The sequence below is a fragment of the Cupriavidus sp. L7L genome, assembly GCF_004353535.1.
GTDB lineage: Bacteria > Pseudomonadota > Gammaproteobacteria > Burkholderiales > Burkholderiaceae > Cupriavidus > Cupriavidus oxalaticus_A.
Genome location: NZ_SMNY01000016.1, coordinates 1 through 57,671 on the forward strand (window position 1 = coordinate 1; position 57,671 = coordinate 57,671).

Sequence of the window (57,671 nt, forward strand, 5' to 3'; positions counted from 1 at the left end):
AACCGCTTGAGCAACTCCTTGGCGCGCCGATCCCGCCGCGGATCACCTAGATCCAGGCTCTCAAATTCCTCGTCCACCCATGCCCCCGACTCGTTGCCCATCGCTGCTAAAAACTCGACAGTAAACGCGAGTCAGGCGAAGTTAACAACCCCTTACCTCGAAATTTCCACGGCCTCAGGCTCCATGCCCCACGGTGGAGACGGTACTACTTCTGTATAAGGAGATGCACTAAAGGGGGTGGCACCTTAAATTCGGACGGTGCAAGTCGATAAAAAACACAGCGAAGCACAACTGATTCGAGCTGGACTTTCAAAAGCTGGCTGTTTTCCCCGAGATTTTGAGTCCTTATGACGCTCGACATCGGCATATGCTTCGTACCGAAGATCGCTGCACCAGTTCGTTTCCGTGACATCTGCACCTACCGTGTAAGTTGAAGTGGCTGCCGCGATCACCGGGGCCGCAACACCACTTCGTAGGGCAACAATGAAAAAGAAAGAAGAAGAAAGTCGCGAATTCAATCTTGTCGATCCCAAATCGCCAAACGCTTTGCGAGAACTGGTGACCCAGCAACTGGGGCACTTTATCGACGCCGGCGCCATCGGACGCATCGTGCAGGCAGCGCAGGAGATCGAACTCTCCCGCAAACGCATCCTGGCCGAACACACCGCCATCGGGTCTCGGCTTTTCCAGATCTACCACGCCATCCTGACGTGCGTGCAAAAGCGATTGGGCGACACGCCGCGCGCTCGCCAGGAAGCCGATGACAGTCTGTACGCGCTCGCCGTCAAGGGCATGCGCATCTCACGCGCCTCCGCCATCAAGTATCTCCAAGCTTTTCACCATTTCTCGGAGAACCACGACGCTCTGACGTTCCTGAATCTCGGCGAGTTGACGATTCTCAAACGTTCGGACATCACCAACGAGGAAGTGCAGCGATTCATCGATGCCCGCAAGAACGACGAATCCTATTCCCGCAAGGAGATCAAGCCCTATATCGAGTGGTCTCGACGCACGCACCAGGAGCTCAATCACGTCATGGCCACGCTGGAAGCCGCAGAAGAGCAACTGAATGAGAGCTTGGAGCGCCAGCGTGATCTCGAATCCCAGATGCGCCACATGCGTGAGCAAATGAACTCTGCAGACGCACTGAATGCGACGCAGAAAGAGCAGTTGGATCGCACGGCCGGGGCACTATCGTCTCAGACGCACGCCGTGGAAAGCCTGCAGCACTCCATTACACGACTGACGGAAGAACGACAGACCCTGCAGAAGGCCTTGGCCGACTCAAAGATTCGAGAAGTGGTGAAGGAGGTGAAAGTCGAGGTCGTTCCGCCTGAATACAAGACCCTCGCCGACGCCGTCATCAGCGAAAGCAGCAAGCTGGATGCCACCCAATCGAAAGTCAAGGAAGCTGAGCGGCGACTCGCGGAGGTCACCGCCCAACTTGAGCAACACCAGGCAAAGGAGTCTGACTCAAGAAGTCTGGCACTCCGCATCGACGGCCTGAAAGCCGATCTTGATGATGCGCTCGCCAAGCTTCGAAGCTCTGTCAAAGCAATCAAGGTGAAGGAACATGGCGCCGCGCTGCTTTCCTTGCGCCGCAGTGCGGAGGCATTCCACAACGAACTGATCGCCATCACCGGAGCCTGACATGCAATCCACACCTATCCGCTCCATCTTTGAGCAGTTCGTTCTGCCAGCCTGGGTGCGAGATCGTGTGCTTACCGCGAATCTCCGGATCAGCAACTACGTCCTGAACACAGTCTCGGTGCATCCGACGCTGGAGGATGTTTTCAGGGTCTCCAGCGGCAATCTTCGCTCCCTTCGTGAAGATATCGGCCAGTCTTCGAAGGTATTGGGGACGCCATTTTTTGCCTATGCACCCACGCTCACGACCGTGGAAGACTGGCGCTCCTTCATTGAGGGCAGGATGCCGACGGTCACGATGGATCGTCTCAAAACAATGGTGCCTCACAATCTATCCGTGGTGGACAGATTGGCACTCGAGCATACGAACCGTTCGTACATCAACGCCGTATACGACCTCCTGAACATGTCGGTGTTGGCCGCACCGCTGATCGGCATCTCCAACGAACTGGCGGCGTACCTGCGTTCTGTTCCACAGCACGAACTCGACGTGGCCATGACGGAACGCCTGATACCGCTTTTCCATTGGCGCTTTGCCGATGAGATGTTCTGGCTGGAGATCCACACAGGCCGCCTCTCGCGTGAAATGATAGCCCACTACCTGATGGAGACCTCGCCGCTTCGCTCGGACCGGTTGCCCCACTCTGGCGTATGGGGCAAGTTCCGCCTGGAGACGTTCGAGCGCGACGCTCTGTTCGAAGCGTTTCTGTCCTTTAGCTGTCGCGCCATGAGCGTTTGTTCACTGTTCAATACCAGCATTGAGCATGCGAGGAAGACCTACCAACGGATACACGGAAAGTCCTCTCCATCGGGCCAACCTCCTGCGTCGCTAATGTGGTATCTCGACTCCCCGCAGCGTCGCGTCCAGGCGACCTTCCAGATTTGGCTGTTTCGTTCCGCGATGGCCGGGGACATTTCAACACCGGAGAGCTTCGTCGCAACGCTTGACATCCATCGCGCCTTCTTTGCTGATGATTGCAAAATACCGGCCGAGCGATCGCTGCATCTGGCCCGATCGATGTCGATGACTGAAGAACTTGCGGTTTGGTCCTGCCGGAAGTGCGGGACTCCATATCTCGCATCGAATTCCTCCGCCAAGATCGAGCTCTCTCAGTCGTTCCTCTGCCCTTGCTGCAACGGGACGTTGACACCCTCGCGTGGCGGGCGCCGGAACTGAGCCGATGTGGAACTTCGTCTTCATTGCAGCGTGCTGCGCGGGCCCGGTTTGGGCAACCGGCAGCGCGCCACCGCCCGCCCAGTCGGCCGAGGCGCCCGCAGCCGTTTTGCCCCGGATGAAGGTGTCCGACCCAACTTACACCCAGGGGACTGGACATCTCGCGCTCTTCGACGGCGTAAACACCTTGCGTCAGAAGTTTGGCGTCGGGCTGCTGGCTCAGGACATTGCGCTCGACGCTGCTGCACAGGCACACGCCGTCTATCTCAGCGCGCACAGTGTGGCCCAGCACGATCAAACGGCAGGCTCTGAGCATTTCTACGAGGCCACGCCTCTGCTGCGCGCACAGAAGGCCGGAGTCGGCGAGACCCAGTGGATCGCAGAAGTCGTGGGCGCGGCCAGAGGGCAGAACGACAGCGAGATTGGCATCGGCTGCGTCGACCAGTGGTATCACACTGTCTACCACCTGCAATCCCTCGTGACCAACCAGGAGTCGATCGGAATTGGGTTCAGTGAAACAGGTCCATTGGGCTTGAACCATTGCGTCGTGGATTTCGGTACGAGCACTGCCACGCAGCCAAGCCCTACTCCCAACGGCGTGCCCTATGGGGGCGGACAGCAGTTTGATGCTGAAACTTTCGTGACTGTCCCGGCGGACGGCGACATCGGTGTGCAGCGCGGATTCAACTTCGCCGGCGAGTCGCCAAATCCCGCGCCAGACCTGCCTACGCCAGGCCGGCCTTTGATGGTCTATGCGAACGGCGCGCTCGCCGAGGTACTGTCCGTAACAGCCTTCAAGCTTGTAGCCAGCAATGGCGCCGAGGTTCCTGCTCGCGTCTTGGTGTCCCCAGCCGCGAAGGCGGATGGTTCTGATGGTGTTGCCGACGAGTACCTACGCAACAACGCGGCCTTCCTTCTTCCCCTCTCGCCCTTGGCTGACCGCGAGACATACACGGCTTCATTTTCCGGCACTCGGGCAGGCAAGCCTGTGAGCATTTCATGGACCTTCAGGACCGCAGCGCCCACCACCACGGTCTTGCGATAACCCGCTCTTCCTAGCAGAAGGGGCTGTGTAGCGTCATAACAGGAGATTGAGATGGAATGGATCACGATTGCGATAGCTTTTGCTTTGCCCACATACCTCTCGTTCAAGTGGGCGAGGCAGGAGGGTCGCTGGGCCTGGCCATGGGCGATCGCTTGCATGGTCTTCTCGTACATTGGCTTGCTCGCATTCGTGCTGACTCGGAAAGACCTGCCAACGGTGAGCGAGTATGCGCGGAAGTATCCGGCTTGTGTTACTGATCGCGGCAGGTCGTGCTATCGCTGCGGATCTCGAAGCATTCGCCTCTGGCGCGAGCAGCCCTTCATCGCCGTACACCAATGGCACATCTGCAATAGTTGCGGAACATCGCTCTACCGCTCGCGGTAAAGGGCCTGGACAAAGGTCATTCTGAAAATCAAGTCGATAGTTATGACACCCCACTTTCCGGGGGTCAAACTCGGCTCCTATTCGTCGTCTAGGTGTTGGTCGCCTTCGTGTAGTCTCACGTCCGGCCGGGGATCGCGGGCACTTGACTTTGCACACCGATGGGTAAGTTAAAAGTATCGGTCGATCCCCGGCCGGTCAAAGTCAGAGGAAGAAAAAAAATGCAAAACTCCAAACTCGCTCTCTCGGTGCTGGCCACTGCCGTGACGCTCGCTCTTGCCGCATGTGGTGGTGGCGGCGATGACGGTGGTTCCAAGAACCCAACCACGCCAACGGCCCCGCAAGAGCCGAAGTCGGTACCGCCCGCCACCAGCGCACCCACTCCGACCTATCCCAGCGCGGATCTGCGTCTTGCGGCCTTCAATGCCCTCAACGATTTCCGGGTCAAGATGGGCGTCGGCGCACTCAAGCAGGATGACAAGCTCGATACTGCGGCAGGTAACCACTTGGCATATATGAAGGCCAATAGCACCACCGGCCACCTGGAAGTCGTAGGAAACACCGGATTCACCGGCGCCAACCCCTATGATCAGGTAGTGGCGGCTGGCGGCAACAAGAATCAGTGGATCGGCCAGGTTGCGAGTGGCTCGATGGATTGCCTCGGTGACTTCCAGAATTCGGTGTATCACCTGCAGGCCATCACTGGTAATCAAGAAACCGCTGGCTACGCCGTGCGCGATGGCTACTGCGTGATCAACTTTGGTGTCGTGACTGGCGCCAATGGAAGCGGCTACGGTCTGCCGCAATGGGGCGGGCAGCAGATGAGCAGCAATGCCTTTGCCTACAGCCCGGTGGACAATGAGAACGTCTATGGTGGATTCACACCGGCAAGCGAATCGCCCAATCCGGCGCCGGACCTGACCTTGGCAGGACACCCGATAATGTTCCGCGTGCCGGCTCCGGATGCCAATGACGTGCTGACCGTTTCGAGCTTCACGCTAACCGGCCCTGGCGGTGCTTCGATCCCGGTGCGTGTGCTGGTCCCTTCAAAGGCGAAGCCGGGTTCTATGGGCAGCGCTATCGAAGACGTGAATGTCTATGCTGGCGTAGCGTTCATGCTGCCGACGCAGAAGCTGGTAGCCGGCACCTATACCGCCACCTTCAGCGGTGCGCGTAACGGCTCGGTGATCAGCAAGTCGTGGAGCTTCACGGCGTACTGAGCCCCACTCTCAGCGCAACAAAAAAATCCCGCCGCCGAGGCGGGGTTTTTCTTTTGCTACGGCTACAAAGCAGCAGACAAGGCAGGCTATATTGCCTTTGCACTATCTGAGACAGACCTCAGTTATTTCCAACCCAAAGTTATTTCCGTTGCTAAGGTAGCTTTGCTTGCTGGCACCATAGCGATACGCAGTCGCGTTGATGGCGGCATTCACCATGCTATAAAAGTCCGTCCGGTCAATATAGCCTGTCCACATTTTGGAAGCGACAGTGCTGCCATTCCAAACAATTGAATAGCCCTTGCCTTCACAGCCCCCATCCGCTGTACATTGACCCATATCGCCGACTGCGATGTAGTACCTAAACGGGTCCCACATGCACGCCGGAGGCGGCGGCGGTGGCGGCGGATCAGCAAAGCCACAGGTTGGCAGGCCGTTCTTCATTCTCCAAATCCGTCCCCCCTGGCAATCTGCGACCGTCATCGGCGGCGCCGGAAACGAGTACAACTGCGCATTGGCTGCTGTGACGCAGGTCGCAAGTGCGCACGCGACAATCGAGTATTTCATCTCTCTTGATACTCCCCTAGAACGTACAGCCTGTCGTGACCGTGCCAACAAGTTGTCCGCCAAGCGCCCCCGTATCATTGCCGCCATACCAAGCCGCGGGAGAAATGGCGCTCGCTTGCGCGTACCAAACAGTGCCCCAGTCGTTTATTGAGAAGAACGTGCCCTGGATCGGCGGCATCACATTGCCCGTGATGTTGACCATTTCCTGCTTTGGCGTGTAGAGGGCCCATGCGGTGCCGCCAGGGCAGTTGTCCTTTCCAAATGTCATGCCATCGGTCACGTTCTCGTACTTCCGAGTGATGGTCATGTTTCCAAGTGCATTGGTGAGTGCGATATACCGGTTGCCCTTGCAGATATAGCCCTGGTTTATCGCACTCGTTGCGATCTGGTTATTGATGCCGCACCACAAGCCTTCGTAGATATTCGCCACCGCCGTTCCAACCGACTGCCAGATGCCACCTGAGCAGATCACATGCCCTGTTCCTGTAGTGCTTCTTCGGGTCGAGGTATCCACACCGCACGCAGTGCCGGGCGCACCAGTGCTCGTCAGGTAGGTATCGCCACCGCTGGTAAAAGCGGTTGTGGCCGTGACGCGACCGGCGTTGTTGACGTCGTTCCCTGCCATATCAATCGAGGTCTGCATCCGATTCAGTTCTGGATGGCCAGGAACCTGTACCCGATATAGATAGCCGTTGTTGGCCTGCGCCCCGGTAAAGGCCAGCAACGAAGCGAGCCGGCCGCTGCCGGGGTTCGAATAGTTGGCAAGCGGCACCTGCCATGCCCCATAAGCGCCATAGGCCCAGGTAGCCACCATCGTCGGATCGCCGTTTTGCCCAGCGTAGGGGACGAAGCCACCCTGCGCGCCAGCTTGCGCAGCGATCTGCACGAGCTGGCGTGTGTCCGTGATGGCTCGCCCGCCCTGCGAGGTGACGAGCGCCTGCAAATTGTTCGGCGTCGGCTGCAAGACCTGAAGCAGCCAGGTCTGACCGAACACGTTGGTCGACGAGAACCGCGCCGGCAGGTAGCCGCCGTTAATCAACATGGCCGGGGTAACGTTGACCGGCACGCTCGGAGTTGCCTGCGCGACCAGTGTCGCAGCTTCATCCTGCACGAACTGCAGGGCCGCCTTGTCAAAAACAAGCATCTGGCTCGCCGCAGCAGCGGTCTGCACATTAGTGACACCCGCCTTTGCCCACGTCACAAAGCCGGCAAAGCTCAGAGTCGAGAGCATCAGTGCGATGAGATATCCGAGTATGGCTTCCATGCGATCTTCAGGTGTTCAGCTGGACCCAATGCACCAGCGCCCCAGCGGGAATGGTCGAAGGCACGCTGTAAGCGTTGCCGGTGGAGAGGTTGATGGCCGTACCCTGGCTACGGACCCGAAACCACGCGAGACTACCTTGCGTGCTCCCAAGCAGCGCTGCGCCAGCGCCGGAGGAACCCCGGACGTAGCCATACACGTCGCGCCCGCCACCCGGGTTGGCTACGGCCATGCAGCCCGCGCCAGTCGGCGCCACCATCCCGGACGGCAGCAATGGGACCAGGCTCGCGCTAACCAGGCCGGGCGTTGCGTCGGCGGTCGAGATGCACGCCGCCCCATAGGCCTGCGCCTGCTGCGCAGTCACCGTTGCGACGACTTCCATGCGGCCGGCAACGCCCGCCCCCGGCGCTGCTTGTGACAACTGCCAGCTTTGCGCCACGATGCCAAGGCTGAACAGGACCGTCGCGATCGGCAAGAAGAGATAGCCCATAGCCTTCTCCTCAGAATGTGGCGACAGCGCCGGAGATCACTGGAACGTGAGCGTGAAGGTGGCAGTCGCACTGCACGCGGCGCCGGCAGTCGCCTGATCCGGGAGGTTCGCTTGCGTGAACGTGGTGGTGCCGACGGCCAGCGAGACGTAGTCCTTGAGGCCCATGGCTGCACTCACACACTGCTTCGCAGTTTGCGCATTGCCTCCGCCGAATCGGACAACGCCTTGCGACCCAGCGCTTGCCGCAGACAACGTGACCGCGTTGCCCCACGGGTCCAGGAGCGTGGTGCCCCGCACCATGTCGGAGGGGAACATCCCTCCGGTGATCATTGCCGGAATGTTTGCGGTGGTGAAGTTCGTGTAACCGTTGCTTCCCTGAGAGAAGCCCGCACGCGCGTTCGTGATTAGCTGCGAGAGGTTGGTGGCGACAACGCTCGCTTTATGGTTCTGGAAACCGTTGTAGCCGGCATAGGCAATACCAGCGAGCGCCAGCAGGCCCAGCACGATGGCGACAATCCGCCCAAGAATCCCATCCATGTCAATCCCCCAGATAATGCACGCCCTGATTTGCGACGCCTCACCATCGTGGACGCGGTACCGATGGTGAAGCGTGGTTTCCGATGCTTGCTTACTGGAAGGTGAGGGTGAAGGTCGCCGTGGCGCTGCAGGCCGCACCCGCGGTGGCCTGGTCGGGCAGGTTGGCCTGGTTGAACGTCGTCGAGCCGACAGCCAGCGTCACATAGTCCTTGAGACCAAGAGCCGTGCTGACGCACTGCTTCGCCGTCTGGGCGTTACCGCCGCCGAAGGTGATCACACCCTGCGATCCGCTATTGGCCGACGCGAGTGTGACCGCGTTGCCCCAGGAGTCAATCAGCGTGGTGCCGCGCACCATGTCGGAGGGAAACATACCGCTCGTGATCATCGATGCGACGTTTGCCGTCGTGAAGTTTGTATAGCCGTTGTTGCCCTGGGAGAAGCCAGCGCGTGCGTTCGTGATCAGCTGCGAAATATTGGTGGCCACTACGCTGGCCTTATGGCTCTGAAAGCCGTTGTAGCCCGCATAGGCAATCCCAGCCAGTGCGAGAAGGCCCAAGACGATAGCGACGATGCGCCCGAGAATGCCATCCATGTGAAGCTCCTAATGTGTATGAATACGGTGGTTGTTAGAACTGGCCCATCGAGGACGTGAGGATCGATGAGAGTGAGTTCGAGCCTAGCTGAAGCACAACAAAAGCAAGGAACATCAGGCCGGTGAAGACCGCCGACATCGCCATCCCCTTGGCGAGCAACTGGCGTTCGATCAGCTGGGCGTTCTGCCGCACGGCAACCGTGATCTTTTCGGTGAAGTCGTCAAAGCCCGCATACGCGCCGATCTCGTCGATGAGGTCCAGCGACGGGAAGCCGTTCCCCGACTGCCGCATGGCTTCCGCCAGGTCCAGGCCGTCGGCCAATCCGAGGCGAATCGGCCTCAGACGCGAGGCCAGCCATGGCGACGCGGATCCGATCTGTGCCTCCAGCGCGGCGATGTCCGGGACCTTGGCCCGCAAAAGCGCCACGAACGACATCGCCCAGGTGAAACCGGTGATTTCGCGATACGCCGTGAACGGGAACACGTGCTGGTCGCAGAATCGCCGCCCAGCCCCGCTCCACCGCGGCAGCGCCCACCAACTCCAGATGGCATAAACGCCGAGACTCCCGAAGATCACCGGTGCCGGCCATCCCACGGCCAACTGGCCCATCCAGTACATGGCGTAGGCCCAATCGGTCCATTTCTCGATCGGCAGGATGTCGAGGAACTGCGGCACGATGTAGCCGCCGATCACCAGCAGGACTGCATACAGGCAGACCAGATACACCGTGGGCGCAAAGAAGCTGGCTTGCAGCTTCTGGCGCAGGCGCGTGGTCAGCTCGCGCACGTCCAGCACCAGCCGCATGGCGTCCGGCAACTGCCCGGCCTTCTCCCCGGCGTCCAGCACGCTGCGTTCCAGATCGCTGAGGCTCGCCCCCATCGCCGCCATGAGCGTCTTACCATCGCGCACCTGGCGCCCGACCTCATGCGCAGCCTCGGCGGCGCGCTTGCGCCCTCGCCTGTCCTGCCGCTCCCGGAAGTCCTCAATGACTTGCGCGAGGGTCAGCCCGTTTTCCAGTTGGCTCGACGCCTGCTGATACAGGCGTCGGCGCATGGCCCAAGACAATCCGCTCATACGTCCTCCCGCATCGGAATCGCGTCAACACTTCGCTCGGCGTCGACTGGGCTCAGACGGCCGGCCAGCACGAGATCCATGGCGTGCGCGATCATGGGCTTGTCCGAACCCTCCCGGGCCCGATGATTGCGCCGCGCATCCGATACCCCGTCGTTGATGCAGTCCTGCATCAGCTTCTCGCTGGTCACAACCACCTCGGCAACCGCCTGTTGACCAATGATTCCTTCGCCGTGGCAGTGACCGCATCCGGCCCCGCGAACGCGCGCCTCGGACAGATCCCCCCACGATCGCATCGCCTTGAGCATGTAGTCCGGCAGCGGCTCCGGCGCCTTGTCGAGGGTGACCGAGCATTTCGGGCAGAGCAGTGGCACGATCCGCTGCGCAATCAGGCCAATGATCTGCGTGTGATTGGCGATCACCTCCATCGCCAGACGAACGTGGTCCAACATCACCAGTCGGGAGAACGTCTCGAACGGGTCGGTCACGTGGAGCGTCGTGAGCACCTGGTGCCCGGTTGCCGCGGCCTGCAGCGTCGCGATCGCTTCTTCGACGCCCCGGATTTCGCCCAGCAGCACCGCATCCGGGTCCATCCGCAGCGTCATGCGCAGCATCTCCGGGAATCGCTCGCTTTCCGTGGTGAGCTGGATCGCCCAATCCATCGGGTACTCGGTCGGATTCTCGATCGTGACGAGCCGCTTCTCGGGGAACAGGCGTGCCTGATGCCGCGTGCACTCAAAGAGAGTCGTGGTCTTGCCGCTACCGGTCGGGCCTGTCACGACGATCACGCCCATGGGTCGGCGCAGCAGCTGCGAGATGAGTTCCACCTGCAACGGCGTGTAGCCCATCTGGCCCAGCTTGAATTCACCGCCCGGCGCCTTCGGCGTGCGTAGGTCGAGCCGTTTGGCTGCATCGAAAGCATCCGCCTTCAGTGCGCCTTCGTGGTGCTCCCGGTATTGCAGCCGCGCAACGAGGAAGCCGCCGCCGCTCTCCACCGGGTAGGCCGGTCCCCTGACGATCCGCACACTGGACAGCCCTGTACCCGGCAGCGCGTCGCCGGCGATCTGGGCGTCCTGCACGTCCAGCGGGTTGTAGGTGGCCGCCTTCACCGTGGCGAGGCCGGTGTACATGGCGCGGATCAGGCGTTCCCCCTCCTCGCGCCGCATCGACAGGGCCGACACCGTGCGCAGATCACCCTTGATACGTACCTGAATCTCGGTGTGGTGCTCACGAACCAGGATGTGAATGTCGGAGGCGACCAGCACCGCGCAGTCCGCGATCAACCGGCGCGCGAGGGTCAGTGTCTGCAGGTCGGTGTCCTGCTGCTGGCCGGCGCCGCGCTGCTGACGCAGCACGGCAAGCTCCTGCGCAGACACCTTGCGCAGTTGGGGCGCGGCGCCAGCGCGGCGCAGTCTGGCTTCCCAGGTCAGAAGACGCGGCGTGCCGAAATGCCGCGCATCGACGTAAATGTCGCAGCCGTGCACCGCCAGCACTTGCTGCACGTTGTCATCGGTCAGGCCCAGCTCCTTGGCGACATCCTCCACGTGCAGGCCGCTTTCCGCGACGCGTTGACGAAGCGCTGCCGCCTGGTCGGCCGTCAGATGGTCGAGGTTGCAGGCAACACGGTCGAAGGTGGCGGGCAGGTTGCGGGGATAGAGGATATGGGGCTCAAGCACCTCGGGAGGCTTCGGTAACGCCAGCGCATCCGACTTTACCGACGGCTCGGCCCGCGTCGCGAATGCGGTGCCTCGTGCCGACTCACTGCGTGGACTGCGCCACAGACGATTGATCGTCGCAATCATTGTTGACTCCCGGCGGGTGACACTGCGCCATCTCGCATTGCGTACAACTTTCCGGTTCCTTTCCATGCCTGGGCGGCCGCTTCGTAGCTGACTTCCGTCAGTCGCAGACCCGCTACGGCGTCCAACCCCTCCCCCAAGCCCAACCAGGGCGGTGCACCGAAACCGATGTCCGCGGTCATCGCGAGCCACGGATCAACCGGCGTGTTGCCGTCGGCCGGAAGCAGCGGAGGCGGCGAGGTGAGCTGCAAGCCCACACCGGTACCCTGTGCATACGTCCACATGGAACGCTGCGCCTCGGCAGGCCGATTGACCGCGCCCGACGAAGGCAGGAATACCGCAGGCGCGTTCGCGGTCGCCGACGCCTGATTGCCGTCCGCGGAAAGCGCACCTGGAGCGTTGGCGGCCAAGCCGCCCTCCCGCTTCCAGGTCGTTTCGATCGTCAGGGCGGTCGACGTGGCCGGCTTGCAGCGCCAGCTGGCAAGCGTCCAGCCCGCATCCGCGAGAGCCTGGCGATCCCACGCGCGGCGGCACGCCTGCAGGAAAGCTGTCGGCGTAGCTTCCTCAACCCAAGGTACCGCCCGCTGCCGAGCCGCCTCATTGGCACGCTGCGCGGCAGCAACCGCGCGCTGGCGCATCAATTGCGCCTCGCGCTCTGCTTCCTGCTGCTGGTCGTACCAGTACCAGCCACCTGCGAGCAGGGCCGCCACGCCGGCCACTGCGGCAACCGTGTAGGAAGTCGACTTCCAAGGGCCGGTCAGGACGTCTCGCATGGGCGCCACGCCCTTTGACGCACGCGCCATGTTCGCGAGATCCCGTACTGTCCCTTCGACTTCCGTCCAGTCCCCCAGGGCACGATGCCGCTCGCGGACCGGTGCAAGCTCCTCAAGGGTGCCCACCCGATCGCCGCCGGCAATGACGGCGTGGCCCTGACGGACAGCGATATACCAGTAGAGGCTGCCCTGCAGATGGAAGAGTCCTCTCCACGGCTGGCGGTGCTGGCCGGCCACAATCGCGGCGAGCGGCTTCAGCCCGGCCGGCTTCACACCGGCGATTGCTTCGCAGAACCCCGTCTGGAGGGCACCTTCCGCGCTTTCATGCACGACGCCCCAGCGCACGTTGCGGCCAAGCTCCGCCGCCCGCGCGCGCAGGATGCCCTTGCTCGGCTGGGCTTCCTCGTGTTGCCAGGTCAGCCCGATGGCAAAGCCACCCTTTAGTCCCGGGAATGACAGGATCTCAGCCATCGCTCACGGCCTCAGCGTGCGCACGCGCTTGCCGTTGGCGAGCTTGACCCCGCCGTCGTCAATGCTCACAACCTTCCAGCCGCCGTCCAGCGTGTCGCCCGCCTGGACCGGCACTGTGCGGCCGCTGACATCCACAACCGCGTTGAAGTGACCATCGAACGCGCGCAACGACACCAGCCGGGGCGCTTCCGGCGCGAGCCGCGGTGCTCGCTCTCCGACGCCGCCCGTCGGCATTGGGCCGCCCAGCGAAACAGACGGCACGCCGGCTCCTGGCGCCGCCCCGGGAGGAGCGGCGACTAGGGAATCCTCGGCGCGCTTCACTTCCGCCTTGAACTTGGCGATCTCGGCGCGTGCCTTCCACAAGGCCAGTTGGGACTGCAACGCAGCAAGTTCCGGTGCGTCGGTGGGGCGCGTCGGCTGTGCCATCTCCACCGGGGGCGTGCTGGCCGATGTGGCAGCCACCGCCTGCACCGCCTGGCCGGTGCCCGGTTGCGACGTCACTGAGCCGCCGCCCGCCGATGCAATCGCCGCTGCAACAGGGTTCGACATCGTCGACGCCGCATTGGCAGGAACGATCACCGAGAAGCCGACGGTAGCGGCGATGGCCAGCGCGGCCGGGGTCCAACGAAGATTGAATGCGCGATTCTGCATGGAGGTCTCTCTGTTACAGCAAGCGGGCCGAGATCATGATGGCGATGACCGTGTCTCCCCTGAGGGCACCAACCCCGCCGCCGAGCGCAGCCATCCAGGGTTCACCCACGCCGTTGTTGGTCGAGGACGCCTTCTGGTTGCGCAGGCCAGTGAGTACAAGAGATTCACCGGGCTTGAGGGTGATCGACTGTGTGAACCGGTTGGTTGGCATGGTGCGCAGCTGCACGCTGGTCTGGTTCGCATCGCCGCCCGAGTTGAATCGCTGCAGCGGCAGCAGATCCGATAGCGTCATGTCGAAATTCATCAGGATCCGGCCATCGACAACCTTCGGCAGGAAATTGCTGGTGAAGCCATAGGTCACTGTTCCGGTCTGGATGGAACTGGTGGAACCCACGTTGGCAGCGAGCGTCGTTTGCGACTGCGCGACATAGTCCTGCAGCGTAGCGGTCTGCAGGGCGAGCACCTTGCCGTTCTGCGTCACGCCCGAGCGCGATACCACCTGCGACACATTGCCGAGCGTCGAAAGCGCCTGCACCACGGCCTTGCTGCCGGCGAACGGGCCGCTCATGATCGTCGCACCCAGGTTCATGGGAGTGGCGCTGCCTGAGATCGTTGGCGTGCTGACGGAACTGAACGAGACGTCGGGCTTACCGCTGGCGCTTTGGTAGGCAAGCGACAGATTCAGGCCAAAATTGTCCTCGCGTGTCACGCGAACCTCGTAGACCTGTACGTCGATGGCGACCTGCTTGCCATACATCGCCACGAGGCTCTTGACGAACTGCTCAATGCGGTCGCACTGCACGGGGTCGCCAGTGACCGTCAGGGTGCCAAGATTCTTGTCGACAACGACCTCGGCGCTAGCGCCAGCGACTGCCTTCGCGGTCGCCTGCAGCGTTTCCCAGGGCTTCATCTCGGTCGACATCGTCATGGACTGGCCACTTCGTCCCGCCCCGCTTCCACCAGACCCATTGCCGCCGGCGCCAGCCGTACCGCCGGAACTGCTGTCCGACGTGGTGATCGATCCATTCATGGAGGACGAATCCGCGAGGCTCGGCAGCATGAAGATCCGCGTCTCCGTCCTGAAGAACGAAACCGTGCCGTCGTTGTAGCGGGACCAGACCCCAAAATGCGCCTCCACGGCATCCAGGAAGCCCTTGAAGCTGCCTTCGTACCTGAGGGCCAAGGGCACGGTCATCGCCATACCAGCACCCTGCCCCGAGGCAGACGTACCGGCCAGCGAGGTGGCCAGGTCCACGCGCGGCGTGCCACCCATCGGGATCGGGCCGGTCGGCCGTGCCGCGGCGCCCGGTTGCGTCGGCGCCGTACCGGACACAGCGGACGCAGCGGATGCAACGGCGGAGGCGTCTACCGTCGCACGCACACCGATACTCTGTGCGATCCAGCTCGCCGCTTCGGTCAACGAGCCGAGCGTTCCCCTGAACACAACATGCTTGTTGTAAATGTCCGGTTGCGGCTTGCTGGCGCGGATCTTCTCCCCCATCAGCCAGGCGCCTTCATGCACCCGAAACACCGGGCGGCTGCGAGGCACATCGGCGTAGAGCGCGTGTGCGTCGCCGCCGATGGCGTTCTGCAAGTTGCGCGTCTCCATCACGCCGCAGCCGGAAAGCAGCGTTGCAGCCGCCACGGTGGCCGCCGTGTAGCGCGCCGTCTTCCTCTTCATTTGCATCATCACTGAACCATCCCGTTTTGGCTGATAATCACCGTGCGATTGCCGCGCCAGCTATCGCCCACCACGTCCGCACCGTTGTTGGCAAGTTCTTCGACCACGCGCTTGACGGCGCTTTCGAAGTCACTTCCGTAGTCCTTGTCGCCGGGCACAATCCAGCCGTCCGGGACATTCCACGTGACGGTCCAACCGGCCCGATTCGCCCAGTTCTGAAGCTGCTGTTGCAGCGCCTCCCCTTTGACAAGGCGGAAAACGGCACCAGCCGCCGGCGCTACGCTCGGCACTGCCGGCGTGCTCGCCTTGGTCGGTGCCGCGGCGACCACGGAGGGAGTATTCGCAGCCAGCATGGTCGGGTTGGCGGCAGCCTTGGCCGCACGAAGCGGCTGCAGGTGCTGCCAGCCGTCGTTGGAGAGTTGCGAGGCGTGCGCCGCTGGCACAAGGATCAGGCCGCTCAGCAACGACGCTGCGGCGGCTGCAATGCGGGTGGTTCGGTTGAGTTGGCACATAGCTATGCGTTCGATAGAGGTGAAGGAACTACCGCAAGGCGGCGCGCTGCAGCGCCTGCCACCGCGCATGAATCTGGTTGGCGTAGCGCAATTGCTTGTCGGGTGAGGAGGCGTTGTAGGCCCCGACTGCTTTCCACGTTGGCCCGAAGCGCTGGATGTTCTCGCGCAGAATCCACGCGCCGACGTAGGCGTTGATGCATCCATCAAACAGGTGGGCGCGCGTGATGCCGTACCGTCCCAGCCGCGGCAGGTGGATCGAGTTGATCTGCATGAGGCCAATATCTTCCGAGCCGTTGGCATTGCGGTTCGTGACCCAAGGACGCATGCCGGACTCCTGCATGGCGATGCTGCGCAGCAGAGACGGGCTTACGCCGTGAAACACCGCGGCATCGCCCAGGCAGTCGGCATGGGCAGCGCCGGTCAGCAAGGCCATGCAGACGACCCCGATCGCACCGATCCTCACAGCGCCACCTTTCCAGGCTGCTCTTTGAATCGGACCTGCGGCACGCGATCTACGTAGACCACACTCCCATCCGCGATCACGGTCAGGCGCGCGGCGATGCCGTTGAACTTGTAGTACCGGTCCTTGAGTTCGCCGTTGCGCTGGTGTTCATCGCCGAACACCGACACGCTCACCAGCGACTTGCCAAAGCTGAGATAGGTCGCACCGTCCTTTTCGAAGACCATTTCCAGACCGGCGCCGTTCTGGTTCGGGAACTCATAGTCGATCTCCGGGGTGCGCGTCACGTCGACGGACTTCCCATCCGCCGTCGCCGTGAACCGATCGACTGTGGCAAATGACAGCACGCGCTGGGCCTCGTCCCACCTCGTCCAGATCTTGTTGTCGGATGCGTCGCGCAACACCAGGTCCTTGGGCTCCTGCTCGAACCGAATCTCGATGCGGCCCTGTTTCGTGTCCCGGATCGCCATGGCACCGAATGCCGATGCCAGCGTCGGGCCGTCAGGCAGCGGCGTCCCGGCTACCGGCGTTACCGCATCTGCAGGGGCAGCAGGCAACGTGGCAGGGGAAGCAGCCAACGTGTCAGCTGTCGTGGCAGCGGCCAGAAGCTTTCCGTCAGGAGTTGCGGCTGCCCCGCCACCCTCGACCACGGCGAAGCTCTTCGGTGGACCGGCGCGCAGCGCGATGTTGCGGCGGCTGAAATCCACCTCGCCGTAGAGGTTACGCTCCTCCAGCACGCGGCCGAGCGCCTGTAGCCAGTTCTCCCCGCCGCGTGTTTCGAGGGTCACCTCTTCGGTCAAGGGGATGTCCTTCTGCGCGGTGCCGCTCCAGCCTGCCGGCGCAATCGACTTCACCAATTGCGCGAGCGGCAGGTTGGAGCGGCCGGCGCGCACCAGCGGCTGGCTGGCATAGCTGCCGATTAGTGCGAGCCGCCCGGAGGTTGCGGCGGGGCTGCGGGCGATATCGCCCACTGGAATATTTGGCTCGGACGTGAAGCCGTTTGCTCGCTTCCAGCGCGCCACCACGCTCTGGCCGTTCACGTTGTAGCGCACGACGTCGGGCACGCCCTCGATCACCCAGTATGGGCCGCTCTGGATGGCGCCATCTGCCTGCACCGCCTGGCCATGCCGCGGCTGGATGTAGGTCGACAGGCCATCGTTGAACACCATGGCGGGGCGATCAGCGGCGCGGGCGACGACCTGATAGTCGAAGTCCAGCGGGTCGGTGTCGGCCCCCATGGCGTTCGTCGCCACCAGTGCAAATGCGGAAAGGATCAGCGGCCTAATCATTGGAATTGCGCGACGTGTTTCATGAATCGGGAGAAGTACGGCCCACCGCGCTCCGGGTTCGCGCTGTGGTACCACGCCACCGCCTTCATGGCGGAACCGCTGCGTTGCAGGTTCTCGGTCAGAATGTCCTCCGCCACGCGGATATTCGTCGCCGGCGCTAGCGCCTCCCATGGCGAAGTGAACCGTTTTCCGTGGTAGCACCAGTTCACCTGCATCAGGCCGACATCGAAATCGCAGCGCTGATTAGCGAGCAGCCGATTGATGGCCGCATACGCTTCCTCGCGCGTCGAGAAGAACATGCCGCGTCCAGCAACGTTGAGCGTCCAGGGCCAGGGGCGGCCGCGATAGGACGACTCATTCATGGCAATGCCCGCTGTAATCTTGGGATCCACACGGCTTCCCATCTGCGCGAACGGCTCTGTCTTCGGAGCACACGCCCAACCGCCGCGTCGCTCGGCCAGCGCTTCCTGCGCGGCATCATTCAGTGCGGGCGGACGCAGCCAACCCTCGCGCACGAACAGAGTGGCGATCGGTACGGCCTTGCCGCCTAGCGTGACGACTGGGCCAGCTTCCACACCGGGGTCGATCTGCGCACCGAGCAAACGCGCCGACCACCCGAGGAAGGCTTCCAGTCCGCAGTACAGGACCGGCTTGCCTTCGAGGGTGTGCACACGCGCCTGCCCGTCCACCTTCACCACGATCGCGTTCGGGCCAATGACCGCGTCGATCGTTGCAGCGTGCGCGGCTAGCGATGCGACGGCGCAGACGAGGAATGCTGCATACCGCCTAGTCACGATAGGCCTCCAGCACGATGTCATGCTTGACCTGGACCATCATCTTTTGCCCCGGCTCGGTCGTGATGGTCGGACGGATATTCTGGTTGCGGTTAAGGATGGTCTGTGCCGTTTGCGTGGCAATTTGACCGGCGGCGTTTCCATAGGCAACCAGGCCGGCGGGCCCGACGGTGGTCGTCGTCGGGTTATCGTTGAAACGAAGCGAGAGCGCGCCGATGATCAGCGCCCCACTGAAGATCTTCAGGAAGTGGTTATTGACATCGCCGCTATTACCGGCGGTTCCATCCGGATCGGCACCCTGCATCCCCAGGAGCGGCACGGTCTTGCCGTTGGGCAGTTGCATGCGCACGAATGCGGTGAGAATGCGCTCCTGCCCGACGGCGATGTCGGCGCTATACATGCCGACCAGCGTGCTGCCGGCAGGGATGACCTTGCAAGTACCCTGCACGGTGTCATAGATGTCCTGGGATACGGTGGCGCGGAACTCGCCGGGCTTGTCCGAGTTGAGGCCCCCCGCAAACACTGCCGGGATGACGAAGCCTCGGCTGACCGTGCATTTGGGCAACTTGCCATCGAAACCGGTCCGCAAGGTGCTCATGCTCCCGGCGTCGCGCAGGAACTGCCGGTCACCGGAGCCTGGCTGTGGCGTCGCGTTGTCTTGTGCGAGTGCGGCCGCATTTGCGGCGCCCTGGCGTGCAGCCACCGCTTGCTGAATCGCGCGCATATGCTCAGGGTCCGAGACATCGGCGATGCCGGCTGGCAATCGCCCTTGATTCAGTTGAGACTTGCGCGCGCCCGACTTGAACACCGGTGCCGTGAAGAGATCATCCTCCTCGTTCTTCTTGGCATCCACCGAAGGAGACGCTTTCGCACCCCCAGTCAGATCAGCGGCGGTCAGTACCGGCTTCTTGGTGTCCGGCGCGATGGCTTCCTTGCGCTGCTTGTCGGCTTCCTCGCGGGCCTTGTCCGCCTGTGCGCGAATCGCCGCCTCAAGGCTTCGTCCATTGTCAGCGTTGCCCGCGCGCTGCTTGATCTGATCGGCACGCGCCTGTTCAGCCTTCGCTTCCAGCTGCTCGTCCGTGATGGTCTGGAAGTAGTAGCCCAGCGCGCCAACCAGCACCGCCGTGATGCCACCGAGGGCGAACATGACGTTTCGGGGCAATTTCCCCTTCACCGCACGGACTTGCGCATCGCTCACGGAAGCTGCGCTCGGATCCATTTTCGAGGCGCGCATCAGAACAATCCCAGTACACGACGACGGCCCCGCTCGATCTTGATCTCATCGTCACCGGAGCGCAGGACGACGGTATCGGCGAGGCGCTGGACCACCAGATAGCCGCCGCGGCGGATCTGATTGACCACCACGAAGTCGCTGCCATCCTTCACCAGTGCGACCGGCCAGCTCTGCAGCGCGGCGGCCGACAACCGCAGCCATAGTGCCTTGCCGTCATCGAAGGCGGTCTCGGGCTTGAAGCTGGCGGTGCCAGAAATGGAATACTCGAAGTTCAACTGGTCCGGCGCCACAGCGACGGCGTCTGGGTTGCGCGCTTCGGTCCCGGCCGACCTGGCATCGTCCCCTTGCTCGCCGCGCGCACCGTTGCGCGCCTTCACCTTGGCCGAGATGGAGGTCGGAATACGGAAGCGCACTTTCTGGTAAAAGATGCCGCCCAGCGGCGAGGACACCAGCGTGAACTCGTAGCTGCGCTTGTTCGTGTTCACCGACAGGGTATTGACGAGGCCTGGCGCTTGCGGCTTCACATAGAGATGATTGGCGCCATCCGTGTCGTAATCCCAACGCACGTTCTCACCCCAAGCCGGGTCGCCAACGATCTGCTCATCGTCCGGGAACTCGATCGTCGTGACTTTCAGGGGCGCGCTCAGCACGCGGAAGATCTGATCGCGGTTGTACGTGAATACGACCAGGCGCGAATCACCCGGCAACGCGATAGGCTCGACACCGCCATTGAACGGATTGGCCGGGTTCATGGCGTCGCTCAGGTCGCCGATGCCAAGGCCGGCGACGCCTGCGCCGAGGCGGCGCCCAGTCTTTTCCGCCGCGTTGCCATCGGGGATGGAGAGCAACAGTGACAGGCCAAGGGCGATGGCCAGCGGGAGAAGTCGGGAGGGGGTACGCGCTTCCATGGGCATAGGCGCGGCTCAGGCCGCGGATTTCTGGATGGAGAAGAAGATCGGGAAGACACCAAACGGATTCGTACCGAGCATCGCTTCCTTGTCCGCCGGCTTGACCTGATAGCGGAACGTAATCGCGTACCGCTGCTTGCGCGGCTTGTACCCATCCTCGGTTGTCGTGGTCACGAACTCGACCACCACCGTGCTGTCGGGCAGGCTTGCGATATTGGTGAACTTGGGTTCCCGGGTGAGTGTTGGCGCCGCCATCACCTGCCTAAACGGCTCGTCTTCATCCACCCATGCCTTGAACTGCTCCTTCGCCGAGCCCAGCATCTGCTCTCGCACCGAGCGCAGGTTCGCCGCCATGCGCGACGACTCGATCTGTGGCGTCAAAATGGGCTCGATGGTGAACCACCGCTGCACGAGATCCTTGAGAGCGGCCTGTACCTGTCGTTCATCCGGGTGGAAAGCGTCCAGTTCGCGCGTGATCGGCTTCCCGGTCGCGTCTGCCGAAACGCCAACGACCTTCACCACCGACGGCGGCGGCTCGCGGGTCAGAATGGCCGCAAGGGCAACACACGCAGCGCCGACAGTCGCCAGCTTCCAGTGGTTGCGGTCCACGGTAATGCGCGTGGTCCGATCGAAGATGACTTGCTCGGGACGCTCTTCGCCATACATGCCTGGCGCAACGGTCAGGGGCTTGGCTTTGTCGGTGGATCTGCGTAAGAAGCGCATGATGCGGCGGGACTTTTGGATGCCGCTAATTGAAACAGTGAATTGCCTTCCACCCGCCATCGAAAGCTGTGCCAATTTGCAGAGCTTTCCATTTTTCTTATCGCTGCACCTCAATTTGCGGGTCACACTGCCGTCGGGCAATGTCCGTTGCCCCGAATCCTCTCGTTGCGGAGCCCACCAAGGGTCAATCTACGAAAGCTCAGGATTTGACCGCGTGATTCGAAGCTTTAGGAAGGAACATGTTCCTTTTTGCCCGACTTGAGCGGACTGGTCCTGCGCGACTTCGTCGAAAGCTCTTGAAAATGGCCTAGCTTTCAGTCGGCTACAAGGCCGTTTGCCCGCCAACAATAGCGGGCATGGAATCAGCGTCCACCAACCACCCTCTTCTGCAGCTCACGCAGCTGGCCGACAGCGCCGTGTCGATGTTCTTCGAATCGCTGGCGCCGTTGCACGATGTCATCCACGCCGATGACGTGGCAGAAGTCATGATCAATCGCCACAACAGCATCTGGGTCGAGCGACGCGGCATCATGACCCGGCTCGAAGTCGAGATTGATCCGTTCAAGATCGAGGGGGCAATCCGATCCTTGGCGTCGTCGGTCGAAAAGTCCGCGGTGCGCGGCACGGCCCAGGGCATCATCAACGCCGGTCACAAAGGCCTGCGGATCGCCGCCGTGATGCAGCCGACGTCGATCGAAGGCCACGCACTGAGCATCCGGCGGCATCGCGAGAAGAACATGCGCCTGTCGGACTATGTGAAGGCCGGCGCATTCTCCTCCCGGAATGCGCGCACGGAAACCGAGACACCCATCTTCTGCGGCCCCGTGGAGGACGAAGCACTCGCCCAGGCACTCGGCGAGCTGGTCCGCCAACGCAAGAACATCCTGGTGGCGGGTGGAACGTCCTCAGGCAAGACCACGCTGCTCAATGCCATGGTCGGCGAGATCCCGCCGGAGGAGCGCGTCATCACCATCGAGGACACGACCGAGCTCAAGCCCAGCGTGCCGAATGTCGTGCGCCTGCTCTCCAACGCCGATAAGGGTGTCACCACCCAGCATCTCGTTGCGCTCTCTCTGCGCTTCCGACCCGACCGGATTCTTGTGGGCGAGGTTCGGGGCGGCGAAGCGTACGACATGCTCCAGGCCTTCAACACGGGCCACGACGGCGGCATGGGGTCGCTGCATGCACCGAGTCCCCGCATGGCCTTGTCACGTCTCGAAAGCATGGCGCTGCTCGGAATCCCGCCCGGTTCCGGCTGGAAAGTCGAAGACATGCGCCGGCTCATTGCCGATTGCATTCACTACGTTGTGCACATGAAGCGTTCGGGAGACATGCGCGTGCTCTCCGAGATCATCGAGATCAAGGGCTTTCGCAACAACGACTACGAATTCCAACGCGTTTTCTAAACCTCAGGAGTCTCCCCGCATGACCTCCCAGTTCTCCCTGCGCGCCCGCGCCACGGCACGCAAGTATGCCCCATCCGCCTTGCTACTCGTCGGCATGATGGCCGTTGCCACCTCCGCGGTCGCCGCAGACGACTCCTTCCTCGGCAATCTTGGCACCTTCATCTGCGGCATCGCCACCTTCATCAACACGAAGTACCTATTCGTCATCGGGCTGATCGTCATCGTGCTCGGCGCCTATGCCTACGCCAATGCGGAATCGAGCCTGTCCAAGTTCATCTCTGGCGCTTGCGTTGGCGTCGGCCTGGCCGCGGCGGCGCCGTCGATCCTGAAGACGCTGAACATCGTCGCCGCCTGCACCGGCTTCTGAGATGCGAAAGCACCATGTGAGCATCGGCCTGTCGATGCCTCGCCTGATCGCAGGAGCGGTGCGTGGTCTTGCCATCGCGAACGGCACGATTGTCGCGCTGCTGATCTATGTCACGTATCGCAGCGGTTGGGAAATCCCGGTGTCAATCTTCGTCATCGGTCTTTGCACGCATGCGTTGCTGGCGTGGTTGACGAGCCGAGATCCGTGGTGGAACCAGATTCTCAACGTCTACAACATGTACGGCGACCTGTACGAGTCGGTGCCCTGGCACGGCAAGTCGGACGCGGTGTTCCGCCGGCCGTACGGCTTTGACAGTGACTTGCCATGCTGAAACTCAAACGCCGGCCGCTGGCAGAGATCGTGCCGTGGCTCACGTCCGTTACCCCGGAGTTGATCCTGAACAAGGACGGCTCCCTGCTTGCGACCTACGAGTTTCGCGGTGTCGATGCGGACAGCGCCGATGCCAGCGACATTACATCGGCCCGAGACCAGCTCGACCAGGCTTGTCGATCCTTCGACAACCGTATTTCGGCTTGGTGGCGCCTGTCCCACCGCCGTACCACTGGCTTCATCGACGGCGAATTCAGCAACCTCGCCGACGCGAGGCTGAACGCGCTCAACCGCGCACACATGACAACCGGGCGGTACTTCCGCAACACGCACGCGCTCAGCATCGCCTATACACCCGAATCGGGCATCGCCAAGTTCTTTGAAAAGATTGGCTATCACATGACCGTCGGGGGGCGATCTGTCTACGGCGCGATCGTTGAAGCTGCCAAGGACACGGTGCTGTCCCGCAGCGCATTTGCCTTCGATCTCGAGAAGATGCGCGCCGATACCCGGCGCTTCGAGGCCATGCTCGACGCGTTCTCCGGCGGTATCCCTCGCATCAAACCGACCCGGCTCACGATGCAGGACAGCTATGAAGCGCTGCACCAGGTCGCCAACCCCAGCGTGCCGCCGCGTCGGATCCGGTATCCGGTCACGTTGCTCGACACGCACCTGACAGAATCCGAAGTAACCGTAGGGGCAGAGCGACTGCTGTTCGAATCCGCGCACGGCAAGCGATATGCGGCGGTGGTCGCGGTGAAGGAATGGATGAGCTTTCAGGAAGCGGCGCTTGACAGCCTCCTGCAGGTCGATGCCGAGTTGGACATCTGCATCATGTACCGCTTCCTCGACACCGCGCGCGCCACTGCCTACATCGAGAAGGTTCGCCGCTTCTACAAAATGGCCGCGGTGAACCTGCGCTCCATGATGAAGCAGTACGTCTCCAAGGAAGAAAGCGAGAACGACGAAGGCCGCGAAGAACTCGCCAAGGAAGCCGGTCACGCCCTCAAGCGTCTCACCGCGGAGGGCGTGCAGCATGGCTTCGCCAACATCTCTGTGATCATCTACGCGGACTCCGAGAATGAATGCGAGGATGCCGTCAGCGAGGTCGTGGGCGCATTGACCAACGCCGGTTTCGGCGCCATTCGCGAGAAGGCCAACCTGATGCCCGCATGGAACAGCACCCTGCCCGGTCGCTGGGACAAGCAACGGCGCCTCCAGTTCGTCGAGACGCCGGCCGTGTCCGACATCGCGCCAGTCCGCTCCGTCCTGGAAGGCCCCACCTTCAACGCATGGCTGAGCGAGAAGACCGGCGCAGAGGTTCCCCCGCTCACCTGCCTGCCAACCCGGCACCGCACCATCCAGCGCGTCGACATGCACCAGCGCGGTGGCAATGGTCATTTGTTCGTGATCGGACCGATTGGTGCCGGCAAATCCGTGTTCCTGAACTTCCTTGTGTCGCAAGGCGACAGGCACAAGGCGCGTCGGATTCGCTTCGACAAGGATAGGTCTACCCGCATTCCCACGCTGCTCAGCGGCGGCACGTTCATCGACGTGACGGGCAAGTTCCAGACCAGCACACCGGTCAACCCCTTGTCGCTGCTGGCCGATCCCGCGAACTTCACCTACGTCACGGAATGGCTGACACTCGCCCTCGAAGACGACGACTTCACACTCTCGCCGCAGCAAGTCCAGGACATCTTCGAAGCCGTGAAGCTGGTCGCTGCTTACCCCCGCGAGCGCTGGACCCTCAGCGCGCTCTCGACGATGCTGCATGCCGATCTGCGCACGCGGCTGCAGATCTGGCTCAAGGGTGGTCAGTACGGTCACTTCTTCGATCACACCGAGGACGCATTCGCTGTCAGTGACAACCTGTGCATCGAGATGGGCGAGTTGTTCCAGAAGTATGAACGGGCTGCCGTACTGTTCACCGATTACGCCTTCTACCGCATCAGCCAGTCGATGGACGGCATCCGCTACACAATTATCGAGGTGGAGGAATGCGGCTTCTTCTTCCAGAACGAACGCTTCTATAGACGCTACGAGGATTGGATTACCACTATTCGGAAGCTCAATGGCGCCATCTGGTCGGCGACACAGTCTCTTCGCCAGATTGCACGCGTCGCGAACTTCGAGATTCTGAAAGAGAACATCGCCAACTGGGTCTACCTTCCCAATAGCCAGGCCAAGACCAGCCCTGAGCTCTACAAGGAAAAGTTCGGCCTGACTGATGACCAGGTTGCGCTGATCTCTGACGCGGTGCCCAACCGCGACTATCTCCTCATCACCACGACCCAGACCCGAATGCTGCAGACGGCTTTCTCCGACGAGATGGTTGCCATGCTGCGCTCGGACGGTATCGCGCAGTCCATCTGCGACAAGCACTTCACCTCTGGGGACGCCGACTGGCAGGACCGCTATGTGCGCGAGATGCTCGCGCGTGCCGCATAACTTTGGAGAATCAACGTGAAGAAGTGGATCGCCAACATCGCCCTCGCCACCTCGGTCTTCGGGGCCACGTCGGCCCAAGCTGCCCTGCCCGTCACCGACTGGGTAGGTCTTGTGCAGACGACCAGAACGGCAATGCAGTCACTGAAGACCGAAGTCTACGAGAACACCAACATCGTCTACCAGTACAAGATGATGGCCAACCAGCTCCTGCAGGCCACGGGCCTGGACGCCGTCGCGCTGACGGAGGAGCTGGACGCGATCAGGGATGACATCGGCAAGTACGAGACCTACGGCACCTCGCTCAAGGACCTGTATGGCACGGTCTCGGACAATGCGGACTATCTGAAGAAGATCCAGAGCATGGTCGTCGCCTCGGGCAAGACCAAGGAGCAATGGTTCGATGATCAGCGCAAGCTGCTGAGCAACGGCGACAAGACGGCCAAGAACCTGTTCAGCCTGGGTGAGCAAGTCTTCAAGAACACACAGTCTGTGGCCCAACGCCGACAAAAGATTCAGGCTCAGGTCAAGCTCTCGCCCACTGCTCAGGCGGCGGCGCAAACCACCAACCAGATGCTGGACGTGCTTGCCAGCCAGAACTCGGATTTGCTGCAGCTTATGAGCGTGCGGGCCCAAGCGGACGCGGACAAGGACCAACAGAGCGTCGCCAGGGAAACGCAAAGCGCTGAGGCGATGCGCGCGATCTCGACTGCACAAGATGAGGAACTCCGGCAGCTGCGTGCCCGGGTGTTCTCTCGCAAGCTGCAGGCCGACTGAACAGGTTCCGAGCCATGCTACTGCGTCTATTGATCCTGTTTTTGACGGCCACGCTATTGCACACAAGCGTGGCTTTCGCTCAGGCCGAGATTCCCCCCTTGATGATTGGGTCGCAGGCGGAAGAATCTACCAAGACCCCGCCGTCATTCTCCGGAGAGAAGGGGACGATCGCCGAATCTCTCAAGAGTTGGGTCGGCCAGTTCGATTCGTTCCGGAGCGGGTTGATTGCAAGCGCTACACCGCTGAGTCAAACCATCCGATCGGAAACCGACAAGGTAGCCTATGGCTTGGCACTCATCACGCTGACGCTTGCAGGCATTCGATTCGCTGCGACGAGCGATCCGACCACTGCGTGGACGGACATCTTTGAGGCGTTCATGCTCTTGGGGATCTTCGCGGCGATCTATGTGGGGTACGACAAGTTCGCACCGGGAATTTTCGACTGGTTCAAAATGCTTGGCGACAAGATCGCCGGTACTCGCTCCAGCAATCCGGCCTTGACGCTCATCTCGGTAGGCGCCGGCTTCCTGGACACCTACAACAAGGCCATGGACGCGGCAAGCGGCCTCTCCATACTTAGCGTCGCCCTGTCCGGGGTCGTCCTCATCATTACATTTGTGGTCTGCGTGGTAGCAGCGCTGCTCTACAGCTTCTTCATCGCTCTAGGGGAGGTGCAGGCCGCCGTCGGCATCGTCGTGGGCCCGCTCGCTGTCGCGCTCGCGTTCTCGGATTTCTCGCGCAAATTCTTCGTCTCCTGGCTCGATTTTATGATCAGCGCCTCGATGTACACGGTCGTTGCCTCCGTCATGGCGCGACTCGTCTCCGGCGCATTCACTTCGACCATGGTCGATCAGACTGACATTGGCACCCAGTCCCTGGCGGGCGCTGCCTATGCGCTCGGCATTGCGATCTTCATGCTGCTTGTCGCGCTGGAGATCCCCAAGATGGCGGGCGCCATCTTCGGATCCGGTGGCGGGCTGAGCGGGGGTGCTGCCGGGCGTCTGGGCATGAAAGCCGCTAGCGGCATCGGCGGGTTCCTGGCCAAGAAGGGCAAGTGATGACGGTCCATCACCACCTGACTCCACCGGCTTTGCTGGCATCCCACGACAGCCGCCTTGCGTTGGTCCGACAGTACGCCAACGAATCAGATGACGCTGACTTCCGCACGAAGTGGCTGAGCGTCATGGATCGCTGCGCCACGTGGTTCTCCAGCATGCCGCTTCGGCCGACCGAGCACGCCGAGCCGGGGGGCGCGTTCCGTGCAACGGTCGAGGCCGCCTACTTCGCCATGCGGCTGTCCGGCGCCCAGAAGTTTGCCGCGGATCAGACCTCGGAGCGCCGGCGCCATCTCGAGCCCCAGTACCTATATGCGCTGTTCCTCGCCGCCTGCTGTTCGAGGCTGGACGAGCCTTGCCGCCACTTCCAGTTTCACCGGCAGCGCGACGGAGCGGAATGGGTTCCAGCCGCCCACGGGGCCTTTGGCGCATGGCTTGGCGATGACACCTACCGGGTTTCCCGTCGTGAGACACCCCTTCCGAGCGAGCGGATGCGCACGGCACTACTCGCGCGGGAAATTCTGGGTGCGGAGCGGTTAGGCGCATTTGACAGCCAGGTCCTGACTGATCTGTTCGGGGCCATCAACCCAGATCCCCGGCCAGCCGGGCTGGAAACGCTGCTGCACAAGGTGGTGCGTCAGGCCATCGAGACCGTTACCCAGTTCGAGTTGAAGGCCCGTCGGGCGGCCTTCTCCCCGGACACAACGCCTGCCCCGCCAGCGCAAGCGCTGGCTGCTGGTGCCATCACCGGCGCGTCGACGCCGCCGGCGCAGGCGAGTGCGGACGCGGTGCCGGTTCCGGCATCGGCATCGGCATCGGCATCGGCGACGGCCGAAGTGGAGCTGCCGACGTCAACGCCTGAATCGGATTCAACCTCCCATGCCGGAAACCAACTGACAGGCAGTGATGCAAGCGGCCAGCACGGTGCGTCGCCTAACGCCGTCCAACTCGACGGTGCCCGATCCTTGCGCAAAGAACCACCGGCCGGGGATCCGTTCAAGGCGATTGCTGGCACCTCGAACCTCATGCGGGAGTTCTTCAAGGCCCTCTCCCAGGACGCGGCCGCCGGCAAGACGAAGGTAACCCGGGTTGAGGGAAAGGTTGCCATCAGCAAGCGCTCGCTGGGCAACTATGGCATTGCCTCCGAGACGCTCATTGAGAATCTGCGCAAGTTCAAGCATCTCTACAAGATCGTGGGGCAAGACATCCTGCTGGTCAACGAAGTTGGCGACCTGATCCTGCCTGCCTCCCAAGCCCCTGAAGCATGAACCAGTACATTAACCACTTCCGTCCCATCTACGAGTTCCGTGCGGTCGTCGGTTGGGCGCTGGCTGTCTTGCTGCTTCTGGTGAGTGGCATGCCCAACAGTGGCTACTTTGCAATGGGTGGCATGGCATTCCTGCTCTTTCGCTCCAGCCAGGTGTGGCGTGCGCTCAGGTTCCGCCTTTCCATCTCCACGAAGTGGCTGACCCTCGTCCGGATCGATGACCTCCTGGCGCAGAGCCGCAAGTTGCGCTCGGATGACAAGGACGACGATGCCATGTATCTGGGTACCGGCTATGAATGGACCCAGAAGCATTGTCAGATCGCCCACGACATCCTGCGTATGCCATCGAGCGACATCCCCGGCCTGCCCAAATGGCTGCCAAAGGACACCGTCAAGGCTATCGAGAAGGCGTTCGCCCCGGAGAGCAGCGTTGCCGACCGGTCGCCACAGGGCAAATCTTGGATCGGCGGTTTGGAGTCCCTGCGTATTCCCATCCCCTTCCACTACAAGGCGATGGGCGGTCACACCTCGATCAGCGGCACCACCGGCTCAGGTAAGACGCGCACGTTTGAACTGATCTCGACGCAGGTTATTCACAACCCGAATGACATTTTGATCGCGATTGACCCGAAGAATGACCCCGATTGGGTCGCTAGGTGCAAGCGCGAATGCGAGCGGACCGGCCGCAAATTCCTGTACTGGAAACAGGCCGCGCCATCGCAGTCTATCCGGCTGAACCCGCTGGAAAACTGGTCGCAACCCTCGGAAATCCCGACGCGGATCGCCCAACTGATGGAGGAAGGCCCGTTCCGCCAGTTCGCCTTCTTGTTCATCGACCGCGCCGTCAAGGGCGAACTCTATGTCGGCGACAAGCCGAACCTGCGTTCGATCCTGCAGTACGCGCAGAACGGCATCAACAACCTTCTGGAGCGCGGTCTCGAGCGATTCTTCCCTGAAGCCGGGCAGCCCGATTGGGAAGAGGAAGCCACGGGGTACATGCAGAAGGTCGCGCAAAAGGCGGGCGGCACCCGCCTGGACGCCATGGTCAGCCTGTATATCGACCGCTTCTCCAAGGTTGGCAAAGGGCATGAAGCGATCGATGGCCTCATCTCGACCTATCAACACGATCGCGATCACTATGGCCGGATCATTGCATCCGCCCTGCCCCTGCTGCAGATGCTGGCCACGGGCGAGACGGGGTTGATGCTTGCGCCCAAAGCCGACGACTTTGAGGATGATCGCGAGATCTGGGATATCGACAAGGTCATCAAGCAGAAGGCAGTCCTCTATGTTGGGGCGGACTCTTTATCCAATTCGATGGTGGCACAGGCTGTCATGTCGATGCTGCTGGCCGACATCGCTTCTGTCGCAGGCGCGATCTACAACTTCTACGCCAAGCCGCCCGAGATCGTGCTGGTGGTCGACGAAGCTGCCGAGGCCATCAATGAGCAATTGCTTCAGCTGCTGAACAAGGGCCGCGGCGCCGGCTTCAAGGCATTCGTTGCCTATCAGACCCGCTCGGACTTCACGGCCAAGCTTGGAAACGTGGCCAAAATGCAGCAGGTTTTGGGCAATTTGAACAACCAGATCGTCTTACGCTTGGAAGACATCGACACGGCGCAATGGTTCTCCGAGAAAGCCGGTACCACCGCTATCCGCAACCTGGTCGTGTCGAGCAGCACCAGCACCGGAACAGAGGCCCATATCGGCGAGTTCAGCGGCTCGGTGTCCCGTTCGGCCCAGCTTGAGAAGGTACCACTGATTCCGCACGACCTTGTCATGCAACTGCCGAACCTGCAGTACTTCCTGCGAATCTCTGGGGGCGCTGTCTACCAGGGCCGAATTCCCATCATCAAAGACTAAACACCCATGCGCAGCAGCCTGTTCCGACAAATCGTCAAGGACTACAAGCTCTCGGCGAAGCTTTCGCCGGTGTTTTCCCTATCGCCGGACCTCGATGACATTTGCACGCGGGTGGTCGACTACATCGGCGTGAACTTCCGGGTCCGCGAGGAGCCGCTGGTCAAGGAAATGCTGGCCGACGGCATCACCGCGTGGCGCGCCGCTCGCAAGCACGGCGACCCCAACGTCGCCTTCATGAAGGGCCTGTTTTCCCGCGCGCATGAACTCTACGGCAAGCGGTACGCGGCATTCAAAGGCGAGAAGTACAACGTCTGGTATCCGTTTCACGAGTCCATTCCGGCGTTCGAGCAGCGCCAGCCCGACGGCTATGTGTGCCGGGTCGTCGACGAGCCGGCACCGGGCGCAATCACCCAACGCTGCGCTGCGTTTCAGCTCGCCGCCCGCGTGCTGACGGGCTACACCTTTACCCGCTACTTCGAGAACTACGATGTCGCTGGCAACTTTGCACAATGACGCACGCCGTCTTGCGATCCATCTCAAACTGGCTCCGGCGCGCATGGCTGCCAAGCTTTGCGGCGTCGACCCTGCGCTCGCCCTGCACATGCAAGAGTGGCTGACGGCACCGCCTCAGGGCGCGCCGGTAATGCCGCAAGCCTTCACCACTGGGGCGGCGGCGGCTTGCTTTGCGCTGATCAGGATTTCCGTGGTCAAGCCGGCTGTCTTCTGGGGCGCGTTGCTCGCCTTCCTGAGCCTGCCGGTATTGCTCGCCCTGCGATGGGGCTGACATGGCAAATAGCCGATTCGCGTCACACGTCCGTCTGTGGCTGATCTTTTCGCCGCTGATGATCTGCACGCTCGCCCCGTTCATCCAGAACGAAAGCGCCTTCGAAATCAGTGAGGCGGAACAGGGTTCGGTTGTGCGCGTGCTCGGCCAGGAAAAGGCCGACGTCGCCGTGACACAGGCCAACGCCCGCTTTCACCAGTGGTTCATCGAGAGCGGCATCGTAAAGTCGTCGTTCTCCGGCTCCGACGCCCAGACCGGTATAGCAGACGGCGGAGCGTCTGACTTCGGTAGAAGCTGGATGCAGCACTTCTGGCTAACGATCTACCGTGCACTCTATCGCGCCGCGGTCGGCCACTATTGGCTCGCTGGCGCGATCGTGCTGTTCCTTGCGCTGTTCAACGATGGAACCGTGTCGCGGAAGATCCGCGCCGCGGGCGCCGGCTTTGCCAATCCGGTGTCCTTCCACGTGGCGGCACACGGCCTGATGCTTTGCTTTGGCTTCGGCGCGTCCGCCCTGCTCTTACCTCTTCCCATGCTGGCGACCTGGTGGACCTTCGGGGTCTGCCTGGTCGGCCTGCTCTGCTGGCGCCTTGCAGCGTCTTTCCACGTCGGCAAATAGCCGACTCCGCAGCGACTAACAAGGCCGGGTGTCCGGCCTCCAAAAGGAGAAAATCATGACCACGACCGATCTGACCCCTGCAGATGCGCCTCTCCAGGAAGTTGGTCCGACCGACGATACTGTTGCACTGCTCGCTGAAGCGCCCACCACGCTTGGCTCGATCGATAGCTCCGGCGATGTTGAGACAGAACTCGCGGAGATGGAGCAGTCCGCCGATGTACTGCGCAATGAGGGTCTGATCTCGACGGCGGATCATGAAGAGCGCAAGGCCCAAGTGGAGCGCACTCGCAAGCTGTTCCGCGACCTGGCGCCCGAGGACCGCCAGGCGATCGTTCGCCGTCGTCGTGAACTCGGCCTGCTGATCCTCAATCGCGAGCTCGCTGGTGCAGCAGTTGTTCCTGTGGCGCTGAAGCTCAATCACACTCGCCTGCGCCCGCTCTTTGAGCAATGGTGGCCGTACATGAACCGCATGTCGCTGAACCTTCAACGCTTTGGCGCTGCCACGTTCTCGCGCAGCGAACTGTCCACGCTTGAGAACTACCTCGAACGCGAGCTCTCGAAGATCGAGGATTACGTGGACGAGCAGTTGCGTGTGGCGAAAGCCTATCGCGAGCAACGGGAACAAGAGATGCGGGCAAAAGACGAGATCGTGTTCGTGCCGACGATCCAGCGCCCTTCCCTTGCGCTCGAGGTTCAGGCGTACTCGCGCTTTTCAGTGCGTGCCCTGCAGGTTCTGATCAAGTTCGACCAAGCCATGGATCAGTTCGACTTTATGGTCTGGAACGGCATCCGGGATCAAAGCGACGTCAACGACGAAGTCACGCGCTTCCTGCGCAAGTTCCAGCCCCTTGGCCTGCGCAGCTACACGACGCACTTGAAGCTCATGACGACTGTGCGCGGCATCTGACACATAGGTATCACTTGCTGTGAGCATGTCACACCTAATGTCAGGATCTCTCGTTTAACTGTGTAACGCGTCGTGTCACCTCGTGATTCCTTCATGGCACCTTCTGACATTTGATGTATGCAAGTGACACTTGCTATCACTGAGGGTCGGAATAGTCCAAGTCCAACTTTTGCCGGTCGAACATCATGTCTCTTGCGGAGACCCTTGAGAAACTCAATCCGTCGCAACGCGAAGTCGTCGACTGCCGTGCCCATTGCGTCGCAATCGCTGTCCCGGGCGCCGGAAAAACGGCAACCATCGCGGCGAAGGCCGCGATGCTGCTGTCATCGCCCAACGCGACGGTTGGTGCCGTCACCTTCAGCAAGGATGCCGCCGTTGAGTTACGCGACCGCATTGGGTCAATTGCGGGCAGTATCGCCAAGAAGCGCCTGATGGCCGGCACGTTCCATTCACTCGCCTACAAGCAGCTCAGCAGCGGCGTCGAAGGAAAGCGTGATATCGCCACCGATGGCGATCGCATTGGGTTGCTCACTCAGGCACTCGCTGACACTGGATTGGACTGGAAGGTTGAGGACGCTATCCTTGCCATCGAGGCCATCAAGACAAACTTTGGCAAGGTTCAGGCAGGGACAACCGAGGAGGTCCTCTACCGCGCCTATCAGGATTCGCTGGAGCGCAATGGGAAGATCGATTTTCAGGACATGCTGCGCCTGGCGGTCGAAGGCATGCAACTTGGCACGATAGCTCCGTACCCCCTCACCTATCTGCTCGTTGACGAATTTCAGGACACCGATCCGCTGCAGTACCAGTGGATTGCGCTCCATGCTCAGGCCGGTTCGATCGTCACAGTCGTAGGCGACGACGATCAGAGTATCTACGGCTTCCGCTCGGCCCTCGGCTTCCGCGGCATGGAGTCCTTCATTCGGCAGTTCGACGCGCAACCTGTGGTGCTGGGAAAAAACTATCGCTGTCATGCTGAGATTCTCGGTGCTGCCGACAAGATCATCCGCCACAATCGCGACCGGATTCCGAAAGTCCTCGTTGCTCACAAAGGCCCAGGCGGCGAAGTAGCCTTCCAACGGTTCCCGGACGAGTACGTCGAGGCAGTCGCCGCAATGGAACACCTCGCGCCTGCACTCTCCAAGAGCCAGTCTGCGGCTATCCTGGCCCGTACGAATCGCATCCTCGATCCAGTCGAGGCGGTTTGTCGCTCCCACGGCATCAAGTACTACCGGGCGTCGGGAAAATCTATTCTCAGCCGCCCTGAGGGTGCCCTGATGTGCAACCTTCTGGAACTCGTCCAGAAGACTAGGAAGACCGGGATCGACGCATTGCTCTCGTTCGTAGGTGTCGGAACGCATGAATTGCGACTACTCCACAACGGTGGCAAGACCGCCGGCGAGCAGCATCAGAGGAAGGACTTGGTGGAGTTGGGTCTCTCCGAGAATTCGACCGACAAGTATCGGGAGCTAATGAAGCGTTTGACTGAATGGCGCGCACTCTGCGCCCGGCAGTTCTATTCGTTAGTTTTGGAGGGCGTGCACGAGTGGATGATGCAGCATGCAGGCGCAGATCAGGCCCGCCGCGCCATCACCACAACGTATGACGTGCTGTCGCGGTTGACCGGCCCCTTCTCCGATCGCTTGGATTTCCTGCGGCGAGACAACAACAAGCCGGAGCCTGATGCGCTGGTGCTGACGACGATGCACAGCTCGAAGGGCCTCGAATGGGACCGCGTCTGGATTATCCGGGCGGAGGAAACGGTCGTTCCCGACGAAAAAAGCACCGAGGCTGAGGAGCGCCGCCTCTTCTACGTGGCAGTGACGCGTGCCCGGCAGGATCTACGGGTATCCATGACCAAAAAGAACCCGACTTCCAGGTTCATCCTTGAAGCCGAGCTTGGGTGACTTGGTGCGTGTCCTCCCGCTGAGTAGCGACTCCTCGACGAGATGGGCAATTGCAGCCGCCGTGTCGAAAACAAGAAGGTACTGCACGCTGCCCCGCATTACGCCGCCGGCGAATGTTGGCGCACGGCGAATAGAACCCGCTGATCGAGTCGACGATGCCTGTGGTGCCCTGCAGGCGCCCAATATTGTTCGCCTGGACCCTTCTGGAGCTAGCGTGACCTATCGCATTTTCAAGGAGTTGTCGTTGAGCCCGTAGGCACAGCCCGAACAAAAAAGCCTGGAGCTTCGGGCGCTCCAGGCTTTTTATCCGCATAGGCAAAACGGGAGCAGGCTTCGAAACCATCTTGACCCGACCTCTAAGACAGTTCGAGTCTACGAAGCCTCTCCCTTCGCTGTCAATGCTCCCTCCACAAATTTGCGCGTTGGTCGAAGATGATTATTGGCTTCGAAGGGCTTCCTATTGCCCAAAAAACAACAGCATGCGGCGGTGCGTTGCATGCTCCAACCTCGATTGTCAGTGATGGCCGGCAACCCAAGCCAGTCAGGTACGATGCAGGGCGTCTGCCGGAGCGGATCCTCAGGGCGATCGCATTGGCTTACGAGTCAGATGGGCTTCGGGGCTTGCACATCACGAGTCGCCAAGTTCTGGCCACGCTCATCCGCTTTGCACTGAACCAAGAACATCCTAACGCGCTAGCCTTCATCAAGAAGTCAAAGATTGCGCAGCATCTTGCGATTAGCGAGGCCACTGTCTATCGAGCGCTCGGCGCACTCGAGGATGCCGGGCTTATAGAGCGTGAACGGCAGCAGCGCACCAGGGCGCAACTCGAGGTCGTTGGCCGGATCCGGTTCACTGCAAAGTTGCTCCATTGCATTGAGGTTACTGTCGTGCAACTTGGGGCGGCTCAACGTCGGACCGGTCACGATGAGCCCCAGTCCGTTGCTACATCTCTCGCACAGGTGAGTGGCGTAAACAACTACCAGCAGTCTTCTACGAAGAAACATCCCATGCGGGGAGCCTTTGTGCAGATTGCCGATCGGACAGTGCCCATTGATCTGGCGCCTCTCGTGCGCGATCAAGAGCTGAAGATGTCCGCCCTCTTCTTGCTGATGCGCCTTGCAAGGAAAGCTGGCCACCGACTGTCGGATGTCGTCTCGGCGTCCGGCCATTCTCTCAAGCCGCTCCGAGGGCGAGAACTGTTCGCCTATCTCAAGTCACTCCTCGGAAAGCCCATTGACTATGGGCATGTGGCCCGGACTCGAAAGGTCCAAGAAGATGAGAGGCACGCAGCCGACGCTCGCGCCGAGCAGGAGCGGCAGGACGTTATCCAACTCGTTGAGCGGTACCGCGGAAAACGGGTGGCAGCACCCGACGGGCGCATCTATGAGGTCGACTCAGCCTCAATCGTAATCACCGAGGCCAGCGGCCGGCGCAGTTCATTAGGCCATGGCCAGGCGCGCGACTGGCTTATCGAGATGGACAAAGCAGCGCTTGGGCTCAAGGGTGCCCTCGTCGAGCCCCCGTCAGCGTCAAGGTCATCGCCAGCAGTGGCACAAGCAGCTATTGGGCAACTTCGCAGCGTCCTTGATGGCAGACATGCATCGAACATGATCGGTGTCCTCTCGGAGGCGGAGTATGAGGCCTCTGCGTGCAACCAGCACGGCGTCCGGGCCCGGAGTATTGCGCCCTACTTCCAGTACGCTTGCCGCCGAAGGTGGTGTGGGCCGGGAGCAAGGTGAGACTAGACTTCGTACATCAGGCCAGCTACCGCTTGGCGGAGTCCGCCGGCGTTCGGCTGCAGGCATTTGAGGCGCTGCACGCTAAGGCGTTGAGTGTTCGGCTGCCCATAGCCAAGCAGGACCGAGCTTGCTGATAGCTCACGAATCAGGCCAGGGCCAAGGCGGGCCCGAACAGCGAGATACTGGCAAGCGCCTGGGGCAAGACATTTGTGTTCGCCCAATACAAGGCACAGCGACGCAACAAGCTCGTCGTCACGGTGCGGCCGCAATACAGTTCGCAGGAGCGTAGCCAGTGCTGCGGCCACACGCGCCCGGACAACCGGCCCACAGGCCGTAGCTTCTCTGCCAAGGCGGCGGCTGCCGAACCAACGCCGACCATAACGCCGGCCGGGTCATCCGGGATCGCAGTGTTGCGCTGGTGCTGTCGGGGGAATTCACGGCCGTGGGCCGGAAGAAGACGATGCGGAGATGCGGATGCGAACCAAGGTACGAGCGGGACGCTTCGAACCGGGGGCCAAACAGGCTCCCACGCAGGCGAGATATCGGTAAGGCGCCGGGCGGTCAGCCGCGCCGCGCAGAAGTCGGTGAACCCGGAAACCACCGCTATAAGCCGAAGGCTTTAGTGGCGCGCGGGTTCCTGTAACGCTGGCGTGCTCAGATCAGACTTGCTGAGGCCGCTGCACCTACTCGCTTGGCGGCCTTCGCCGCCTTGTGCACGCGACTCGCCACGAAGCCTCCAAACGTGCTTCGAACACTAGGATCATCGATGTGCTCATGCATGTTCAGGAGCGTCACGTTAAGTCTTCGCGCGAGAAGCTTGGCAGCCTGAGACTGACAAAATTCGGACATCATGTCCGATTGCTGCTCAGTGGACAGCTTGTTATATGCTTCCCAACCGAAATCAGCTTCTCGTTGGTCGCGCTCCGCGCCAGCGGCCTTCACACGGGCCTCGCGCTCAGCCATCTCTTGGTCAGCAGCCTTACGTGTTGAGTCTGCAATGGCCGAGTGATGGTGAATCTGCCTGTCGAGTTCACCAAGCAAGTAGCCCTCGCGAAGGGCCTTCATGAAATAACCACCCGCGCGCACCTTCACCTTGCCAACTTTCACGTTGTGCCGGGTGTACTCCATGGCCTGGTGGATTCGCTCGTCGTTGTACAGGTCGCGGTTGGTAATGATTTCGTTGAATTCGGACTGGTTGAGTGCGAACTCCTTGCGCAAGGTCTCATAGACGTTGCGAAGTACGATGAATGCGGTCTTTTGCTCGTTGGGCTGCTCGGTAGCGTTCAATCGGAATCGAACTTGTCCGATCTTCTTTGAACCAGGCACATTAAGTGTGAGCATCTCAATGTGGAGTCCTGTCACTTGGCGAATTTCCGAGATAGCTACCTCAAGAACTTTACTTCGGAAGTGCTTGAAAAGATCGTAGGTTTTCTTCTCGCACTCCAACCAAGCACGTAAGGCTTGAACTTCGAACCAAGGCGTGATGCCCTCAACCATGAATTGTTGTAGGCGGTCGTACAGGACCTTAGAGTGAACCGACTTGAATACGTAGCGCAGGCTCAGAAAATGCGATGATTTCGGGTTCTTGATGGCTCGCTGTAGCCGATCAGGAAGCTCGAAGATGAACTCACCTTTTTCGATGAATGCTGGACCCATTAGAGGCACTGCCCCCCAGCGATCTTTGGAAGGGTCCTCGACGTCGATTTCGTTTAACTCGATAGCCGCTTTCTGGGCTTCGCGAATTAGCTTGCTGAGGTGACGTCGGTTGTTGCTCGTTGTGGCCAGTAGCCACTTGAACAATCCGAGATCGACGCGGTATTCGCGCCGGACTTCTTGGTCTTCAGCGACAAGGAAGTACGCAACATCGATGAGGCGTCGGCCTGCCAGACTAAGGTCGATGATTTTGACGAAGGCATTGCTGCGACGGAAGCCCAAATCCTTGGGTGCTTCCGTGACACTTTGGCCGCGAGGAGCGAAGTCCTCGAACAATGCCAAGGCTAATTGTTGCGATGCGCTGTCCATACCACTCCCCTCCTTTGGGCAGGAGGTTGCAGGGGAAAGGTCGAAAAGTCAAAACATTTCTTGTGACTTTGCCTTCCTGTAGTCTGAATTTCTTCATAGTGACGGTGGGGCCGAGTTTGGTCAGCAAGAGAAATTCGGAACAATTCTGGTGACGTTAGCTGGATCAAGTTGCCTGGTCCGGCTGGGAGGAGGTTGTTTGGCGTGCGGTGCCTTGTGGTCTGTCTATAGGTACGTGTGGTTGGTAGTTTGTTGTTTTTATATACAGAACACTACTTACAAGGGACAGCAGGCCTCTCCATATAATCAACGACTTAGTTTGGAAAGGTCACATTTTTGGTTCCAAAGGTTGCCGATTTTGTCGGGCAAGGTTACTGGATGTGGTCAAAAGGACACCAGATTTGGCCGGGCCTCTTGAGTCGTTCGACCCTCGGCTTTGATAAGGTCACCGAAATTGTCCTTAAGGTCACAAGAATTGTCCGATTCGGGGCTAAGCCAAGCCCAGCAAGGATGTGCGAGCGGTTTGCCCGACTCACGGTCACAGGAATTGTATTTCTGCTGGTAAGGGCTTGATACGGAACCGGCAAGGGAGCAAGGTCACCAAGATTGTCCGGCATTGCAGCATAAGAGGCCGTTGAGACAGTTGGCAGGGCCAATACACGGGCAACAAGGTCATTAGTTGTTTGTCCGGTTACTGAAGTGGGGACCAAGGTCACAAGATTTGTACGAGCTGGGCCCCTAGCTGTCTGACAAGGTCACCAGAATTGTGCAAACTCCCCCACAGGTTGCTGGCGGTTGGAACGTTGCGCCGCAGTCACCTAGGTAGTTGTCAATACAGTGGCAGCGCTTTTTGCCCGCTGTTGATGTTAAGTTGTCTATAGGGCACTTTGGTCGCTGATCTTCATCAGTTGCTCAAAGGGCGAGTAGTGCCGGCATGAATGTGGTGACCTTTACCGCACCACGATGCGTACAATTTTGGTGACTTTGCCCGGTAGATTCTCTAGAAAGAAAACTCTGCTGCGGGCTCGACGCCAATCTTCAGAACTGCAAAACAGTGAATTCGTACAATTGATGGTGACTTTGCCTATTACCCACGGATTCACCGGCCGTGGTGCGCCGTTCGTAATCTCACGCGCACTGGGCTTTATGGAGGAGAGGGCTTAAGTTTTCCAAGGCGAATTACTCTCTGGGCCGGCCCCGGCCATATCAGATACAGCGAACGGAGCACATAGAGTCACTCCAGCCGTCACTTTTTCGTCAAAAGTGCGTACAAGTACGTGAAGTTTCCCCGGTGGTCGCGTATTCTACGTTTCATCGTGAATTTCACATGGAACGTTGAATATGGTGGTGAAGAGCGAATTAACCGAGATTGACCGGACTGTCACGATTGGTTCAATGAGTGACTTTTCGAAGAAGCTTCAAAAACTTACTGAGGAACTTCGCGAACATATCCTGGCACCTCGTCCTCGGAAAAGTCCGCCAACGTTCACCTCCACCCAGGTGGCCGAAATGTGCGGCATCGACCGCGCTCGGCTTCACTATCTGGCAACGAAAGAGGGGAGCACACTTCCGGCGGGTGAGCTTCATGGGCGCGTACGCCAATTTACGCTTGGTGAGACTCGGAAGTGGGTTCAACAAGCTTCGCAGGTGAAGCCGTCCCCGCTACTAAGAAAAGGCGAAGCGGATGGTCGCGTTCTGATTTCTGCCAATTTCAAGGGCGGTAGCTGCAAGACGACTTCGAGTATGTGCCTGGCGCAGGGGTTGAGTTTGCGCGGCAGGAAGGTGCTGCTGGTTGACTTGGACCCTCAGGCATCGCTGACCGAATTGTGCGGCCTGTATGCCGAGAAGATGATTGTCGAGGAAAGCACGGTTCTGCCGTACATCTACAGCCCAGAAGACTTTACTCTAGAGAGCGTCATTCAGGAGACGTATTGGGACGGTGTTGATGTCATCCCTGCGCATCCATCTTTGTTCTCCGCCGAGTTTCATATCCCGGCGATGGCAAGCAAGTCGGCGAATTATCGCTTTTGGACGCTATTACGTAAGGGCTTGGAGCCTCTTCGAAAAAAATACGACTATATCGTGTTGGATTCGGCGCCTTCGCTATCCTACCTGACGATCAACGGCCTGATGGCGGCGGACGCCATGGTGATGCCTTTGGTGCCGGAAAGTCTGGACTTCATTAGCTCGGTATCGTTCTGGAGTCTGTTCTCCGATATGGCGGACAGCTTCAAGAACATCGAAGGCAACAAAACCTACGACTTTGTGAGCATTCTGCTTTCGAAGGTTGACTATGGCGTAGCGTCTTCGGCTCCTATCGTTCGCTCCTGGGTGCAACGCGCCTATGGCGATTGGATGAGCCCAATTGAAGTGCCGGCGAGCTCCGTGATGAGTAACGGAGCTCTCGCACTTGCGACGGTCTTCGACATTAGTAAATTCGAGGGCAGCAACAAGACATTCCAGCGTGTGCGGATTCCGTTCGACGAATATTGCCGTTGGGTGGATGAGTTTTATGCCGGAAAGTGGGAGGACGCTTAAATGAATATGCGCAAGCGCATGCTGGAGCAGACCGCAAATCTGACTCCTGCTAATGAAATCAAAGTGGAGATCGCCCCCCAAGTTGTAGACCGTCCAAAGACTGCACCAGGGATGATGGCGGCCTTGAGTGCGGCACAGCTTCGGATTCGAGAATTGGAGTCCCAAGGGGCTGCAAGCACCGTTCCGGTCGAGAAGATTCGACCGAATCCCTGGCAGCCGCGGATAAAGTTTGACGAGAGCAGTCTTACTGAGCTTGCGGAGAGCATTAAGGAACTGGGCCTAATGCAGCCCATTCTCGTTCGACGAGTGACGCCGGACAACGAAGAATCCTATTTCGAGCTGATTGCCGGCGAACGCCGTTGGCGCGCTCACCAGGTGCTGGGTCTGCAAGAAATCAAGGCGCTCATCTCGGATGCGTCAGATGCAGATATGGCCGTCCTCGCTTTGGCCGAGAATGTCAGCCGCGAAGACCTCACCGACTACGAAATTGGCAAGGCGATGCGCCGTGTCGAGAAGGAGTTTCCTGACAGGAAGCGGATGGCTGAATCCATGGGGATGAGCCGGAGCACACTCTATCGCTATTTTGCCTTCGACAATCTGCCCGAATTCATCCGTGTAGATCTGGAGAAGAACCCTTCGCTTTTCAGTGGTACTGCGGCAAGTGACACCTACGCGGTGCTCAAGAAGCATGGCGACCCAGCTGTGGCGGTGGCTCGCGAAGTGTGGAAGCAACTTGTAGCCGGTAGCCTTGAGCAGTCGAAGTTCGCCAAGCTACTGGAGGCTTCGCTACTCCGTCGCGAAGCGACGCCCGTAACTTCCCAGCGTGACATCCATAAGGTCTATGCCGGTAAGACTCAAGCCGGCAGCATTACCAAGGACTCCGTAAGCTTTACCGTAAAGCTCAAGAGTGCCGTCCTGACTGCCGCTCAGGAGGAGCGGATACGGACGGTTATCAACGAGCTTTTTGACGGAGGACCGCAACGCTAGCAGTTGTCGTTTGCAGACTATTCGAACCCCTCATTGAGGGGTTTTTTTGTGTTCCGAGTCGGAACACGAGTCTCGTTCCTATACCGACGCGATCTGTATTCCGTGTGGCCCTGTCAGAAGCGGAGTCTGTCGGCACGAACGGTCCGCGTGGATCCGTCGACAACCCGTGCGATCGTGTTCCGAGTCGGAACACGACGTCTTGACATCTCCTCCCCTCCCTCGACCCTCGGGCCCCCGCCTTTCGGCGATAAGGAAGGGAATTCCTACGGCGATGAACTGCGCAGTCACTTCGGCGGGTTCCCGCTTCGCAGCGCGGCCCAGCTGCAGCGGCTCAGCTCTTCACAGGCTGCAACGCGTTGTCCCCGCGCCAAAACATTAATCGCGCCAACCACGTCGGCGTTTTCCTCAAAACCGAATTCGATGCAGGAACCGAGTTTGCGTACCCTGTTGTCCACGCTCACGTAACCGCATGCCGGACACGTCCGACTCGTGTTCTCGGGCGCCACTGCGACAAGACAGCCGCCGTTCCACGCCAGCTTGTATTCCAACCGTCGGCAGAATACGAACCAGCCCTCATCGAGAATCGCTTTGTTCATGCTGGGCAGCTCCCGGCTGGCGATCTAGACATGTTGCTGACCTGCAAGTCCTCGATACACGCGTGGTCTTTGCTGATCGGGGTAGTGGCTTTGTGCAGGTAGTCGCGGCGGGCGTTCTCGATGCGGGCGTGAATGCGCTGGATTTTGGCTTTCGCCTTCTTCCGGTTGCTGCTGAATTTTTGATTACGGGCTCATGGACAGCTGCGCTCGACGCAGCCTGGCCGCGTGCGGCATGAAACAATTGAGCAGGGCAAGGTAGCCCCCGTCTCCCGTCGCTTGATGTGGCGAAGCGGGCTACGCCGACATCGATGCCGATGGAGTTGGTGGTCTGAGGAACGGGCTGCTCGACCTCTCGTTGCGTCTGGATCGAGACCAACCACTCGCGAGAGCTCATGGATATTGTGGCGCTGCGCAGCTCGCCCATCACATTACGGCCATTGCGGGTAGCGCAGCCATTCAAGCTTCGGCAGGAAGATGCGACAGTTCGCCCCAGCTTGATTTGCTTTGAGGCCGGGTAGCGGATGCTCTCGCCTTGCTCCTTCTTCTTGAAGCGCGGGGACGCGGCCCGTTTGACGAAGAAGTTCTTGTAGGCTAGCAACCAGGCTCTTGAGCGCCTGCTGAGGCGGATGAATTGGAGAGTCCTTGAGCCACGGTGTCTCCCGCCCGTTGCGCCATCCCGTCAGGTGCTTTGCCATCGCGACATAGCCGATGAACTTGCCGTCCGCCTCGAAGTTTTCCTTCTGCAACGCCAGCGCCTTGTTAAAGCCGAATCGGCACGAGCGGGCGAAGCGACGCATATCGCGCTGCTGGTCGCCGGATGGTATCAGTTCGTATTTGAAGGCCTGGAGCAGTTGCATGAATAGATCGAATCAGCATTCACGCGTAGTCAAGGACGCCTACGGCGTCCGCGCTATCCTTCCACGCCCCTGAAGGGCGAGGTTTGATGCGCTCACCGATCAAGCACGCGTCCCAACGGATGCGAACAGCTGAACCGATGCGGTCAACGAAGTCTCCGGGTGCACTGGAAGCCCGCCCCTGCCGATTACCACACCCCCACGACGCTCACACAGCATCTAGATACAAGAGCCTCGGAGCACACGCCCGCCAACTAGACGACATCGTGGGAAAAGAGTTGGCGCCGATCCGATTGGCTATCGCCTGACTCTCCGAGGTGAGCAACCTGACCGTTCCGTTCATGTTGGTGGAGATCGACTCAGAACGCCGCCATATCAAAAAAAAGCACTATCGCCTGCCCACGCGACTCCCGGCTGCGAGGGCCGCCAACAGGAGAGCCCCCAGATGTTTAACTCTTCCGAGTAAGCCCGCTGGAAGGCCTCGTGTTCCGAGTCGGAACACGAGGCTCAAAGGTCTGAAGCAGCATCACCCGACAAAGGCGGGTCTTGGTGGGCGCTTTCCGACTTGGAGCGCTGCTGAGCTCGTCCCTTCGATACCTCAGGCGAGCGCTTTATGGGCGTCGATGGAGGTCGCTCACAGGGACCCCCTGTAGCGCAGGCACTGCAAAACGACAGCACGAAGGTGAGTGCCGGACATGACGCAAGCTGCGGAATTGGACTATTTCACCCGCAGCCACAGCTCTAATGAGTTGCCTCACGTCACACGGAGCGTGCATGCACCCGGCTTCGTCTCGCCGATTAGACACATACCTTCGGGGAATCCCCCGAGACCGTGGTGCAAGGGCCAAGTGAAAGGTCACAAAGATTGTACGAATCCCAGTTGCAAGGCTTCCCGTAAGACCTGTTGCGGGGCGTGTTTAGCGGCGGACTCTGCCGCTAACGGACAATTGACGGTGACTTTGCCTGTTGGGAAGCATCGGAACAGAACAATATTGGTGACCTTGCGAGAGGTCGTCTGCCGCGCTGCAAGCAGTTTGGTGACCTAACCATAGCGAGAATGAGCAAAGACCGCAGGCTACAGGGCCCCTATTCGGTGGCCGCTGGCAAAACCGACGTTCGTACAAATTCGGTGACTTTGCCCTTGGCTCAGGCTTGGCGTTTGGCCAATATTGGTGACCTTGGCCATCTCGACATGCTCAGCGAAGCCGCATACGGATGACGATGGGCTGCGATCTGAATGCCCGAAAGCAAAGAAGAAGCACTTCGAGGGGGCTTGGAATTGCAGCCGTCCAGTAGGGGTCGGAGAGTCTCCACTACAGCCGAGGATGAAGCAGAATCCGGGTCGGCGCAAAGGGCGATTATCAGCGCGAACTGGGCGGCTTCTCGAGGTAACCGTGGTGTCGAACTCTAGGGCCTTCCCTTAAGGTCCCGGCCGAGCGAGAGGAAGGAACGCCCCCGCTTCGCGCAACGCCAAGGTCGGTTGGCGTTGGCGTCCCGGCGTTAGCAGCTCAGGCCTGGCTGGCGCGGGTGCGAAGCTGTCCGGGGGCAAAGCCATCCGAGGGCCGCCCGCACTGATCGCAGAAGCGCGCGACAGAGTACGCAGTAGTTGATCCAGGCCGCTGGCGGAATAGCCCGGCCTCCACCCCCGCGAGCCGTTTGTTGCGTCCGCGCGTGGTGGCCGGCTGCGCCGTTGGGGCTAACAGCGCCGCCTGCGCCGGCGGCATCACGTTTGGTCAGCCGCGGTCGGCCCAATGTGCCTGTAAGGCTCGTTGGACGGCGGTATTAAGGGTCACCACCTGCCGGCGCGAACCTTGGCGTTGCAATCCGTGCCACCAGCGCTGGGCTGCGAGCTGGCGCAGCGTAGCACCGCCAGTTCGCTAAGTGGCAAGCCTCCGCTGAGTTGGGCTGCAACCAACGCAGCACGATGTCGCGGAACCGTGCCGTGCTTCCCCAACCACGCCAGGAAGACCTCCACTGGACGGCGCGCGCAGCGCAGTGGGTGCAGCGGCGGCGGCTAGCCTTGGAATGAGCGGGGCGGTCGCCAGGTGATCGGCCTTGACCAATGCGCGAAGCAGCGCTCGAACCACCCTTAGGCTGCGCGCCGATGCGTGGCACCGCGCGCCACCAACTGCTGCCGCGCCGAGTCGCCAGGGACGTGAGGCCCTCTATCCGCCGGATATTGGCCGCTACCAGTCGGCGTGCCAGACTCGGCTTGAAGCAGCGACACCTCGTGCTGTGGCTGGGGGTAGCTCTGTCCACGCTGCTCAAGCGCCTACACTGCGTCTACCCGCGGGGGCATACCAACATCCGAACTCGCGCCCAGATGCTTCGAACATGCTCGCGATCGCGGGCTGGCCGTGCTGCAGGGCGAACAGCACGAGGTAGTCGCGCAAGGCCAGGATGCGCTGAACTGCCTGGGCCTCGCTCAGGTGCTCGTCCTCAGCCGGTCTACCAGGTAGGGGTTGTCGATGTCGACTGACCGCATGCCTTGCGCATAGGCACGGACCACGGCAAATTCGGTGCGGGTGAGTTTGGTGACGGCGTGCGCAGTGAAATCCATGAGCCATGGAGGCAGCGCTAAGTGCTTGACCTATAACAATATTCGACACATGCCATCCGGAGTCCTGCGGAAATGCCGACTAAAGCGCAATGTAAATTATTTTGTGCCGGGCCCTGCGCCTATCCGGCTGACGTAACGCGGCCCGTCCTAGTTTGTTCAGGGCAGTCATCGGCTGACGAGCCGCCTTGCCAATCTCCGCGAATGCGCCTGTAATGGCTGCGTGGCAGGCACACGCAGTCGGGAGGCGAAATGCGCTGCACGAATTGCCAGTTCGAGAACCCCTCGGGAGCCAGGTTCTGCGAGGAGTGTGGGCAAAGACTTGCTCAGATCTGCCGGCAATGTGGAAGCGAATCAAGCCCAACCGCGAAATTCTGCGGCGCGTGCGGCGCGCTGCTGGGGGACACGGCGGCAGACTCGCCGCGCCGGTCGCCCCCGGTGTCGCCTTTGCCGGCCCCGATTCTCTACACACCGCCGCATCTGGCCGAACGGATCCGCGCCGAGCAGGCCGCCATGGAGGCAAAGGGTGGGGACGCTGGCGGCGAGCGCAAGACCATCACCGCGCTGTTCGCGGACATGGCCGGCTCGACGGCATTGATCCAGGACCTGGACCCCGAAGAAGCCCGCAGCCTGATCGATCCGGTCGTGGTGCTGATGATGGAAGCGGTGCATCACTACGAGGGATACGTGGCCAAATCCCTCGGTGACGGAATTCTCGCCTTGTTCGGCGCACCAATCGCCCACGAGGACCACGCGTTGCGGGCGCTGTTTGCGGCGCTGCGTATGCAGCAAGCCATGCGCGGCCATAGCGACAAGGTGCGGCTGGAGCAGGGCATCCCGCTACAGATCCGGGTTGGCGTCCATACCGGCGAAGTGGTGGTGCGCTCGATCCGCAAGGATGACTTGCGCACGGACTACGACCCGGTCGGCCACACGATCCATATCGCCGCGCGAATGGAAGGGGTCGCGACCCCGTCATCGATCCTCGTCAGCGAATCGACGCACAAACTGGCCGAGGGGTACTTCGAGTTCAAGGCCTTGGGGCGCACACAGATCAAGGGCCTGCGTGAGCCGCTGGCCGTGTATGAGGTGCTCGGCCTGGGCGCCTTGCGCACGCGCTTGCAGGTGGGGGCGCAACGTGGCCTGGCCCGCTTTGTCGGTCGCGAGGCCGAACTGAAGCGCCTGGGCGAGGCGCTCGAACTGGCCCGCGCAGGGCAGGGACAGATCGTCGGCGTTGTGGGCGAGGCGGGAGTGGGCAAGTCGCGCCTGTTCCATGAATTCAAGGCACGCGCGCAGCAAGGCTGCATGGTGCTCGAGACCTTTTCGGTGTCGCATGGCAAGGCATTTCCTTACTTGCCCCTGATCGACCTGCTGCGCAACTATTTCCAGATCACGGCGCAGGATGACGAACGCCGCTATCGCGAGAAGGCCACTGGCAGACTCCTGATTCTGGACCGCGCCCTGGAGGATCAACTGCCTTACTTGCTATACCTGCTGGGCATCGTTGAGCCAGGCTCGGCATTGCCGACGATGGATCCGGCCATCCGGCGTCAGCGCACCTTCGAGGCGATGGCGCGCTTGCTGGTGCGCGAGAGTCAGAACCAGCCGCTCATGGTCCTGTTTGAGGATCTCCAATGGCTGGATAGCGAGACGGAAGCCTTCCTGAATGTGCTCATCGCCGAGGTGCCGCGCGCCAAGATCCTGCTGCTGGTCAACTACCGCCCCGAGTACCGGCATGACTGGGCTCAACACACCTTCTACACCCAGTTGCATCTCGAACCGCTGGGCCAGACGGAGGCGCAGGGCTTGCTCACTGCGCTGCTGGGCGCAGACCCGTCCCTTGCGTCACTGAAGCAGTTGATCCTGTCAAAGACCGAGGGGAACCCGTTCTTCATGGAGGAAGTTGTCCAGACCCTGGCCGAGGAAAACGCGCTGCTCGGCCAGCCCGGAAACTACAGCGTCGAGAAGGCGCCATTGGCACTCCATATTCCGACAACCGTGCAAGGCGTGTTGGCGGCGCGTATCGACCGGCTGCCGCTGCCGCAAAAGGAACTGCTGCAGACGCTGGCGGTCATTGGCGCGGAGTTCCCGTCCAGTTTGATCCGGCATGTCACGGGCCAGTCCGAAGCATCGCTTCACCCGCTGCTGGCTGACCTGCAGATCGGTGATTTTATCTATGAGCGCCCCACCTTTCCCGAGGTGGAGTACGCGTTCAAGCATGCGCTGACCCAGGAGGTGGCGAGCAACTCCTTGCTCTCGGAACAGCGAAGCTTTCTGCATGAGCGTACCGCCCAAGCCATTGAGGCGCTGTTTCCCGACAGGCTGAGCGAATATTGCAGCGAGCTGGCGCACCACTACAGCCAGAGCGGCAATGTGCCGAAGGCGGTCGAGTACCTGCAGCTGGCGGGAAAGCAAGCGCTGCAGCGCTCCGCCCAGTCCGAGGCCATTACACATCTCAGCGCCGCCCTCGATCTCCTGAAAAACCAGCCTGATACCCCCGAACGCAGCCGCGAGGAACTCACGTTGCGGCTGACCCTTGGTCCGGCCTGGATGGCTGTGCGAGGCTATGGTTCACCGGAGGTACAAGCGAACTATACTCGGGCCCTCGTCCTCAGCGAGCAAGGCGGGGAAACCTCGCAGCTCTTCTCAGCACAGCTCGGCTTGTGGTCGTTCTATCTGTTGCGCTCCGAACTCGAGACGGCGCAGACGCTGGCCGAGCGGCTGCTCGGTCTCGCGCAGGATGCACAGGATCCGGAGCAGCTTGCGGAGGCGCACCGGGTGCTTGGCACCACAGTATTCCGCCTGGGCAAGTTCCGCCTGGCCCGCAGTCACATGGAGCAGGCGCTGACCTTGCACCGCCCTGACCGACAGTCTTACGGACATCTGCTGCGCTATGTGCGCAATCCCGCGCTCCATATGCGTAGCAGCCTGAGTTGGAGCCTCTGGTATCTGGGCTTGCCCGATCAGTCGCTGTCCCGAAGCGAAGAGGCACTGGAGATGGCCAGGAATGCGTCCGACCCGTTCGGCCTTGCGCTCGCCCTGATCTATGCGGCCGAACTGTATCAACGCCGCGGCGAGCCCGAAGAGATGCTGGAGTTCGCCAATGCCGCGCTCCAACTATCGAGCGAGCAGGGGTTCTCCATGTACCTGGCATGGGCAACGATCCTGCGGGGTTGGGCCCTGGCCAGGCAAGGCAGCCACGCGGAGGGCATCGCACTGATCCACCAAGGACTTGGCGCACATGAAGCGACCGGTGCCGCATTGGGAAGACCATCCCTCCTGGGACTACTCGCCGACGCCTATGGCAGGGCAGGGCAGCCTGAAGCCGCGCTTCGCGTCCTGGATGACGCGCTGGCGCTCGTGGGCAAGACGGAAGAGCGCTTCGATGAAGCGACGCTGATTCGCCTGCAAGGCGAATTGATGCTGCAGTTGCGTGGCCAGAATGCGGGCACTGCGGCCGCGCCCGCCGTAGATAAGGATGCCGAGGCGCGGTTCCAGAAGGCCATTGCGCTCGCACGTCGCCACGAAGCCAAGTCAATCGAGTTGCAATGCGTGTTGAGCCTCGCGCGGCTATGGCTACGCCAGGGCAAGGATGCCGCTGCGCGGCATTTACTCCTCGAGATCCGGGCAGCCTTTACTGAGGGGACAGACACCGTGGATGCGCGTCAGGCCGGAGAGTTGTTGGCGTCGTTGTCGTAGGAGGCGTCTACCAATTTCGCCATACCGGCAAATGAAGAGTGGTACGCTGGGCCGGACTTGAGCCGGCGACCCATCGGTAATGTACCGATCGCGACTGACCATCCATGGCAGCATGAAGGCCGCCCGCACAGCCGGTAAGTCGGCGCGCAGGCTTTGGGCGAACCTGCGCATTTCCGCAGCGTCGCAGCACGACAGACGTTTCGACCATCGATCGGAGCAATGGCCAGTGTTGAGGATCGAGGATAGTGGGAGTGGAAAGAAACTGGGGGAGGGTGCCACATTGCGACTAAGGTGATGATGTTTCCCAGATGAGTATCGGGGGCCACCATGTCACTACGCTGGACTCTTTGCCTACAATGCCATGCGGACGATGGGAGCGACGAAACTATCCAACTCGGGACAGTAGAGCGACCAACGTGTAACGCGGAGCCTGCAGACTTCGGTCTTTCGCTGCGAGAAGTGCGGCTGCTGGCTCTCGCGCTTCAACAGACTGTGGCACAGCAGCAGATCTACGCTTACGATCGCGCCAAGAGAAGGTGCCCGCATTGCGGAGCGTATCGCCGCATCAAAGATTGGCGACCACGCACGTTCGATACTGCACTAGGCACAATTCACGTTCGCGTTCCACGGGTTGTGGCTTGCATGTGCCTGCCGGAGCCGCTTGATGAGAACGGCGATATATAAGACCACAGGGAAACGTTGTGCCCCATCAAACGGCTTCTTCCCTCACGAACTACCCCCGAGCTGGCCTACCTGTGTGCGCGTCACGGAGCAACAGGATCATACAGGTCTGCTGCGGCCGTCGTTTCTGCGCTGACATCGGTCTCTTGCCTGTCTCATATGCGCGTCCGACGCGAGACGATCAAGATCGGTGAGTACATTGAAGACCGCCAGTTCGCATTGGGGTGGGGCTCGGATTCTCAGTGCGAGGAACGGGCGAAATCACTTTCGATGGCAATTGACAGTACTGTGGTTACAGCCTATCCATTCGAGGAGATCTCGAAGTTTGAGGTGCTCGCAGGCCGAATTGAACGAGAGGGTAGGATGACAAGGCGGTTCGCCTGCGCAATTCCTCGTCGAATCCTGGCGCGTGTTTTAGTGAGCGCAGCCTTGAAGCAGTGCGGTTGGTCTCCGTCGACGTTCGTGGACGTCGTTAACGACGGTGCAAGCGGGATGCGAAGCCTGGTGACCCAAATCGCGCCTCGAGTAGCGTCACCAATGCTCGACTGGTTCCACCTTGCGATGAAACTTCACGCGATACGATCATCGCTGTTCTCGCGCAATTACTTTCTACCGCGCCCAGAGATCTTCTCACGGTGCGAAAAGATATGGCGAAAAATACGAGAGGCACTGTGGAGAGGCCGAGCGGCAATAGGTATAGAGTTGACCAGAACGTTGGCTGCCTCCATGAAAGAGGAGGCGTTGAAGCGTGAAAGCTTCTATGGCCCTGCCGCAGCGACTACCTTCGGTGCTGCCAATCGGCTCCTCATTTTTCTCCAGCACAACGCAGCCATCCTTGTTGACTATGCGCGCGCAAGGCGGGCGGGGAGGCGAATCTCTACCGCTCCGGCAGAATCAGTGATGAATCATCTGATCAACCGTCGCCTGTCCAAACGACAGCAGATGCGGTGGTCTATCAACGGTGCGCATTACCTTCTCCAGGCGCGAGTCGAACTGCTGGATGGCAAGCTGGAGGAGCAATTCATCTGTAAGTACCCACACTTTCGGTCGCCGTAGATCGAACTGAGCACGTAGATGGGCGCATCCCCCAACTTCGTTCCACTCCCACGATTGATGATCCAAAAAAAGCGACAGTCTCATGAATGATGAGCGCGCTCGCGCGAACCACGATCTTCAACACTGACTGTCTCGATGACCTGCGGGGTCCGCTACTACTTCTTCTTTGAGCTTCGCAAGCGCGCGGCGATCCAGCAGTCCCGATGCAAGAGGCGGGCGACTCGTTGCCTTCGAATGACGCAACGCGTCGCCAGCAGGCTGGCTTACCCTGCCCGCTTCGCTTTTCCGTGCATCACCATTTACTCCTGCTGGATGCCCGCCTCTTTGACCACTGTTTCCCATTTTGCCAGGTCAGATTTGATCAACGCCGCGTAATCCTGGGATGTGCCGCCCTTGACTTCAATCCCTGTGGCCTCCAGCTTGGCGCGGACCTCGGGCAATTTCAGCGCAGCATTGACCTCGGCATTGAGCTTGGACACGATCTCTTTTGGCGTACCTGCGGGGGCCAGGAAGCCGCCATTGGTACTGGCGTCATAACCCTTGAGGCCTTGCTCTTGGGCAGTGGGTATGTTGGGCAACGCTTTGGAGCGGTTGTGAGTGGATACTGCGACGGCGCGAACGTTGCCGGACTTGACCTGCTCCTGGATCGCGCTAATGGTGTCGATGTAGAGCGCGGTCCGTCCGGCAATCAGGTCAGGATGGGCTGCGGACGAGCCTTTGTACGGCACCATCAGCACGGGTGCCCCGCTTACCATGCGGAACATCTCTGCGGCCATTTCCTGCGCGCTGCCACGCCCGGACGTGGCCACCTTGGCCTCGCTGGGATTTGCCTTCATCCAGGTGACTAGCTCAGGTACCGTTTTGACCGGCAGCTTCGGGTAGACCGCAAACACCAGCGGAATCTCGTGGGTGTAGACGATGGGTTCGAAGCTCTTTTGCGGGTCCCACCCAAGGTTCTTGAAGAGGAACTTGTTGATGTTGTGGCTGCCGCCCACGATGCCGATGGTGTACCCGTCGGGCTTGGCATTGGCCAGCACCGCCGTGCCCAGGTTATTGGACGCACCCGGACGGTTTTCGACGATGAACGGTTGGCCAAGTTTGACGGCGAGCTTTTCACCGACGATCCGCGCGATCAGGTCGATGCCACCCCCGGCCGGCGCGGGAACGATGATAGTGACGGCTCGCGCCGGGTATTGCTGCGCGGTTGCCAGGCCGGGTGCGATGAGCAGCGCGGCGGGGACGACCAGTGTCTTGATCAAGGTAGGGAACTGCATCGTTGTCTCCAATTGTTTCCGGTTAACTCATGTCAACTCTGGTGGACGCGCACCTTTGCCATGCAGGTAGGGTGCGGATCAGTGTCAGCCACGCCCGACGAATGGCATGGCACTGGCCATGACGGTCATGCTCAACACGTTGGCATTCAGCGGCAGCGAGGCCATATGACGCACGGCATTAGCAACGTGGTTGGCGTCCATCATGGGCTCCGGCGCGATCGTTCCGTTGGCCTGCAGGACGCCGCGCGTCATGCGCTCTGACAGTTCGGTCAACGCGTTGCCGATGTCGATCTGACTCGCAGCGATGTTGAAGGCGCGACCGTCCAACGCCAGTGCCTTGGTAAGGCCCGTGACCGCGTGCTTGCTGGCGGTGTAAGGCGCAGTGAAGGGGCGCGGCGTATGCGCCGAGATGGACCCGTTGTTGATTATGCGCCCGCCCTGTGGTGATTGGCGGCGCATCAGCCCAAAGGCCGCCCGCGCACAAAGATAGACTCCCGTGACGTTGGTGTTGATGACGTGGAACCAGTTGTCCAGCGGCAACTCATCCATCGGCACAGCCGGGGCATTAACGCCGGCGTTGTTGAATAGCAAGTCCAATCGCCCGAACTCGCGTTCGATACTGTCGAACAGGGCTTGCACGCGTTCCGGATCGGTGACGTCGGCAGGCATGGCCACCGCCGTCTGTCCGCGTGCAGCCGCTTCGGCGGCCAGCGCTTGCAAGGGGGCAGGGCGACGGCCGGCCAACACGACCGTCCAGCCGTCGTTGAGCAAGCCAAGCGAGGTAAGACGGCCAACGCCGCTGCCGGCGCCCGTCACGAGGGCAATCTTTCGGGGAGCGTTCAAGGACGGTCTCCTGTTGTGAGATGGAAATAAAAATCGAAACTGCGTGCCATCAGGGCGTGACCGTCAGCGAAAATTCGTTAAGTCCTGCCACGCTGGCGCTGACGACGTCGCCCGGATGCAATGGCCCTACACCTGCTGGCGTGCCGGTAAAAATGAGATCACCAGCCATCAGCATCACGGAGCGCGAGAGCATGGCCACAAGCTCCGGAACCGGCCACAGCAGGTCTGACAAGTCCGCCTGCTGCCGCTCCAGGCCATTCACCGCCAGCCGGATTGACCCTTCACGCGGATGCCCGCAAGTGGTCACGGGCGTGATCGGGCTACAGGGAGCACCGCGGTCGAAGGCCTTGGCGGGCTCCCACGGACCGCCCACGCGTTTAGCTGCCTGCTGCATGTCGCGGCGCGTCATATCCAGTCCGACCGCATAGCCCCAGATATGACGGTCCTCAACCTGTGCCGGATCGATGTCTCGGCCGCCACGGCCGATGGCGACTACTAGTTCGACCTCATGGCAGAACTCTGCGGTTCCCGGCGGATAGGGCAAGTGGTGCGCGGCGGGCACCACGGCGGTGGCGGGCTTCATGAACCATGCGGGCATTGCTTGTGGCGCGGGCTCGTCGGAAGACCACCGGTAGTTGCGCCCAATACAGAAGACCCTTGCGATGGGGAACAGCGCCGCGCGGCCGGTGACGGGCAGGGTGGGCGTGGCCATGGGTGCGAAGACGAAGTCGGTCATCTTGGGCGATGTCAACGATTGACTCTGCGCTCAGGTAGTGAGGCTCATGGTGGGATGGCTGCCGGCGAGGGCCTGGGCAACGCTGTCGAGCACCATCTGCGCCATGGCGGTGCGGGTTTCCCGTGTGGCGCTGGCGCGATGGGCCTGCAGCGTCGTACGCTCGGACTGGCGTAGCGTCAGGGGAACGCGCGGCTCGTCTACAAACACGTCCAGCGCTGCGCCCGCGATTCGGCCGGCGGCAATGGCTTCGGTCAGATCGGTCTCGTTGACCAATCGGCCGCGGGCCACATTGACAAGAAAACCCTGGGGGCCGAGCGCATCCAGCACAGCGGCATCGACGATGCCTTCGGCCTTGTCAGCCGCTGCGCACAGCACCAGCGCATCGCTGTCATGCGCAAGCTCGCGCAGATCCGCCACGAACTCATGCGGAACGTCTTCGATGCGATGCAGGTCGGTATAGCGGATCGAACAGCCAAAGGCGGCTGCTCGCGTTGCGACCGCGCGACCGACCCGTCCCATGCCCACAATGCCGACGTGCATGCCGCTGAATCGCCGGGCTAGCGGGATCGCACTGGGCTGAGGGTGCAGTTCCCACTGGCCGTCGCGCACAAAACGGTCGCCCGCGCAGATATTACGGCAGGCCGCGATCAGCAAGCCGATCGCGAGGTCTGCCACGTCCTCGGTCAATGCGCCAAGTGTGGCGGTGACGGGCAGGCCGCGCTCGCGGCAGTAGGCCAGATCTACCGCATCGGTTCCAACGCCGTTGACGGCCACGACCTTCAGCGCTGGCAACCGCTCTAGCATGGCCCGCGAGATGCCGGTGTGGCCGCCGGTAATGACAGCCTCGATCGCGTCGCCATGCTGGCTCAGCCAGGCATCCTGGTCCTCGATCTCGAAGAGCTTGTGTACCTGATAGCGTGCTGCGAGTTCTTCATTTGCTGCAGGGATCAGGATGGGATTGAGTTGGAGGATCTGCGGCTTCATGTCCAGTGCAGTAGGTCGTGAAAGAGTGATTGCATGGTAGGTATAACTTGATTGTCACGGCAATCTTGATATATAAAATCAACATAAAAAGTTCGCTCAACACGTCATCATGGGATCCTGGATATCGATGGATGAGGCGTGCAAACGCCTAGGCGTTCGGCCGCAGACGGTTTATGCGTATGTCAGCCGCGGCAAATTGGAAGTCACATCAGACCCGACCGATTCCCGCCGCAGCCTGTATCGCGCCGAAGATGTGGCGAACCTGGCAAAGCGCAAGCAAGCCGGACGCAAGTTTGAGACGCTCGCCACCAATACGCTGTTCGGAGCGGAGCCAAGTATTCCGACGGCACTGTCCACCTTCGTGCGCGAGCGCTTGTACTACCGCGGTCAGGACGCAGTGATGCTGGCAGGCTCGGCGAGCTTGGAAGGCGTTGCGTGTTTGCTATGGAATGCAGAGGAGCCGGTGGACTTCTCGTCGACTGCCCGCTTCGGCAGGCCAGGGCGGATCGCCGCGTTCAAAGCTCTGGCGGAGTTGGCCGCGATGGGACACTCCACCCATGGGCGCATGACACGCGTCTTGCATCACGAATGCCAAAGCCTGGTCGGACAGGTGGCCAATAGTTTTGGGGCGCATCCCGGACAACAGCCCTTGCACTTGCGCTTCGCGCAAGGGTGGAAACAGTCCTCGCAAGGGGCAGATCTTCTGCGGACCGCAATGGTGCTACTGGTCGACCATGAGTTGACCAGTTCCGCCTTTGCCGCGCGTATCGCTGCGTCTACCGGGGCATCCCTGCCGGCATGCCTGCTGTCCGGCTTGAGCACACTGTCCGGTCCCTTGCATGGAGACGCCTCGGGCCGCGTCAAGGCGCTTTTCAATGAATTGGACCGACAGGGCGAAGACCAGGTCATTGCGCACCATCTGTCCACTGGCTTGCCATTGCCGGGCTTTGGGCACCATCTCTATCCCGAAGGCGATCCGCGTGCGGCTGCCTTGTTGGCTTTGTTTGATCCCCCTGAAGTGATCGCCCGCTTTATCGAGAAGGCGACTCGCCTGACCGGCTTGCAACCGAACATCGATGTCGCACTGGCGGCCTTGGTTACCCACTATGGACTCCCGGACGACGCAGCGTTTGGGATGTTTGCCACGGCGCGCAGCATCGGACTGTTGGCGCATAGCCTGGAACAACTAGGGGTGGGGCAGGTGATACGGCCGAGAGGGCGCTATGTCGGGAAGGTGCCGGAACGGAGTGAGGGCTAACTGGCAGAACGTACGCAGTGTCTTGTATAGATCGACAGATCCTGAGGCCGTGGCTTATGCTGAGCGCCACGCAAGTGGTGGGCGCTGATGCCCGCCGCCTCGCTTGGGGTTTGACTGCCGGGCAGCGATAGCCCGCTGCATGCCGGAGGTTTTACGGTTGGGCGTGTTAGTCGCTTTAATGACAAGCCCGAGTACATTAGTCGCGAAGACGCTTTGCTCCTCCATCCCGTGGAGCTCCGATTCGCTCGGTTCGCGCGGCATTGCCATTGCGACTTTCGATGGCCTGCCCGGTGTTTCACGAGACGCGAAGGCGATGTGAGTTCCGATGCGAAAGCCAGAAACTGCCACCGACGGTGTTGATGGCCCCGTTACCTTAGTCCCTCGTACATGCCGGTGACGTCATCCATGACCTGAAGAATGCGCTCGCTGGTCGTGGCGATGTTTCTCAATTGCTCCGCGCGACTGACGCCGGTCTGTTTGAGCGCCTCTTCAAAGAAGAGCCACTGAGAGCCGGCAAGCTGCAGCGCACTACGGATGGCCGGCGTGTTCTGCCGCGCTGCGGTGAGAAGTTCCTGCGCGGCCGCGAACTCCCTGGCGGAACTGTCCAGTTCCTGGGCCATCTGCGGGAAGGTGATGCCCCAGGCGCGGAACATGCTGGCCTTGGCGATTCTCTGCGAAAGCATGCGCTGTCGGCCGGCAACGTTGATCAGTTTGCCCGCTGCGGTGCCAGAATGCTTTTCGAGTTGTACGGTGCCTTGCTGCGCAAGCGTCAGTACGTCCTCGCTGGCCGATGCGATCTTCTTCGCGTTCTCGGGATTCGGTTTGCTGCCAGTTAGCAACT

General features: G+C 60.9%; 50 protein-coding genes and 1 pseudogene (1 of these 51 running past the window's edge). 22 read left to right on the forward strand and 29 right to left on the reverse strand.

What is annotated here, in order from left to right:
• On the reverse strand, nt 1-101 hold a 101-nt coding region (locus E1J61_RS16250; RefSeq protein WP_133095080.1), incomplete at its 3' end, for a transposase DNA-binding-containing protein.
• A gap of 382 nt (nt 102-483) precedes the next feature.
• Between E1J61_RS16250 and E1J61_RS16255 the strand changes: the two genes are divergently transcribed.
• The 4 genes from E1J61_RS16255 (at nt 484) to E1J61_RS16275 (ending at nt 5,467) form a co-directional block, all read left to right on the forward strand.
• A complete protein-coding gene (locus E1J61_RS16255; RefSeq protein ID WP_133095081.1) occupies nt 484-1,650 on the forward strand; it encodes a hypothetical protein in 1,167 nt (388 codons plus the stop codon).
• A 1-nt stretch (nt 1,651) separates the two neighbouring features.
• The gene (locus tag E1J61_RS16260) at nt 1,652-2,824 is read left to right on the forward strand and encodes a FlhC family transcriptional regulator (RefSeq protein WP_133095082.1); all 1,173 of its coding nucleotides are present in this window, start codon (nt 1,652-1,654) and stop codon (nt 2,822-2,824) included.
• Nucleotides 2,825-2,828: 4 nt separating this feature from the next.
• Entirely contained in the window at nt 2,829-3,866 is a 1,038-nt protein-coding gene (locus E1J61_RS16265; RefSeq protein WP_243736894.1) for a CAP domain-containing protein, read from the forward strand.
• A 602-nt stretch (nt 3,867-4,468) separates the two neighbouring features.
• The gene (locus tag E1J61_RS16275; RefSeq protein ID WP_133095084.1) at nt 4,469-5,467 is read left to right on the forward strand and encodes a CAP domain-containing protein; all 999 of its coding nucleotides are present in this window, start codon (nt 4,469-4,471) and stop codon (nt 5,465-5,467) included.
• Nucleotides 5,468-5,569: 102 nt separating this feature from the next.
• Here E1J61_RS16275 and E1J61_RS16280 read toward each other — a convergent pair whose 3' ends face one another.
• The 17 genes from E1J61_RS16280 to E1J61_RS16360 form a co-directional block, all read right to left on the reverse strand.
• Nucleotides 5,570-5,908, reverse strand: coding sequence for a hypothetical protein (locus E1J61_RS16280; protein ID WP_133095085.1), 339 nt, complete (start codon nt 5,906-5,908; stop codon nt 5,570-5,572).
• 139 nt (nt 5,909-6,047) lie between these two features.
• Nucleotides 6,048-7,295: a shufflon system plasmid conjugative transfer pilus tip adhesin PilV gene (pilV, locus tag E1J61_RS16285; RefSeq protein WP_133095086.1), complete on the reverse strand. Its 1,248-nt coding sequence runs from the start codon at nt 7,293-7,295 to the stop codon at nt 6,048-6,050.
• Between the two features lie 7 nt (nt 7,296-7,302).
• Entirely contained in the window at nt 7,303-7,782 is a 480-nt protein-coding gene (locus E1J61_RS16290; RefSeq protein ID WP_133095087.1) for a hypothetical protein, read from the reverse strand.
• A 36-nt stretch (nt 7,783-7,818) separates the two neighbouring features.
• On the reverse strand, nt 7,819-8,319 hold the full coding sequence (locus E1J61_RS16295) for a prepilin type IV pili (protein WP_133095088.1): 501 nt from the start codon (nt 8,317-8,319) through the stop codon (nt 7,819-7,821).
• A gap of 91 nt (nt 8,320-8,410) precedes the next feature.
• Nucleotides 8,411-8,911, reverse strand: a complete 501-nt coding sequence (locus E1J61_RS16300) for a prepilin type IV pili (protein ID WP_133095089.1) — start codon at nt 8,909-8,911, stop codon at nt 8,411-8,413.
• A gap of 34 nt (nt 8,912-8,945) precedes the next feature.
• A complete protein-coding gene (locus E1J61_RS16305; RefSeq protein ID WP_243736895.1) occupies nt 8,946-9,965 on the reverse strand; it encodes a type II secretion system F family protein in 1,020 nt (339 codons plus the stop codon).
• Between the two features lie 17 nt (nt 9,966-9,982).
• Complete coding sequence (locus tag E1J61_RS16310; protein WP_133095091.1) at nt 9,983-11,785, reverse strand: GspE/PulE family protein; 1,803 nt, start codon at nt 11,783-11,785, stop codon at nt 9,983-9,985.
• Nucleotides 11,782-13,026: a type 4b pilus protein PilO2 gene (gene pilO2 / locus E1J61_RS16315; RefSeq protein WP_133095092.1), complete on the reverse strand. Its 1,245-nt coding sequence runs from the start codon at nt 13,024-13,026 to the stop codon at nt 11,782-11,784. The genes E1J61_RS16310 and pilO2 overlap by 4 nt, the downstream gene beginning before the upstream one ends.
• A 3-nt stretch (nt 13,027-13,029) precedes the next feature.
• The gene (gene pilP / locus E1J61_RS16320; RefSeq protein ID WP_243736896.1) at nt 13,030-13,677 is read right to left on the reverse strand and encodes a type IV pilus biogenesis protein PilP; all 648 of its coding nucleotides are present in this window, start codon (nt 13,675-13,677) and stop codon (nt 13,030-13,032) included.
• A gap of 13 nt (nt 13,678-13,690) precedes the next feature.
• Entirely contained in the window at nt 13,691-15,358 is a 1,668-nt protein-coding gene (locus E1J61_RS16325; protein ID WP_207951218.1) for a type II secretion system protein GspD, read from the reverse strand.
• An 8-nt stretch (nt 15,359-15,366) separates the two neighbouring features.
• Nucleotides 15,367-15,870, reverse strand: a complete 504-nt coding sequence (locus E1J61_RS16330; RefSeq protein WP_133095094.1) for a toxin co-regulated pilus biosynthesis Q family protein — start codon at nt 15,868-15,870, stop codon at nt 15,367-15,369.
• Between the two features lie 28 nt (nt 15,871-15,898).
• Nucleotides 15,899-16,303 (reverse strand): lytic transglycosylase domain-containing protein, encoded by a 405-nt coding sequence (locus tag E1J61_RS16335; protein WP_133095095.1) that lies wholly within the window; start codon nt 16,301-16,303, stop codon nt 15,899-15,901.
• A gap of 26 nt (nt 16,304-16,329) precedes the next feature.
• Nucleotides 16,330-17,619: a TrbG/VirB9 family P-type conjugative transfer protein gene (locus tag E1J61_RS16340; RefSeq protein ID WP_133095096.1), complete on the reverse strand. Its 1,290-nt coding sequence runs from the start codon at nt 17,617-17,619 to the stop codon at nt 16,330-16,332.
• Nucleotides 17,616-18,413: a transglycosylase SLT domain-containing protein gene (locus tag E1J61_RS16345; RefSeq protein ID WP_133095097.1), complete on the reverse strand. Its 798-nt coding sequence runs from the start codon at nt 18,411-18,413 to the stop codon at nt 17,616-17,618. The genes E1J61_RS16340 and E1J61_RS16345 overlap by 4 nt, the downstream gene beginning before the upstream one ends.
• Complete coding sequence (locus E1J61_RS16350) at nt 18,406-19,647, reverse strand: TrbI/VirB10 family protein (protein ID WP_133095098.1); 1,242 nt, start codon at nt 19,645-19,647, stop codon at nt 18,406-18,408. Before E1J61_RS16350 ends, E1J61_RS16345 begins: the two co-directional genes overlap by 8 nt.
• Nucleotides 19,647-20,555, reverse strand: coding sequence for a TrbG/VirB9 family P-type conjugative transfer protein (locus tag E1J61_RS16355; protein ID WP_133095099.1), 909 nt, complete (start codon nt 20,553-20,555; stop codon nt 19,647-19,649). Before E1J61_RS16355 ends, E1J61_RS16350 begins: the two co-directional genes overlap by 1 nt.
• Nucleotides 20,556-20,570: 15 nt before the next feature.
• Nucleotides 20,571-21,278 carry a VirB8/TrbF family protein gene (locus E1J61_RS16360; RefSeq protein WP_133095128.1) on the reverse strand — a complete coding sequence of 236 codons (708 nt, stop codon included), beginning with the start codon at nt 21,276-21,278 and terminating at the stop codon, nt 20,571-20,573.
• 356 nt (nt 21,279-21,634) lie between these two features.
• Here E1J61_RS16360 and E1J61_RS16365 point away from each other — a divergent pair, with 356 nt between their 5' ends.
• From E1J61_RS16365 to E1J61_RS16425, 13 genes are all read left to right on the forward strand, one after another.
• A complete protein-coding gene (locus E1J61_RS16365) occupies nt 21,635-22,684 on the forward strand; it encodes a CpaF family protein (RefSeq protein ID WP_133095100.1) in 1,050 nt (349 codons plus the stop codon).
• Nucleotides 22,685-22,703: 19 nt separating this feature from the next.
• Complete coding sequence (locus E1J61_RS16370) at nt 22,704-23,051, forward strand: TrbC/VirB2 family protein (RefSeq protein WP_133095101.1); 348 nt, start codon at nt 22,704-22,706, stop codon at nt 23,049-23,051.
• A 1-nt stretch (nt 23,052) separates the two neighbouring features.
• Nucleotides 23,053-23,382, forward strand: coding sequence for a conjugal transfer protein (locus tag E1J61_RS16375; RefSeq protein ID WP_041688752.1), 330 nt, complete (start codon nt 23,053-23,055; stop codon nt 23,380-23,382).
• On the forward strand, nt 23,376-25,832 hold the full coding sequence (locus tag E1J61_RS16380; RefSeq protein ID WP_133095102.1) for a VirB4 family type IV secretion system protein: 2,457 nt from the start codon (nt 23,376-23,378) through the stop codon (nt 25,830-25,832). The genes E1J61_RS16375 and E1J61_RS16380 overlap by 7 nt, the downstream gene beginning before the upstream one ends.
• Nucleotides 25,833-25,847: 15 nt before the next feature.
• A complete protein-coding gene (locus E1J61_RS16385; protein ID WP_133095103.1) occupies nt 25,848-26,606 on the forward strand; it encodes a conjugal transfer protein TrbJ in 759 nt (252 codons plus the stop codon).
• A 14-nt stretch (nt 26,607-26,620) separates the two neighbouring features.
• Nucleotides 26,621-27,664, forward strand: coding sequence for a type IV secretion system protein (locus E1J61_RS16390; protein WP_133095104.1), 1,044 nt, complete (start codon nt 26,621-26,623; stop codon nt 27,662-27,664).
• Nucleotides 27,664-28,929 (forward strand): TraI domain-containing protein, encoded by a 1,266-nt coding sequence (locus tag E1J61_RS16395; RefSeq protein WP_133095105.1) that lies wholly within the window; start codon nt 27,664-27,666, stop codon nt 28,927-28,929. Before E1J61_RS16390 ends, E1J61_RS16395 begins: the two co-directional genes overlap by 1 nt.
• Nucleotides 28,926-30,791 carry a conjugative transfer system coupling protein TraD gene (gene traD / locus E1J61_RS16400; RefSeq protein ID WP_133095106.1) on the forward strand — a complete coding sequence of 622 codons (1,866 nt, stop codon included), beginning with the start codon at nt 28,926-28,928 and terminating at the stop codon, nt 30,789-30,791. The genes E1J61_RS16395 and traD overlap by 4 nt, the downstream gene beginning before the upstream one ends.
• A gap of 6 nt (nt 30,792-30,797) precedes the next feature.
• Nucleotides 30,798-31,304: a hypothetical protein gene (locus E1J61_RS16405; protein ID WP_133095107.1), complete on the forward strand. Its 507-nt coding sequence runs from the start codon at nt 30,798-30,800 to the stop codon at nt 31,302-31,304.
• Nucleotides 31,279-31,575, forward strand: coding sequence for a hypothetical protein (locus tag E1J61_RS16410; protein WP_133095108.1), 297 nt, complete (start codon nt 31,279-31,281; stop codon nt 31,573-31,575). Before E1J61_RS16405 ends, E1J61_RS16410 begins: the two co-directional genes overlap by 26 nt.
• Nucleotide 31,576: 1 nt before the next feature.
• Nucleotides 31,577-32,194 carry a DUF4400 domain-containing protein gene (locus E1J61_RS16415; RefSeq protein ID WP_133095109.1) on the forward strand — a complete coding sequence of 206 codons (618 nt, stop codon included), beginning with the start codon at nt 31,577-31,579 and terminating at the stop codon, nt 32,192-32,194.
• 55 nt (nt 32,195-32,249) lie between these two features.
• The gene (locus tag E1J61_RS16420) at nt 32,250-33,101 is read left to right on the forward strand and encodes an ATPase (RefSeq protein WP_133095110.1); all 852 of its coding nucleotides are present in this window, start codon (nt 32,250-32,252) and stop codon (nt 33,099-33,101) included.
• A 185-nt stretch (nt 33,102-33,286) separates the two neighbouring features.
• Nucleotides 33,287-35,008: an ATP-dependent helicase gene (locus tag E1J61_RS16425; RefSeq protein ID WP_133095111.1), complete on the forward strand. Its 1,722-nt coding sequence runs from the start codon at nt 33,287-33,289 to the stop codon at nt 35,006-35,008.
• Nucleotides 35,009-35,719: 711 nt separating this feature from the next.
• Here the strand turns inward: E1J61_RS16425 and E1J61_RS38270 are convergent.
• Both E1J61_RS38270 and E1J61_RS16435 read right to left on the reverse strand, forming a co-directional pair.
• On the reverse strand, nt 35,720-36,178 hold the full coding sequence (locus E1J61_RS38270; protein WP_243736897.1) for a hypothetical protein: 459 nt from the start codon (nt 36,176-36,178) through the stop codon (nt 35,720-35,722).
• 1,224 nt (nt 36,179-37,402) lie between these two features.
• Nucleotides 37,403-38,770, reverse strand: coding sequence for a replication initiation protein (locus tag E1J61_RS16435; RefSeq protein ID WP_133095113.1), 1,368 nt, complete (start codon nt 38,768-38,770; stop codon nt 37,403-37,405).
• A gap of 1,338 nt (nt 38,771-40,108) precedes the next feature.
• Between E1J61_RS16435 and E1J61_RS16440 the strand changes: the two genes are divergently transcribed.
• On the forward strand, nt 40,109-41,305 hold the full coding sequence (locus tag E1J61_RS16440) for a ParA family protein (RefSeq protein WP_133095114.1): 1,197 nt from the start codon (nt 40,109-40,111) through the stop codon (nt 41,303-41,305).
• Nucleotides 41,306-42,292, forward strand: coding sequence for a ParB/RepB/Spo0J family partition protein (locus tag E1J61_RS16445; RefSeq protein ID WP_133095115.1), 987 nt, complete (start codon nt 41,306-41,308; stop codon nt 42,290-42,292).
• A 284-nt stretch (nt 42,293-42,576) separates the two neighbouring features.
• Here the strand turns inward: E1J61_RS16445 and E1J61_RS38275 are convergent, their stop codons facing one another.
• The 4 genes from E1J61_RS38275 to E1J61_RS38290 form a co-directional block, all read right to left on the reverse strand.
• Complete coding sequence (locus tag E1J61_RS38275) at nt 42,577-42,888, reverse strand: zinc ribbon domain-containing protein (RefSeq protein WP_133095116.1); 312 nt, start codon at nt 42,886-42,888, stop codon at nt 42,577-42,579.
• On the reverse strand, nt 42,885-43,031 hold the full coding sequence (locus E1J61_RS38280) for a hypothetical protein (protein ID WP_133095129.1): 147 nt from the start codon (nt 43,029-43,031) through the stop codon (nt 42,885-42,887). Before E1J61_RS38280 ends, E1J61_RS38275 begins: the two co-directional genes overlap by 4 nt.
• A 285-nt stretch (nt 43,032-43,316) precedes the next feature.
• Nucleotides 43,317-43,745, reverse strand: a complete 429-nt coding sequence (locus E1J61_RS38285; protein WP_243736898.1) for a helix-turn-helix domain-containing protein — start codon at nt 43,743-43,745, stop codon at nt 43,317-43,319.
• A gap of 1,779 nt (nt 43,746-45,524) precedes the next feature.
• Complete coding sequence (locus E1J61_RS38290; RefSeq protein WP_243736901.1) at nt 45,525-46,001, reverse strand: phage integrase family protein; 477 nt, start codon at nt 45,999-46,001, stop codon at nt 45,525-45,527.
• Between the two features lie 550 nt (nt 46,002-46,551).
• Between E1J61_RS38290 and E1J61_RS16470 the strand changes: the two genes are divergently transcribed.
• A complete protein-coding gene (locus tag E1J61_RS16470) occupies nt 46,552-49,998 on the forward strand; it encodes an adenylate/guanylate cyclase domain-containing protein (protein WP_133095117.1) in 3,447 nt (1,148 codons plus the stop codon).
• A gap of 327 nt (nt 49,999-50,325) precedes the next feature.
• A pseudogene (locus tag E1J61_RS16480) lies at nt 50,326-51,735 on the forward strand (ISKra4 family transposase).
• Between the two features lie 299 nt (nt 51,736-52,034).
• On the opposite strand, the gene E1J61_RS16485 reads toward E1J61_RS16480, so the two are convergent.
• The 4 genes from E1J61_RS16485 to E1J61_RS16500 form a co-directional block, all read right to left on the reverse strand.
• Complete coding sequence (locus tag E1J61_RS16485) at nt 52,035-53,009, reverse strand: tripartite tricarboxylate transporter substrate binding protein (protein WP_133095119.1); 975 nt, start codon at nt 53,007-53,009, stop codon at nt 52,035-52,037.
• Between the two features lie 84 nt (nt 53,010-53,093).
• Nucleotides 53,094-53,852: an SDR family oxidoreductase gene (locus E1J61_RS16490; RefSeq protein WP_133095120.1), complete on the reverse strand. Its 759-nt coding sequence runs from the start codon at nt 53,850-53,852 to the stop codon at nt 53,094-53,096.
• 49 nt (nt 53,853-53,901) lie between these two features.
• Nucleotides 53,902-54,588: a fumarylacetoacetate hydrolase family protein gene (locus E1J61_RS16495; protein WP_133095121.1), complete on the reverse strand. Its 687-nt coding sequence runs from the start codon at nt 54,586-54,588 to the stop codon at nt 53,902-53,904.
• Between the two features lie 30 nt (nt 54,589-54,618).
• A complete protein-coding gene (locus E1J61_RS16500) occupies nt 54,619-55,572 on the reverse strand; it encodes a 2-hydroxyacid dehydrogenase (RefSeq protein ID WP_133095122.1) in 954 nt (317 codons plus the stop codon).
• 109 nt (nt 55,573-55,681) lie between these two features.
• Between E1J61_RS16500 and E1J61_RS16505 the strand changes: the two genes are divergently transcribed.
• Nucleotides 55,682-56,830: a citrate synthase family protein gene (locus E1J61_RS16505; RefSeq protein WP_133095123.1), complete on the forward strand. Its 1,149-nt coding sequence runs from the start codon at nt 55,682-55,684 to the stop codon at nt 56,828-56,830.
• A gap of 368 nt (nt 56,831-57,198) precedes the next feature.
• Here the strand turns inward: E1J61_RS16505 and E1J61_RS16510 are convergent, their stop codons facing one another.
• A protein-coding gene (locus E1J61_RS16510; protein WP_133095124.1) for a type IV pili methyl-accepting chemotaxis transducer N-terminal domain-containing protein crosses the window boundary here: on the reverse strand, nt 57,199-57,671 show its 3' portion. The gene runs 316 nt beyond the window's last position; the window shows 473 of its 789 coding nt (coding positions 317-789); its start codon lies off the right edge, out of view; it ends in the stop codon at nt 57,199-57,201.

Coding starts and splice junctions, on each gene's coding strand:
- E1J61_RS16310 (WP_133095091.1), bottom strand. CDS start 11,785: ATGATTGCGACGATCAATCGTCTGTGGCGCAGTCCACGCAGTGAGTCG.
- E1J61_RS16330 (WP_133095094.1), bottom strand. CDS start 15,870: ATGTGCCAACTCAACCGAACCACCCGCATTGCAGCCGCCGCAGCGTCG.
- E1J61_RS16355 (WP_133095099.1), bottom strand. CDS start 20,555: ATGGAAGCGCGTACCCCCTCCCGACTTCTCCCGCTGGCCATCGCCCTT.
- E1J61_RS16365 (WP_133095100.1), top strand. CDS start 21,635: ATGGAATCAGCGTCCACCAACCACCCTCTTCTGCAGCTCACGCAGCTG.
- E1J61_RS16290 (WP_133095087.1), bottom strand. CDS start 7,782: ATGGGCTATCTCTTCTTGCCGATCGCGACGGTCCTGTTCAGCCTTGGC.
- E1J61_RS16340 (WP_133095096.1), bottom strand. CDS start 17,619: ATGATTAGGCCGCTGATCCTTTCCGCATTTGCACTGGTGGCGACGAAC.
- E1J61_RS16435 (WP_133095113.1), bottom strand. CDS start 38,770: ATGGACAGCGCATCGCAACAATTAGCCTTGGCATTGTTCGAGGACTTC.
- E1J61_RS16375 (WP_041688752.1), top strand. CDS start 23,053: ATGCGAAAGCACCATGTGAGCATCGGCCTGTCGATGCCTCGCCTGATC.
- E1J61_RS16360 (WP_133095128.1), bottom strand. CDS start 21,278: ATGCGCTTCTTACGCAGATCCACCGACAAAGCCAAGCCCCTGACCGTT.
- E1J61_RS16495 (WP_133095121.1), bottom strand. CDS start 54,588: ATGACCGACTTCGTCTTCGCACCCATGGCCACGCCCACCCTGCCCGTC.
- E1J61_RS16275 (WP_133095084.1), top strand. CDS start 4,469: ATGCAAAACTCCAAACTCGCTCTCTCGGTGCTGGCCACTGCCGTGACG.
- E1J61_RS16380 (WP_133095102.1), top strand. CDS start 23,376: ATGCTGAAACTCAAACGCCGGCCGCTGGCAGAGATCGTGCCGTGGCTC.
- pilP (WP_243736896.1), bottom strand. CDS start 13,677: ATGCAGAATCGCGCATTCAATCTTCGTTGGACCCCGGCCGCGCTGGCC.
- E1J61_RS16410 (WP_133095108.1), top strand. CDS start 31,279: ATGTCGCTGGCAACTTTGCACAATGACGCACGCCGTCTTGCGATCCAT.
- E1J61_RS16335 (WP_133095095.1), bottom strand. CDS start 16,303: ATGGCCTTGCTGACCGGCGCTGCCCATGCCGACTGCCTGGGCGATGCC.
- pilO2 (WP_133095092.1), bottom strand. CDS start 13,026: ATGGCTGAGATCCTGTCATTCCCGGGACTAAAGGGTGGCTTTGCCATC.
- E1J61_RS38285 (WP_243736898.1), bottom strand. CDS start 43,745: ATGCAACTGCTCCAGGCCTTCAAATACGAACTGATACCATCCGGCGAC.
- E1J61_RS16370 (WP_133095101.1), top strand. CDS start 22,704: ATGACCTCCCAGTTCTCCCTGCGCGCCCGCGCCACGGCACGCAAGTAT.
- E1J61_RS16260 (WP_133095082.1), top strand. CDS start 1,652: ATGCAATCCACACCTATCCGCTCCATCTTTGAGCAGTTCGTTCTGCCA.
- E1J61_RS16500 (WP_133095122.1), bottom strand. CDS start 55,572: ATGAAGCCGCAGATCCTCCAACTCAATCCCATCCTGATCCCTGCAGCA.
- E1J61_RS16415 (WP_133095109.1), top strand. CDS start 31,577: ATGGCAAATAGCCGATTCGCGTCACACGTCCGTCTGTGGCTGATCTTT.
- pilV (WP_133095086.1), bottom strand. CDS start 7,295: ATGGAAGCCATACTCGGATATCTCATCGCACTGATGCTCTCGACTCTG.
- traD (WP_133095106.1), top strand. CDS start 28,926: ATGAACCAGTACATTAACCACTTCCGTCCCATCTACGAGTTCCGTGCG.
- E1J61_RS16445 (WP_133095115.1), top strand. CDS start 41,306: ATGAATATGCGCAAGCGCATGCTGGAGCAGACCGCAAATCTGACTCCT.
- E1J61_RS16505 (WP_133095123.1), top strand. CDS start 55,682: ATGGGATCCTGGATATCGATGGATGAGGCGTGCAAACGCCTAGGCGTT.
- E1J61_RS16295 (WP_133095088.1), bottom strand. CDS start 8,319: ATGGATGGGATTCTTGGGCGGATTGTCGCCATCGTGCTGGGCCTGCTG.
- E1J61_RS38275 (WP_133095116.1), bottom strand. CDS start 42,888: ATGAACAAAGCGATTCTCGATGAGGGCTGGTTCGTATTCTGCCGACGG.
- E1J61_RS16420 (WP_133095110.1), top strand. CDS start 32,250: ATGACCACGACCGATCTGACCCCTGCAGATGCGCCTCTCCAGGAAGTT.
- E1J61_RS16395 (WP_133095105.1), top strand. CDS start 27,664: ATGACGGTCCATCACCACCTGACTCCACCGGCTTTGCTGGCATCCCAC.
- E1J61_RS38270 (WP_243736897.1), bottom strand. CDS start 36,178: ATGGCCGGACGCCGAGACGACATCCGACAGTCGGTGGCCAGCTTTCCT.
- E1J61_RS16255 (WP_133095081.1), top strand. CDS start 484: ATGAAAAAGAAAGAAGAAGAAAGTCGCGAATTCAATCTTGTCGATCCC.
- E1J61_RS16265 (WP_243736894.1), top strand. CDS start 2,829: ATGTGGAACTTCGTCTTCATTGCAGCGTGCTGCGCGGGCCCGGTTTGG.
- E1J61_RS16485 (WP_133095119.1), bottom strand. CDS start 53,009: ATGCAGTTCCCTACCTTGATCAAGACACTGGTCGTCCCCGCCGCGCTG.
- E1J61_RS16350 (WP_133095098.1), bottom strand. CDS start 19,647: ATGCGCGCCTCGAAAATGGATCCGAGCGCAGCTTCCGTGAGCGATGCG.
- E1J61_RS16305 (WP_243736895.1), bottom strand. CDS start 9,965: ATGCGCCGACGCCTGTATCAGCAGGCGTCGAGCCAACTGGAAAACGGG.
- E1J61_RS16390 (WP_133095104.1), top strand. CDS start 26,621: ATGCTACTGCGTCTATTGATCCTGTTTTTGACGGCCACGCTATTGCAC.
- E1J61_RS16280 (WP_133095085.1), bottom strand. CDS start 5,908: ATGAAGAACGGCCTGCCAACCTGTGGCTTTGCTGATCCGCCGCCACCG.
- E1J61_RS16470 (WP_133095117.1), top strand. CDS start 46,552: ATGCGCTGCACGAATTGCCAGTTCGAGAACCCCTCGGGAGCCAGGTTC.
- E1J61_RS16300 (WP_133095089.1), bottom strand. CDS start 8,911: ATGGATGGCATTCTCGGGCGCATCGTCGCTATCGTCTTGGGCCTTCTC.
- E1J61_RS16425 (WP_133095111.1), top strand. CDS start 33,287: ATGTCTCTTGCGGAGACCCTTGAGAAACTCAATCCGTCGCAACGCGAA.
- E1J61_RS16325 (WP_207951218.1), bottom strand. CDS start 15,358: ATGAAGAGGAAGACGGCGCGCTACACGGCGGCCACCGTGGCGGCTGCA.
- E1J61_RS16440 (WP_133095114.1), top strand. CDS start 40,109: ATGGTGGTGAAGAGCGAATTAACCGAGATTGACCGGACTGTCACGATT.
- E1J61_RS16405 (WP_133095107.1), top strand. CDS start 30,798: ATGCGCAGCAGCCTGTTCCGACAAATCGTCAAGGACTACAAGCTCTCG.